Origin of the sequence: Skermania sp. ID1734 (genome assembly GCF_007489285.1) — a bacterium.
GTDB lineage: Bacteria > Actinomycetota > Actinomycetes > Mycobacteriales > Mycobacteriaceae > ID1734.
The window spans coordinates 113608-171278 of the sequence record NZ_VLIY01000010.1 but is presented as its reverse complement, the minus strand read 5'-3'; the positions used below and the strand labels follow the sequence as shown (position 1 = coordinate 171278).

The window sequence follows — 57671 nt, the reverse complement described above, 5'->3', positions numbered from 1 at the left end:
TGGGTGCGTTCGGCGCCGGGCGGTTCTATCTCGACCAGCCGGGAATCGCGATCGCGCAGATCGCGGTCACCTGGTTGACGTGTGGAATCGGCGGCATTTGGCCACTGATCGACGGCATCATGATGCTGACCGGCAATGTCCGAGACAAGTACGGAAGGCCGCTACGCGACTGAACTTGTGAAGTCACGGAAGTCTGACACTGCGCGACTGAACTACTAGGCTCTTCCGGGTGACCCGACGAACGAAGATCGTTTGCACGCTCGGCCCTGCTACCGGCACCGATGATCGCGTCCGCGATCTCGTTCAGAGTGGAATGGACGTTGCCAGACTGAATTTCAGCCATGGCTCACACTCCGACCACGAGGCGGCGTACCGGCGCGTGCGCGCAGCGTCGGATCACACCGGCCGTGCCGTCGGTGTGCTAGCCGATCTGCAGGGCCCCAAGATACGGCTCGGACGATTCGCCGACGGCGCCACCGAGTGGGCGAACGGTGAACAGGTCCGCATCACTGTCGACGACTGTGAAGGCACCCACGACCGGGTTTCCACGACCTACAAGCAACTCGCGCACGACGCCAAGCCCGGTGACCGACTGCTCGTCGACGACGGCAAGGTCGGACTGACGGTGGAGGCGGTCGACGGCAACGACGTGGTGTGCCGTGTTACCGAGGGCGGTCCGGTCAGCAACAACAAGGGCGTCTCGCTGCCGGGGATGGACGTGTCGGTTCCGGCGTTGTCCGAAAAGGACATCGAGGACCTGGAATTCGCGTTGGAGCTCGGCGTCGACTTCATCGCGCTGTCGTTCGTGCGGTCGCCCGCCGACGTCGAGCTGGTGCACGAGGTGATGGACCGGGTGGGTCGTCGGGTACCGGTGATCGCCAAGCTGGAAAAGCCTGAGGCCGTGGACAATTTGGAAGCCGTGGTGCTCGCGTTCGATGCGATCATGGTGGCCCGCGGCGATCTGGGTGTCGAACTGCCGCTCGAGCAGGTGCCGCTGGTGCAGAAGCGCGCGATCCAGATTGCGAGGGAAAACGCCAAGCCGGTCATCGTCGCGACCCAGATGCTCGATTCGATGATCGAGAATTCGCGACCCACCCGCGCCGAGGCATCGGACGTGGCCAACGCTGTACTCGACGGCGCGGACGCGGTGATGCTGTCGGGCGAGACGTCGGTGGGCAAGTATCCGATGGAGACGGTGCGCACGATGGCCCGCATCGTCGAGGCCGTGGAAAACGAGTCGACGCAGGTGCCACCGCTGACGCACGTGCCGCGCACCAAGCGCGGCGTCATCTCCTATGCGGCCCGCGACATCGGCGAACGGCTCAACGCGAAGGCCTTGGTCGCGTTCACCCAGTCAGGCGACACGGTGCGCCGACTCGCCCGGTTGCACACGCCGCTACCGCTACTCGCGTTCACCCCGCTACCGGAGGTGCGTAGCCAACTCGCGCTCACGTGGGGCACCGAAACTTTCCTGGTGCCTCGGGTGGACACCACCGACGCCATGATCCGGCAGGTCGACACGTCGCTGCTCACCCTCAATCGCTACGTGAAGGGCGATCTCGTCGTCATCGTCGCCGGTTCCCCGCCCGGCACAGTAGGGTCGACCAACTTGATTCACATCCATCGCATCGGGGAAGAGGACCACTGACCGTGACGGCGGCTGGCCATAAGACCGACCTGTCCATCCTGCTGGACCTGCTCGATCTGTCGCAGACCGACGAAGACCTGTTCGTCGGCAAGCATCCGGCGCAGGTGGGCAGTAGAACCTTTGGCGGCCAACTTATTTCGCAGGCGATCGTGGCGGCCGGACGGACGGTGGGCGAGGGCCGGCCCTTGCATGCGCTGAACGCGCACTTCATTCGCGGTGGAGATGTCAAGGCGGACATCGAGTATCGGGTTGCTCGCCAGCGGGACGGCCGGGCGTTCGCCAACCGGATGGTCACCGCTTACCAGAACGGTCACGAACTGTTCGTCATGCTCGCCGCGTTTCAGGACTGGACCAAGGGTCTCGAGCACGCGGTCGCAGTGCCCGTCGTGCCGTACCCGGAAGCGTTGCCGCCCTTGGGCGATCACTTCGTCGGCTACGAAGAAAAGCTGCAGATGTTCGTCAACGCGCTCAAGCCGATCGACATGCGCTACGCCAACGACCCGGCCTGGATCATGAAGGACGCGGGGGAGACGCTGACCCACAATCGGGTCTGGATGCGCGCTGACGGCGAACTGCCCGAGGATCCACTGATCCACATCGCCACCATGGGCTACTCGTCGGACACCACCGTGCTCGACTCGATCATCACCACCCACGGCCTTTCCTGGGGACACGACCGGATCGTGGCGGCCACCGTCAACCACTCGATGTGGGTTCATCGCCCCTTCCGATTCGATGACTGGGCGCTGTACGCCACCGAGTCCCCGGTCGCGGCAGGCTCACGCGGACTCGCCACCGGTCGGTACTTCTCCCGCGACGGCGAACTGCTCGCCACCGTGGTCCAAGAGGGTCTGATCCGGCACTTTCCGAAGCGGGCGCGCTAGACTGCGCGGGCTTTCTGCGCACGACTGATCGACCCGATAGGTGAAAACATGGACGCCTCCAGAGACTGGGGCAACGAAATATTCGAGAGCCTGAAGTGGCTGGCGATTGCGTTCGGGATCACCGCTGTGTGCTTCACGGTCGCCGCCGTGGCGCTGCTGTCGCTGACCAAGTGGGGACGGCAGTTCTGGCGGATCAGCCGGGGCTACTTCGTCGGTCCGGGCGGTTGGCGGACCATCCTGTTCGTTGCCGTCCTGGTTTTCATGGCGGTGTGGAGCGTCCGGATGAACGTGTTGTTCTCCTACCAGAGCAACGACATGTTCACCGCGGTTCAGTATGTGGCGCAAGCCTTTTCCCAGCACGACGCCGCCACCCTGCATGCCGCCGAAGCGGCGTTCTGGCACTCGATGATCGTGTTCTCCATCCTGGCCACCATTCACGTGGTGCGCTCGCTGCTTGACTACTACATCGGGCAGGCGTTCGACATTCGCTGGCGACTGTGGCTTACCGAGCACGTCACCACCGACTGGCTCAAGGGCCGTGCCTACTACCGCGGCCGGTTCGTCGACATGACCATCGACAACCCGGACCAGCGAATCCAAGAGGACATCACCAACTACGTCCAGTACACCCGCACGCTGTCGATGGGTGGCGTGTCCGCGGTGGTCACGGTCGTTTCGTTCACCCGGATTCTGTGGGATCTGTCCGGGCCGCTGACCTTCTTCGGTCTCACCATTCCGCGGGCGATGATGTTCCTGGTGCTGGCTTACGTGCTTGTTGCCACGGTGATCGCGTTCTGGATCGGCCGGCCGTTGATCAGCCTGAACTTCCTCTACCAGCGCATGACGGCAAACTTCCGCTACGCGCTCGTGCGGGTGCGCGACAGCGCCGAGAACATCGCGTTCTACCGCGGTGAGGGCGTGGAACGGAGGGGGCTGTTGGGCCGCTTCGGCGAGGTGATCGGCAGCTACTGGCGAATCGTCTACCGGACGTTGAAGTTCAGCGGCTGGAACCTGGCCGTGGATCAGACCGCGGTGGTGTTCCCCTGGATCATCCAGGCGCCGCGGTTCTTCAAGGGTGCGATCACGCTCGGTGACATTCAGCAGAGCGCCACGGCATTCGGTCAGATCCACGACTCGCTGTCGTTCTTCCGGGAGAACTACGACACGTTCACCGCGTATCGAGCGTCGCTGATTCGTCTCGACGGATTGATGACGGCCAGCGAGCAGTCTCGGGAACTGCCGCAGCTGAGCCGGTCCGACCTCGAGGGTGCGCTCGAGATCGACAGCGTAGACGTGCGCCGACCCGACGGTGAGGTGCTGATCGATGATCTGTCCCTGCGCCTGACCCCCGGTGAAGCACTCGTGGTGAAGGGTCGTTCCGGCAGCGGCAAGACCACCTTGCTGCGCAGCCTGGCGCAGATGTGGCCCTACGGCGAGGGTGAGATACGGCGTCCCGAGGGTAACGAGACCCTGTTTCTTTCCCAGATTCCGTATCTGCCGCTCGGCGACCTGCGCACGGCGGTCGCGTACCCGGCGAAACCAGACGAGATCGACGACGAGACCCTCAAGTCGACCCTCGAGAAGGTGCATCTCGGCCACCTGGTCAATCGGTTGGATGAGGACGCCGATTGGGCCAAGATCCTGTCGCCGGGGGAGCAGCAGCGCGTCGCGTTCGCACGCATCCTGTTGATCAAGCCGAAGCTGGCGTTCCTGGACGAGGCGACCTCGGCCGTCGACGAAGGCCTCGAGTATTCGCTGTACAAGCTGGTGCGGGAGGAGACGCCGGAGACGATGCTCGTCAGCGTCGCACATCGCAGCACCGTGGATCAGCACCACACCCAGCGCCTGGAACTCGACGGGGACGGCAGTTGGCAGTTGGCGCCCGTACGTGCGTCGAGTTGATGGTTAGGTAGGCGGGCACTCGCAAAACGTCTACGTATCCATAATTTCAAAGGGTGTGGATAACCCGAACTAGCCCCTCCGGCTGTGGATAACTTCGGCCTTGAGACGGAGCTGAAGCCTCGGTATGCGCGACGCTGAGTGCCATGGGGGAATTCGACACGCCGTTTCTGGGCTCAGCCGCAATTGCGAACGGCCGACTGACGCGCCACGACCTGCGCTGCGACTATCAGCGCATCTTCCGAGACGTATACCTGCGCAAGGGCATAGAGCTTGACCTCAAGCTACGTTCGCGGGCGGCATTGCTGTTCGGTGGCGCCAATGCCGTACTCGTCGGACTGTCCGCTGCAGCCGTGCATGGCACCAAGTGGATCGCGGACGATGCGATGCCAGAGATCGTCCGCGAGGGGTTTCTCGGCGCGCCGAAAGGCCTGATCATCCGCGGCGACCGACTAAACGACGACGAGGTCGATGAAACCCTTCGAGCCACGACGCCCGCTCGTACGGCGTTCGACCTCGGCCGGCGTTTGCCGCCGCGCCGCGCCGTCGCCACAATCGACGCACTCAGCAACGCGACCGGCTTGAAGGCCATTGATGTGGACGCAATAGCGATGCGATATCCCGGCGCGCGGGGCATCGTGAAACTTCGTACCGTGCTGCCCTTGATCGACGGCGGAGCGGAGTCGCCGCAGGAGACCTATACACGGCTCGTCCTCATCGAAGCCGGATTACCCGCTCCGACCACTCAGCTGCTGATCCGCGACGACTACGGTGACGTCATCGCCCGGGCCGATCTCGGCTGGCAACGCTGGAAGGTCATCGTCGAATACGACGGTGCTCAGCATTGGACCGATCCTCGTCAGCGGTCTCATGACATCGAGCGAACGGCCGCGCTCGAAGCCATGGGCTGGCGAATCGTGCGCGTGGACGCCGACCTGCTCCGACGGCGCCCGCACATCCTCGTCGCTCGGGTGCGCGCGGCGCTGCGAGCGGCGGGAGCTCCGGTGAACTGATGGATACGGAGACGTTTTGCGAGTGGCCCTCTACCTATCCATCATCTCGTCGCAAAGGCAAACATTGACGCCGAGCGCTTGGACATGCACTCTGTCGTCATGAACAGGTGGTGGGCAGGGGCCGCAATCTGTGCCGGGGTGGTGCTGGGTTCGGCGCTCGCTGACCAGGCGATGGCCTGGGCAGACCCGCACGACACGTCCGACGAGCCAATGATGATGTGCCCGGCCGCAAATGGCTGGCGGGCGGCGTCCGACGGCCCGGGAATTCTGGTGACGCTGTTCGAGAACGGCCCCGCCAGTGTGACGGTGACGGTCAGCTCGGCCACTGACACGCAAAACCAGACGGCTACCGTGCCGCCGGGAGACTCCAGCGCTCGTATTGCCTTCCCGCGCTTTTCCCCTGACTCCGTGCGTGATGTGGTCGCCCGGTCGATCGGGCCGGGTCCGTTGCCCGCGCAGTGCATGGTCATGCGCGCCCAATAATGCGCGAGGGGGCGGTGCGAAGACCGTCCCCTCACAGATATCGGCGATGTCACCTGCGGTGTGGCATCATCCCCAGTCCGGCGACGCCGAGTCCGAGCAGCAGGACAACGGCTCCACCGACGACATTCGACCATGCCATTCCCGCCGTTACCGATACGCCGGAGATTACCCATGGGCAGATAATCATCCAGATGCCCAGCAGCGGAACAGCTCCGGCGAGACCATGGAACCGACCATTGGCCGAGCCGAAACCGATTGCCAGGATCGCTACCGCCAGACCTGCGATGAGATCGTTCATCATCAGCGACGTCGTGCCGTGGAATCCGACGATCCATGGTGACACGGCGACGTAGAGGCCCGCCATCAAGGTCAGGGTGTCGGTAAACTGCCCGACCGGGGTGACGGCGACCGCATCATAACGGTCCCGAAGCGCGGCAATATCCGGATGCTTCTCAATAGGCGGCAGGTTCGCTGTCGACATAATGCACTCACCTCCTAGATACGGTGGAGAGGCACACTTACCCTCTCTAATTAATGATATTCCGTTCGCAAAGACCCTGCTAGTAGGCGAATCGCCACCCTTTGTCGGAGGATCAGCGGAAGATCGACTTCAGGTAACGGGCAACTCCATCTGCAGTTTGCTCAAAGTGTGCTGCGCTGACGTGTCCGACGTAACCGTCTGGTCGGATCAGGTACACGGCGCCGTCCGCGGCGTCATAGGCTTGCGCGAAAGTTCCTGCGGCATCGATGATTACCGGAATTTCGCTGTCGACGTCGGTGTCCGAGCCCGCTATCAGAATCGGCTGCAGCTGGCCATGCGAGAGCGAATCCGCCTGTGCAGCAAACTGTTCTAGCGCGGCGATGGCTGCCTTGGAAGGGGCATCGAGGTAACACAGCAGCGTGTGGTGCCGACTGTCGAGGAGGGCTAACAGTCGCAGCCCAAACGACACAGCCGGGCGAGTCAGCCCGGTGGCGTCGGGCGCCCGGCGACCGAGTAGGCGATGGTCGTCGCCGCTGATGATCGGGCTGTCGCCGTAGTCGAGCAGCAACTGCGCCTCGCGGCGCATGACGAAATCGGGGTCGCTGGAGTCCGCACCGATGCCTTGGCGTGCGCTTCGCACCGTGCGACCGACGACCTCCTCGCCGATCGGATGCCGCTCAGCGTTATAGCTCTCCAACAGGTCGTCGGCGGCGAATCCCCGCACCGCGAGAGCGAGTTTCCACGCCAGATTGTGCGCATCCTGAATGCCGGTGTTCATGCCCTGTGCGCCCGTCGGCGGGTGGATGTGCGCGGCGTCGCCCGCGACGAAAACCCGCCCACGCCCGTAACTGTCGACCAGTCGGTGGCTGATCCGGAACACCGACGACCAGCGCAGGTTCGACGCTTGCACCGGCTGCGGCGAAAGCCTATCCAGCACCGCCTGAATGTGGGCGAGCGTCGGTTTGCGCTCGCCCTCGAAGCCGTGCGCGACCGTCCCGGGGGCGGGCGCGTCAGTGGCCAGGTCGTCGGGAACGAGCATCGACATCCGGTAGCGACGATGCCCAGGAAGCGGGATGCACACAAGCAAATCGTCGGTGACGCCGTCGGTTTGGTGCATCGATCTGATCCCGTAGCCGCGCGGCATCGACCAGTCGACCTCCACGTCTCCGAGCATGTACTGCTCGGTGAATGCGCCGCCTTCGAAGGTCAACCCGAGACCCTTCCGCACCACGCTGTGCGCGCCATCGCAACCGACGAGGTAGCCAGCCGTGGCCGTCGTATCGCCCGAGTCGGTGGCCAGCACGGCCGTGACGCCGTTGACGTCATAGCTGAAGCTGAGCAACCGGGTGCCACGCTCGACCGTGACACCCAGCGACGCAAGATGTTCGGCCAATACGCGTTCGGTGGCGTATTGCGGCAGTCCGATGAAGCGAAAGGGCACGTCCTCGGGAAGTCGCAAGTCCAAGCGGGCGACCTCGGTGCCGTTGACATAGACGAGTTGACCGCGCATCTCCACGGCTGCGTCCAGGATCTTGTCCACCACCCCCATGCTTTCGAACACTTCGAGCGTGCGGGGCTGGATGCCAACGGCCTTGGCGTATTGCGGTGGGTGCAGTAGCGGATCGATGATGCGGCACGCCACTCCCCGTCGAGTGAGTTCGATCGCGGCTGACAAGCCCACCGGGCCGGCTCCGACAACGAGAACTTCGGTGTCCATCATGGGTAACCGCCTGTCGCTCAGCTCGTTTCGTTGTACAGCTCTGATTCGGTCAGGACCGGTTCGACGGTCGGTGCTTCGTTGCGGACGCGCCTGCGGGTGGAGAACATTGCGCCGCGCGCTGGAATCTGGGTGGCGAATCTGGCCAGGCCGGTCGGCTTGGCCATGTCGTCGTACACGGCGTCGATACCGCCGCGCAGGAAGTACGCTTCGTGCCAAAAGCCGGTGCCACCAGAGTCTTTCAGAAACTTCTGCCACCATTGCCGGTGTGGGTCCGAGCGCGTCCAGCGTTCGAGGCTCTCCAGATCCCGCCAATATTGGCGGGCGCCCCAGTGCGGCGGAAACAGTGACCACACGACGTCCTCGTGCAGCAGCAAGCCATCGGGGCAGTCGTTGTGGGACTTGTACAGCTGCGGGCCGAGGCCGAGCAGTCGCAGGATCCCGCGCGGCTTGTGCACGCGCATACCGAGGTAGATGACCACCAGGTCGGGATAGGCCGACAGATCCGCTGTCACTCGCTGCACGCGCATCAGTGACCTCCGCCGTCGGACTATGAAAACCAACGATACGCGGGCCACGGCAGCTTGCCGCCCGCTGATTTCCGTTGGGTATCGACTTGGCATCCGATCGGACGCGACGCCAGTGTCGCGGCGGCCTATCGGAACTGCGGCATTTAGCGTCCTGACCGAGCCGAACCAGCTCGTCATCAACGAAAGTGAGTTGCGATGCAAACCTTGACCGACATCCTGAAGGTCGTCCAAGACGTCATGGGAATCATGAACAGCACCGGCACCGGCACCGGAACGGGCACCGGTACCAGCCTCAGCTGACAACCACGAGATCGGCGGCGCCGGGGCACGGCCCGCGTCGGCTAACGACGCGCGTACGGCCCGGCCGGCCGTCTCGTCCGACAACAACGACAAGAATTTGCCGAGAATTCCGCAAGAACTCGGCCCGAATCTGAGCTGGTCCAACCCCTACCCCAAAAGGACCAGCAATGTTCGCAATCTCTCGCCCTCGTCTCGCAGCCGGTGTCTTCGCCGCGACGGCGGCCGCTGCCGTTCTCGGTGCGGGCCTGGCCAGTGCCGACACAACCAGCAACGCGATCGTCAACGCGCAGGTCGGTAGCTGTCTGAACGTGCAGTTCGGCGCTACCCAATCCGACGGCAATTCGTCGGTGACCGTGGAGCCGGCCTCCTGCGGCAGTTCAGCGGCCAACTACCAGGTGGTCAGCCGCACGACGAATTCCGCTGCGTGCGGGGACCAGGCCTGGGTCGAGAATCAGGATCACAACGTGGTGCTCTGCCTCGATCCGACGAGCTAACAAACACCTGTCAGTGCTTCGCCAAAGCCCGGTCCGTGAGCGCCGCCATCACCGGAGTCAGGGCTTTGGCGTGCACGATCGTCAGGTGATTGTCGTCCCGAAATACCAGATCGCTGCCGACAATCACCGGACACAGTTGGGCGGTGCAGAACAACGAGGTGAGGTCGGCGTATTCGCCGCCGCCCGCTTCCGTCGCTAGTTTCTCCGCCGCAATGCCCGCCTCGTTCATCGCTACGGATCTGGTGGGCGTGCAGGCAAGCGCGTCATCGAGATGCGCGGAAACGCAGGTCGGCACGTTTCCCTTCGGGTCGGGAATCGGCCCGAGCACCAATACCTGAGAGCCGTTCGCCCGCAGCTCTTTCACCATCCGAGTGAGGCTGTCCAGCCATGGCCGGCCGTACATGGTGAAGTTGAAGTCACCGCCATAGCGCCGCGACATCCCCAGCACCACCAGTTTCGGACGCTCCGCCTTGAGTCGATCCAGGATCTGGTTGCGCCATTGCTCGCATTCGGTGTACTCGCGGCCCAAATACGGACTTCTCAGCGGCAGGTCCAGCATCGGACAGGTGACCTTGGCCAAGTTTTCCAATCGCCAGTGCCGCTGCTCCGCGGCGGCCGCGAATGCCGGGTGCCACATGGCCGCGTGCGAGTCGCCGACCAACGCGACAGTCGTCGGTGAGCCCAGATCGCCGGTCGCGCATTCGCTTTGGCCCACCTCGAGCCATGAGCGCACGCAACCGTTGACGAAGACGTCCGGCTTGTCGGACGGCGCATCGGCAAGCGGCGGGTCCAGGTTCGACGGCACCGCATGCGGTTTGGCGGATTCCGCAACGACCGCCTGAACCTGGGCCGTCATCTGTTGTACCGCCGCGTCGAGCGGATCCACCGTCGGTGCCGCGGGCGCGACTGGCGCGTGCACGGTGAGCGACGCCGCCGCCTGGCCGTGCCCCACCGGCGCCGGACGAGTCACCAGCAGCCCGAGCGCGACACAGACGGCAACAGCGGTGGCCACCCCGCCGAGCGCGAGGCTGCGCGGCGCCGACCGCCGGATCGGCCCGGCGAACCGGACCGGGTTTTCGATGAGCTGCAGCGTCAACATGGCCAGTCCGGCGGACACCGCGACCGCGGCCAGTCGGTCGGTCAAGCGGAGTGGGCCGCCCAGCGCGTAAGGAGCGAGGATCAGCACTGGCCAGTGCCAGAGGTACCACGAGTAGGAGAGACGACCGATCGCCCGCATCGGCGGCAACGACAGCGCACTTCCGACGCCCACCCGGGAGTAGGCGCAACCGGCGCCGATCACCAGCGCGGTGCCTACGACCGGGAGCAGCGCGGCGGTCCCCGGGTACGGGGTCTTCTCGCCCAGATGAACGCACGCGACGATGATCAACGCCATCCCGGCCCAGCCGAGAACAGCAGCCACCAGTGCGGGCAGCCGACGCCAGTAGCGGGCAGTGAGCGCCACCAGTCCGCCGGCGGCCAACTCCCAGGCACGTGACGGCAACGAAAAGAACGCCCACGGCGGCAGGTCGCTCGTCCAGCCCAGCGAGATCGCAAATGAACCGACCGCGACGAGGCTCAGTACGAAAAAATACGGCGCGAACTTGTCGGTGCTGCGCCTGCCGACGCGACGCAGCAACCACGCGGTACCGATGATCAACGCCGGCCACACCAGGTAGAACTGTTCCTCGACGCCCAGGGACCAATAGTGCTGGAACGGCGAGGGCGGCGAATCAGCGGCGAGGTAGTCGGTGCCCTGGATGGCGAACCGATAGTTGCCCACATAAAGAGCGCTGGCGATGGCGTCGCCAAGGACCGAGCGGACCTGCAGCGGAGGCAGCAGCAGCGCCGATCCGACGGCGGTGGCGACTAGCACCGTGGCACCGGCCGGCAGCAGGCGCCGCGCCCGCGCGCCGTAGAAGCGACCGAGTCGCACGGTCCCGGTTCCGCCCGCCTCCCGCCACAGCATGCCGGTGATGAGGAAACCGGAGATCACGAAGAAGACGTCGACTCCGACGAAGCCGCCGGTCAAGCCTGGGACCGCCGCATGGAACAGCACCACGGCCAGCACCGCTACGGCCCGCAAGCCTTCGATATCGGGCCGGAAACCTGACTTCGCTGGTGTGCTCGACGTGGCCGCGGGGCGGTGGCGGCCGGAGCTACGTCGTTCACGGGTGGCGACAATGTTCATACGGTTGGCGATCCTGTCACACGAGCGCGTCGGGTTGCCGCGCGGCGCGCAGATCGAGTCAGTCCAAGCGGTGCAGCGTGACGTCGATGAGCGCGCCGGCCTCGACGCTCGCGGTCATGTACGTGCAGAAGGGTTGTCTGCGCCGGTCGGTCGGTGAGCCCGGATTCAGTAGTCGCAGCCCGGTTTCTGTCGTGGTGTCCCACGGGATGTGGCTGTGCCCGAAGACGAGCACGTCGGTGTCGGGATACAGCCGCGACATGCGCGCCTCACGCCCCTTTGCGGCGCCCGTCTCGTGCACGACCGTGAAGAGAAGTCCGTCGAGCGTCGCGTCGGCACGCTCGGGAAGCCGAGCGCGCAATGGTGGGCCGTCGTTGTTGCCCCAGCAGCCGATCAACCGTTTCGCCGCCGACTCGAGCGCATCGAGGAAGCCGATGTCGATCCAGTCGCCGGCATGGATCACGACATCCGCGACGGCGACTTCCTTCCAGACCCGTGGCGGCAGGTCGCGGGCGCGAGCGGGAATGTGCGTGTCGGTGAGGAGGAGCAGGCGCATGGGTCCAGTGTGTCTTTCACGTTGAGATAGTCGATTTCGACGCCTTTCGGCGATATTTGCGTGGAAATCGACTAGTTCACCTGTTGAGATCGGCGAGCGACACTTCGCCGTTGCTGTCGAGTTCGATCCGCCGCGTGCCATCGATCGGGTGATTTATCAGGATGGTGGCCAGTAGTCCACGCTTCTGCGGCAGTATGCGGACCGCGATGGTGCCCGCATCGGCCCTCGTCAGTTCCCGGGTAACCAGCGTCAACAGCTGTTCACGAGCCGGTACTTCGTCACCCCGGTAATCATCGATGAGCACGACGTCGACGCCTCGTTCCCTGGCCGCGCGTGCTGCCCGGGTGACCGTCGGATCCGCGAGAGCGGGCGCGCGCAGACTGTCGCGCAACTCGGCTTCCAACAACGCGCATTCGATCCGTTCGTCCTGCTCCAGCGGGCGCGGATCGATGATGCGACGCAGCACCGGGCGAACCATCGCGTCTACCTGGCGCATCTGCCGGCCGCGTTCGGCGAGCATCGCCTGAGTGGCCGATTCGGCGGCGACGCGACGCGTCGATTCGGCGCGGAGTTCGACGATCTGCCGGGCGGCCGGGCGAATGACGTAGGCGAAGAACGTCGCCATCAGCATCGGCGCGACACTGACCGCTTGCGGCATTGCGGCGGCAAGGAAGCCCTGGTCGGTGAGCGCGCCCCACACGCCGGCAACGGCGATCATCACCAGAATCTCCGCCCAGCCGGCGAGTGTGCGTCCCCGAACGCAGAGGTACACGGCGCAGGCCGTGCCCGCTGCGTACGGCCAGGTTTGGGCTGCAGAGGTTGCCGGCGCTGGAATCACACTCAACACCAGCGCTGAGGCGATCGGCCCGCACACAACGACGGCCAGGGTCGGTCGGTAACCGAGCGGATCGCCGGGCATCCACAGTAATGTTGCACCGCCGACGGCGCTGACCAGCAACGCGACCATGATCGGCCATTTAGTACGCGCGTCGTCCCACGACGAGGTGACGAGCGCAATCTGTGCGATCAGGAAGAACCCCGCGACCGTCCATGCGGTGCGCGTATGCATGCCCAGCAGCGTCCGGGCATCTTCGACCTGCAGGGTTTTGGTCGTCACGGCGCGGTCCATGCGAGCACCACCTTTGTACCGTCGCCCGGTTGCGATCGGACTTCGGCGTCGCCGCCCGGCAACGCCCTCATTCGGCCGATGATGCTTGCGGCGACCCCCAACCGGTCGGGCGGAATTCTCCGTGGATCGAACCCGATCCCGGAGTCGGCGACGACGACAGTGAAGCTGATCTCGGTGACAGCGATGCTGATGTGGCGATCCGCACCGGGGCCGGCGTGGCGGATACTGTTGCGGAGCGCTTCCGACATCGCCGCGCCGACGGTTCGGACGGCCTCGCCGGGAAAAGTTGCCTGTGTGATTGGCTCGCTGAGGATCTCGACGGGCGTGACGTCGTCGATAGCGTTCGTCGCCACTCGCAGGTGCGCAAACAGGTCTGCGGCGTCATAGGTCTCGCTGTCGGAGTCCTCGTGGAACTTTCTCAGGGTGTCCACGGCTTGGCGGCGGACCTCCGCGGTGTTGCCTTGCCGGCTCGCCGCTAACAGAGTGGACATCACCCAGTCGTGCAGCAATGCATTGAACCGTTGGCGTTGAACGCTTCTCGCTTGGGCGCTCGCAGCGGAGGCGGCGACGGAATGGGCGGCCGCCCGAGTCTCGTCGAGCAGTCTCCCCGTCCGAACCGCCATCAGAGCGGCGCTGACGAAAAGCAGCGAGTAGCTGGTCGAAAACAACATGTCGACGACGGGATCGGCATTGTGCTCGGCTGTGCGTTCGGCATGATTGACCAGCACCGAGAATGCGGTGGTGCCGACGAGCGCGATGACGGCCCATCGCGGACGCCAGGCGATCGCGGCGGCGAGGCCGGCCAGGCCGGGGATCTCGGTGAGCCAGACGCTATTGTCGGCAACCCCGACACCGTTCCAGCACAGACTCCAGACCGCCAACGCGGCGACATATCCAAAAACGCATGTCGACACGGCGATGCCTAATCGCTCGAGCTTGCGGCGGAATCCGATTGTTCCCAGCGCTACCGGTGGCAAGAAAGCGAGTGCGACGGAAACGGCACTCGCAAACCAGCCGACGTAGCGAATCTGTCCGACGATCTGCGGCGCCAGCACAACCAGATAGAACCCGTAACCGCTGGCGACGAACAACGCGAAAAGTCGGGTGATGCGTTGCTCAGCGCTCCCCGGTGCCTCGATTTCTGGTGCCGGTTGCGGCGGCACGGTGAGGGTAGCCATGACGTCCTCCCTTACCGCGTGGCAGCTGAGCAGTCGCACGATACCTGTCCGCGCACCGAAGTAATGTCCTGCGAAGGAATGGCAGCGGCGATCTCTGGGTACAGATTCGCCAGGACTTCGGCGGTGGGGCAGCAGTGAGGGGAATCGACGAGTGGACGTACGCGCCAGGCATAACCTGACCATCACTGGAAATGCCAACGGTCCGGTAATCATGCTTGCGCACGGATTCGGTTGCGACCAGAACATGTGGCGGCTGATCACCGACCGGCTGCACGAGGAGTTCCGCGTTGTCCTGTTCGATCACGTCGGTAGTGGTGGATCCGACCCAGCGGCGTGGGATGCCGAGCGATACACCAGTTTGCAGGGATATGCCGACGACGTTTTGGCCATCATTGCTGAGCTGGACCTGCGGAATGTGATTTTTGTAGGGCATTCGGTGTCCGCGATGATCGGGGTTCTTGCCGTCGTCGCCGAGCCCGATCGCTTCGAAAAGCTAATTCTCGTGACGCCGTCGCCGCGGTATATCAACGACGGCGATTACATCGGCGGCTTTACCGAAGCCGATATCGATGGCCTCTTGACCGCGCTGGAAAGCAATTACCTCGGCTGGTCGGCGACCATGGCGCCGGTGATCATGGACAACCCGGATCGGCCGGAACTTGGTGCAGAACTCACCAACAGCTTCTGCCGAACAGATCCGGCGAAGGCGAGTGTCTTCGCGCGCACCACGTTTCTTTCCGACAACCGCGCCGACCTCGCCCGGGTGAGCATTCCCGCGTTGGCAATCGAATGCGCTCGAGACGCCATTGCGCCTCGGTCGGTCGGCGAATTCGTCAAACGCGAAATTCCTGATTGTCAGCTCGTTACCCTCGACGCTGTCGGGCATTGCCCTCAGCTCAGCGCACCGGAGGCGACCGCTCGCGCTATCGCGACGTTCGCATCAGCATCGCCGTGACCGAGCAAGATGTAGTTCCGCTGCTCGAAGACAGCGCGGAGGATTTGTACGAGAACGCGCCCTGCGGTTACCTGTCGACGCGCATGGACGGCACTATCGCGAAAATCAATGCGACGCTGCTCGGCTGGCTCGGTTATGACCGGTCGGAGGTGGTGGGCCGGCGGCGTTTCTCCGACCTGCTCACGGTCGGCGGAAGAATCTATTTCGAAACACACTTCGCGCCCTTGCTGCAAATGCAGGGCGAGGTGCGGGCGGTGGCCCTCGAGATGGTCGTCGCCGACGGCACCGCGCTGCCGGTGCTGGTCAGTGCGCGGGTGAAAACCGATGCGACCGGGCGGCCTTTGCTTATTCGGGCCACGATTTCCGACGCCCGTGACCGGCGCGCATACGAACAGGAATTGTTGCGTGCCAAACGCGCAGCCGACCGCGAGCGGGCATCGGTCCAACTGCTCGCAGCGACATTGCAGCGCAGCCTCATTCCGCCCTCGCTGACCCAAGTGCCCGGCGCCGAGGTCGACGCGTACTACCATTTCGCCTCTGCCGCGGAGGTGGGCGGCGATTTCTATGATCTATTTCCGCTCGGTGCCGGCCGCTGGGGATTCTTCCTCGGCGACGTGTCGGGTAAGGGCGCCGTCGCGGCGACTTTTACGTCGTTGACCCGATACACCCTGCGTGCCGCTGCCGTTTATGACGCCGATCCGATTTCGGTGCTGGGGACACTGAACGAGGTGTTGAAACAGGAGTATTCATCAGCTGATCCGCGATTTTGCACGGTCATCTTCGGCGTATTGGCGCGCGATGGCGATGGCTTTCTTGTTGACCTTGCGAGCGGCGGGCACCCGCCGGCGCTGATGCTGCGCTCGGACGGCAGCGTCGAATTCATCGAGACGCCGCACGGTCAACTCGTCGGCATCCTGCCGGAGCCGCACTTTGTCGCTGCGTCGATACGTGTGCGCCCCGGCGACACCCTTGTCCTCTATAGCGACGGGATCACCGAAGCACGGATCGGTCGCGGTCGCTTCGATGACGACGGCGCGCTACGCGAATTCGCTGCCGCTCATTCGCCGTCCACCGCGCCATCGATAGTCGCCGACATCAAAAAGCTGCTGGAAAGCTTCGGCGACGGGCTGCAAGACGACGTGGCCGTACTCGCAGTGAGTGTTCCGGCGTTGTAGCCGCTACGTCGGATCCGCTTCGGCAAACGTGATCCGATTGTTTACTGGATCGATGACCGTGAATTCGATTCCACCCCACTCCGGATGTTCGAGTCCCGGCCGGTTGTTCTTGTAGCGCTTAGCGATCAGTTCGGCGTGGAGTTCGCGGACGCCCTCGATTTCGACTCGCACATGGGCGCCGGGCGACCCGTCACCGTGATGTTCGGAAATGTGAAAAACGATGCCGTCGCGGCTCACCTGCATGTAAAGGGGCGTATCTGGTTCGAATCGGTGTGACCAGTCCACGGTGAATCCCAGCCAGTCGAGGTAGAACTCGCGTGCTTTCGCCTCGTCGAAGCTGCGCAGGATGGGAACAGTTCGCAGGTGACGGGGCATGGCTGGAGAGTACAAGTTCCGACGCGATGCATCGAGTCTGCCGCGGGACACCAGGTACCAAATGGGGCTCGAATCTAGCCCCTGGTGTCCCGCGCGAGCTGAGGCAAGTCGGCACAATGGCACCCGACCCCGATGCATGGGAGGTGTGCGGTGCTCGGCCTGGAACTCGTGGTGACCCTCGGCCTGGCTGTGTTGGCCGGCAATCTCATCGGCCACCGCTTCCGGGTTGCCCCGCCCATCCTGCTGCTCGCCATCGGTGTGCTGCTGTGGTTCATCGTGCCGCTGCGGTCGGTGCACCTTCCGCCGCAGGCGGTGCTGCTTTTGTTCCTGCCGCCGCTGCTGTACTGGGGAAGCTTCACCACGCCGCTGCGTGGGATTCGTCGGGATTTACGCGGAATCCTGGCTACATCAACGGTTCTGGTCATTGTCACCGCCGCCGCGGTGGCGGGCGCCGCCCATTTGCTGGGACTGCCGTGGGGACCCGCCTGGGTCCTCGGTGCCGCGGTTGCGCCGACGGACGCGACGGCAGTCACCGCGCTGGCGCGCATGCTGCCGAACCGAGACGTCACCCTGTTGCGTGCCGAAAGCCTCGTCAACGACGGCACCGCCCTCGTGGTGTACGGCGTTGCCGTGGGAATCACGGTCGGGAACGAGCATTTCAGCCTGCCGCACATCGGCTGGCTGTTCGTGGTCGCCTATCTCGGCGGGTCGGCCTCGGGCGCATTGGTGGCGTGGTTGGTGGTGCGAGTGCGCCGTCGCCTCGATGATCCGTTCCTGATCAACGTGGCCATCATCTTGACGCCGTTCGCTGCCTTCCTGCTTGCCGAGGAGATCGGTGCGTCCGGTGTGCTGGCCGCGGTGGTGGCCGGCTTGATCATGAGTCAGGCAGCCCCCCGCATGGGTCGTGCCGACGCTCGTCGGCAGACCGATGATTTCTGGTCCCTGTCCACCTTCTTGCTCAACGCCAGTCTGTTCGTACTCGTGGGTTTGGAATCGCAGTCGGCGGTTCGCAATCTCACCAGCATTTCCATTCCGCGCGCCGTCGTGGCGGTCGGTGTGGTGGTGCTGGTGCTCGTGGCGGTTCGCATGGCATTCCTGTTCGGGTCCGCGTATGCGCTCGGACACATCGACCGGCGGTTGAATCCCGAAGCGGCCCACCTGAGCAACCGTTCGCGCGTGGTGATCGGGGTGGCGGGCTTCCGCGGCGCCGTTTCCCTCGCTGCTGCGCTGGCGATCCCGGAGACGCTCGCCACCGGTGACCCCTTTCCGGACCGCGACACCATCATCTTCATCACGGCCGGTGTCATCGCAGTGACGGTGGTGGCGCAGGGCCTGCTGCTGCCAGCGGTGGTGCGGTGGGCGCAACTACCGCGCGACAACACGCTCAAGCAAGAGCGGCGCTTGGCCGAAACCCTCGCCACCAAAACGGTGTTGGCGGAGCTGCCCAAGGTCGCCGCCGAGCTGGGCGTCGAAAAGGAGGTCGCCGAGCGACTCGAGCGCGAGTACACCGAGCAACTGCTGACGCTCAGCGCCCCCGACGATGACCCGGCAATCCGGCACGACCAGCAGTACGCAAAGTTGCGATTGGCAATGCTGTCGCGCAAACGCGCCATTGCGATCAAACTGCGCGATGAGCGGCGCATCGATGACACGGTGCTCCGCCAGATCCAGGCAACCCTTGACATCGAGGAAGTGCGGCTCGCTCAGCGGCAACGAACCGAATAACTCACCCGGCTGCGGTGGCGGAACCTGTCACTTCGAGGCGGTGCGGAGCGGTGTAGATGTTCATAGTTTCCCCGCGCAGGAACCCCACGAGGGTCAGGCCATGCTCGGCGGCCAGATCCACGGCTAGCGAGCTCGGCGCCGACACGGCAGCCAGCATGCCGATGCCGGCCGTCACCGCCTTCTGCACCAACTCGAACGACGCGCGGCTGCTGACGACCAGCACGAGATCACCTGCCGGAATTCGATTTTCGCGCAACGCCCACCCGATCACCTTGTCCACCGCGTTGTGCCGACCGATGTCCTCCCGGACGGCCAGGACGGTCCCGTCGGCAGTGAACAAGCCGGCCGCGTGAATGCCGCCGGTGGCTTCGAAAACCTGCTGGTGGGCCCGGAGTTTTCCGGGCAGCGTGGCTAGCACTCCCGTCTCGACAATGGGGGTGCAGTCGTGCATGGGGAAGTGGGCGCGGGTGGCAACCTCTTCGAGAGCAGCCTTCCCGCACAGTCCGCAGGAACTGGTGGTGAGGAAGTTGCGCACCGGAATCGGTGTGGTCGTGCGCAATTGAACGTCGAGCACGTTGTAAGTGTTATGTCCGTCCGAGTCGGTGCCGGCGCAGTACCGGGCGGAAAGAACATCGTCTACGTAGCCGATGATGTTCTCACTGAACAGAAATCCGTGCGCAAGGTCGACGTCGTTGCCCGGTGTGCGCATGGTGACGGTCATCGATTGACCGTTGACGCGCAGTTCAAGCGGTTCCTCGACCGCCAGCGTGTCGGGCCGCCGAACCTGACCGGTCTGTGTGATGCGAATCGTCTTGCGGCGTGCGGTGACTCTACTCATGCTCGGCTCCCACTCGCTCCGGTCCTCCGTTGCCGGTCGATTCCGCGCCGCCTCCGGTCCTCGCTTCGCTGCGGGTCCTCACCGGCGCTCCATCTCCTCGCGGCTGCGCCGCTGCGATCCTCACTCGCTGCGCCTTCGCTACTCATGCTCGGCTCCCACTCGCGGTTTGTAGTCGGTGCTTGGGGGCGGGCCGTGTCTGGCTCCGGTTGCTCTGGATCAGGAGCGCGACCGAGAGGCCCGCAATCACACCTATCACCGTGTCGATACCGCGGTCGATGAGCAATGTCATCGGATCGCTGGGCTCGGCCAGCTCGGTCATCAACATGATCAGCGGCGTGAAGAATCCCAGCGCCATCCCATAGTGGCGCGCCATGAACAATTCGGTGGGGAAGAGCAACGCCATCACCAGGATCGCCAGCCAGGTGGCAGACAGGTTGGGCAGCAACAACAATGCGGTGACGCCGAGACCCACGAAGGTACCGACCACCCGGTGAATGCTGCGATGCACGACACCTTGCATGCTACCGCCGACACGGCTGCGGGCGCTCGCGGACGCCAGCGGGACCGCGGCCGCCGCCGTCGCCCAGTTGGCGTGGTCCATGCCCAGCAGCACACCCACCCCACCGGCCGCGGCAACGGCGACGCCGTAGCGCACCGCATGGATACCCACGCCGTTGGTCTGCGGCCGCGACACAGCCTCTGCGTTGGGGTCGAGGCGACCGTAGTGTGCCCGTAGCTTGCCCACTACAAAGGTGACAAAGAGCGCGAACAGTGCAGTAGCGACGCAGATCCACAACCCCACCCAGGCCGCCACTCGCTCTGGCGGGACCGTTGCCAGCGCGCCGAGGGCGAACATCCCGAAGAACGGACCCTCCGGCCGCAGGCCGAGTCGGTCGGTAACCACCGAGGTGATGGTCGCGAACACCACCTCCGCGAGAACCAGCAGCCACGGGCGAGCGTCGATGCCCGACAGTAGGATGCCGAGACCGGAACCGACGATCAGCACCACCGCGGCCTGCGATTGATGACGCAACCGCAGGCGCGGTGTTTCCGCTCGCCCGTACATGCCGGTGAAGGACCCGAAGACGGCGTAAATGATGAGATCGGGCCGACCCGCCAGTAGCAACGCGATGCCGGGAACGACGAGGCCGATGGCCACCCGGCCCGCGTGCAGGTGATCCTTTTCCGCCGGGCCGAGGCTGGCAAGCTGGCGGGCTTGTGCCAGGACTCTGTCCAACGAAATTCTCCATTCGTCTCGGCGGCAACTCAGGTCGAGTGCGCCACGGTGACCTTCAAGTTCTTCATGATCGGCTGGTCGCTTTGCGTGCTGTAATCGCCGATGGCGCACAGTACGTTCATTTCCGGCATGTAGCCGGCGGCACAGCCGGGCGGAATGTCGTACGGAATTGCCTTGTACCGGTGCACGCTCCGGGTGCTGCCGTCCCGCGCGGTCGCGGTGATGTCCACTTCGTCGAATTCGGCGATGCCGCGCTCACGCATGTCGTCGGGGTTCATGAAGATCAGCGTGCGCAGGTTCTTGATCCCGCGGTAACGGTCGTTGTCGGAATAGATCGTGGTGTTCCACTGGTCGTGTGAACGCATGGTCGCCAGCAGCAGCGTTCCCGGGGCGACGATGTTGTCGTCCGGGAGTGCTGCCGAAGAGAATTCGGCGCGACCCGACGGTGTCAGGAAGATCAGTTCGCGTGCTGGCTGGCGGATGCGGAAGCCGAGCGGCAGTCGTACCCGGCGGTTGAAATCCTCGAACCCGTCGAGCACTTTGGCCATGGTGTCGCGGATGCGGTCGTAATCCTCGACGTAGTGCTCCCATGGGGTTTGGCTGTTCGGCAGCGCCGCCTTGGCCATGCCCGCAATGATGGCCGGCTCCGAAAGCAGGTGTGGAGAAGCGGGTTTGCGCATCCCCACCGACAGATGCACCATGCTCATCGAGTCCTCGACCGAGGTGGCCTGGATCCCGCCGCGCTGGTGATCTTTCTCGGTACGTCCGAGGCACGGCAGGATCAACGCCTGCCTGCCATGTACCAGATGGCTGCGATTGAGCTTGGTGCTCACCTGCACTGTCAGCTCGCACTTGCGCAGCGCCGCAGAGGTATACACGGTGTCCGGCGCCGCGAGCACAAAGTTGCCGCCCATACCCACGAACACCTTGACGTCGCCGCGGTGCATCGCCTCGATGGTGCCGACGGTGTCGAGGCCGTGTGCGCGCGGCGGTTCGATCCCGCACACCTGGCCGAGCCGGTCCAGGAACGCGTCGGTGGGCCGGTGGTCGATGCCGCAGGTCCGGTTGCCCTGCACGTTGCTGTGACCGCGCACAGGGGACGGTCCGGCGCCTTCGCGGCCCAGATTGCCGCGCAGTAGCAGCAGATTGATGATCTCCCGCACGGTGTCCACGCCGTGCTCGTGCTGGGTAACGCCGAGGCACCAGCTGATGATGCTGCGGTCCGACTCGCAGTAGACTCGCGCGGCCTTGCGAATGTCTTTGCGGCTCACGCCGGAATTGCGCTCGATCTCCTCCCACGAGGTTGCTTCACACACCGCGCGGTACTCGTCGAAACCTTGCGTGTAACGCTCGAGGAACTCCGAGTCGATGGCCTTCGGATCCGTACGTGCTTCTTCCAGAACGGCTTTCGACATTCCGCGCAGCAGCGCCATGTCGCCGCCGATGCGCGGCTGCAGGTTCAGGGTGCTCGTGCGAGTGGACTTGAAGGCGGCCATCCGCATGAAGTCGTGCGGGATGATCGTGCGTCGGGCCGCCGCCTCGATGAGCGGATTGATGTGCACGATCTGCGCGCCGCGACGGTAGGCCTCGGCGAGCGCGGTGAGCATCCGTGGGGCGTTCGACGCCGCGTTGACGCCCATGATGAACAGGGCGTCGGCGGTCTCCCAGTCTTCGAGGTCGACAGTGCCCTTGCCGGTCCCGAGCGATGCCTGCATGGCGCGGCCGCTGGCCTCGTGACACATGTTGGAACAGTCGGGCAGGTTGTTCGTGCCGAGTTCACGGGCCATCAACTGGTAGAGGAACGTCGCCTCGTTGCCGAGTCGACCGGAGGTGTAGTACGCGGCCTGGTTGGGGTCGTCGAGGGAAGCCAGCGTGTGACCGACAAGCTCGAACGCCGCGTCCCAGCTGATCGGCTCGTAGTGGTCGGTGTCGGGGTTGTAGACCATGGGCTCGGTCAGCCGGCCCTGGTTCTCGAGGTCGAATTCGCTCCAGGTGGACAGTTCTTCGACGGTGTGGGCGGCAAAGAAGTCTGCGCCCACGCGTTTGCGGGTCATCTCCCACGTGACGTGCTTGATGCCGTTCTCACAGATGTCCAGGCGTAGGCCCTTGGTGTCGTCCGGCCACGCGCAACCCGGACAGTCGAAGCCGCCGTTCTCGTGATTCATCTTCATGATCGCGCGCGACCCGGCCAGCACCTCGTGTTCGCGCACCATGAACTTGGTGACGCTCTTGGCCGCGCCCCAGCCCGCCGCCGGGTGGTGATAGGGGTGGAACTCGTGTGGTTTGCCGTCGGTTTCCTCGCCAATGGGGACAACAGCGTCCGCCGTGGTTTCTTCAGCGCTGATCTGATCTGTCATGACCCGAGGCTCCTGTCGTCGGCGGCTCTGGCAATTCTTGCGCCGCGCGGGCTCGGGCGTCCAAGACACTGTTCTTTTTGGTTGATAGGTACAGCCGATCGAGCCGAGCGGAGCGCGAACCGGAGCCGACCGATCGATTCAGCGTTAGGCTTTGATCATGGTGGGCGGCAAATTCCTGGAGTGGCCGGTCATTCGCCAGTTCCGGTCTGGCGACGTCCTCGGTCGCGGTCCGGCGGTCACGTCGCCGCATACCCGCGCCATCGAACCACGGACCTCGACCGCGGACCGCGTGGTGCAAAGCGTGTGCCCGTATTGCGCGGTGGGCTGCGGCCAGCGGGTGTACGTCAAGGATGAGAAGGTCGTCCAGATCGAGGGCGATATCGATTCGCCGATCTCGCGTGGCCGTCTCTGCCCGAAGGGCGCGGCCAGTGAGCAGCTGGTCAATTCGCCCGGCCGCCAAACGAAGGTGCTCTATCGCGCGCCGCGCGCCACCGAATGGAAGCATCTGGATCTCTACACCGCCATCGACATGATCGCGGACCGGTTCGTGCAGTCCCGCCGCAACACCTGGCAAGACCACGACGAGCAGGGCCGGTTGCTGCGCCGCACCATGGGCATTGCCGCGCTGGGCGGGGCGACGCTGGACAACGAAGAGAACTACGTCATCAAGAAGCTCTTCACCGCCGCGGGCGCTATTCAGATCGAGAATCAGGCCCGTATTTGACACTCCGCCACGGTTCCCGGTCTGGGAACCTCGTTTGGCCGCGGTGGCGCCACACAGTCGCTGCAGGACATGGCAAATGCCGATTGCATAGTCATCCAGGGCTCCAACATGGCCGAGTGCCATCCGGTGGGTTTCCAGTGGGTTGCTGAGGCAAAAGCGCGCGGAGCCAGGATCATTCACGTCGACCCGCGGTTCACGCGTACGTCGGCGGTGGCGGACCGCCACATCTCCATCCGGGCCGGCTCGGATGTGGTGCTGCTCGGCGCGTTGATCAATTACGTGATTTCCCATGACCTTTGGTTCAAGGAATACGTCATCGCCTACACCAACGCGGCGACGCTGGTGAACGAGAATTACCGAGACGCCGAGGATTTGGGTGGATTGTTCTCCGGCTTCGATCCGGAATCCGGCCAGTACGACACATCGACGTGGGCATACGCGGAAGCGGACGGGGATTCGGCCGCCGACCACGAGCACGGCGCCGGCGCCTCCAAGCGTGCGGCCGGCGACGAGCACGGCAGCGGTGGGCCGAGCCTGGCGACTGCAAAAGTGCTGCGTGATGACACCTTGCAGGATCCGCGCACAGTTTTCCGAATCGTGGAGCGCCACTACGCCCGCTACACCCCGGAGATGGTTCGCGACGTCTGCGGCATAGGGCTCGAGGACTTCGAGTACCTGGCCCGCTCGATCACGGAAAACTCTGGTCGAGAACGCACTACGTGCTTTGCCTATGCCGTGGGCTGGACGCAGCACACCCTTGGCGCACAGTTCATTCGAACCGCGACAATTCTGCAGTTGTTGTTGGGCAACGTCGGTCGACCGGGCAGCGGCATCATGGCGCTGCGGGGGCACGCGAGCATCCAAGGGTCCACCGACATTCCGACACTGTTCAACCTGCTGCCCGGCTATCTGGCGATGCCCAAGGCCGGCACTCACGACACCTTCGAGCAGTACCTGGACGCCATTGCCTCCAAGAAGCAGAAGGGATTCTGGGCCGACGCCGACGCGTACTTCGTCAGCCTGCTCAAGGCATGGTGGGGCGACGCCGCGCGGGCCGACAACGATTGGGCCTTCGACTATCTGCCGCGCCTCACCGGACCGCACGGGACCTATCAGACCGTCACCGGCATGCTGGCCGACGAGGTGGAGGGTTACTTCCTGCTCGGCCAGAACCCAGCGGTCGGGTCGGCGAACGGCCGAATGCAGCGGCTCGGCATGGCACACCTCAAATGGCTGGTGGTGCGCGACCTGAACCTCATCGAGTCCGCCACCTGGTGGAAGGACGGACCGGAGATCGCTTCCGGCGAGTTGCGTACCGAAGACATCGAGACCGAGGTGTTCTTCCTGCCTGCCGCGACGCACGTGGAGAAGGCCGGATCTTTCACGCAGACCCAGCGGTTGCTGCAGTGGCGACACAAGGCGCTCGCGCCGCCGGACGAGTGCCAGAGCGATCTCGAATTCTTCATCGAACTAGGCAACCGGATCAGGGCCCGCCTGGCCGGTTCGACCGATGAGCGCGACCGGCCGTTGCTCGACCTGACGTGGGATTACCCGGTCGATGAGAACGGCGAGCCCGATCCGGAGTCGGTGCTGGCAGAGATCAACGGCTATCACCTGACCGGGCCTGATGCGGGCAAGACGCTGTCGTCGTACACCCAGATGCGCGCCGACGGTTCCACCGCCGGTGGTTGCTGGATCTATACCGGCGTGTATGCGAACGGGGTCAATCAGGCGGCGCGTCGAGTCCCGCGCGGCGGAAGTTCGCCGAGCCAGCACGAATGGGGCTGGGCATGGCCGGCAGACCGGCGGATTCTCTACAACCGCGCCTCTGCCGATCCGGATGGCAAGCCGTGGAGCGAGCGCAAACGCTACATCTGGTGGGACGAGCAGCATGGTCGCTGGGTCGGCGATGACGTGCCCGACTTCCCGGAGGACCGCGACCCGCACGCCCGTCCCGATCCCGACGTGGGTGGCCCCGCGGCGCTGGCCGGCGACGACCCCTTCGTCATGCAATCCGACGGCAAGGGCTGGCTGTTCGCGCCCAAGGGCATGCTCGACGGGCCGCTGCCGACGCATTACGAACCGCAGGAATCTCCGGTTGCCAACGCTTTGTACCCGCAGCAGCAGAACCCCTCGCGGGTGCTGTTCCCGCGCACCGACAACCTCAGCGCGCCGAGCGCCGGGGAACCGGGTGCGGACGTCTACCCGTACGTGTTCACCACGTATCGGCTCACCGAGCATCACACCGCGGGCGGGATGAGCCGCTGGCTGCCCTACCTGTCGGAGTTGCAGCCGGAGATGTTCTGCGAGGTGTCGCCCGAACTCGCCGCCGAGCGCGGGCTCGAGCCGTACGGCTGGGCCACCATCGTCTCGCCGCGCGCAGCGATCGAGGCGCGGGTGCTGGTTACCGAGCGCATGACCCCCATGGTCATCGGCGGCCATACCGTGCACCAGATCGGGCTGCCGTATCACTGGGGCGTGGGTGATGACGCCGTCGTGAGCGGCGATGCGGCCAACGACCTGCTCGGCGTTACCTTGGACCCGAACGTGCAGATTCAGGAATCCAAGGCCGGTTCGTGCGACATTCGGCCGGGCCGACGCCCGCAAGGGGAGGAACTGCTGCGGCTGGTGGCCGAATACCAGAACCGTGCGGGTGCGACGATCGAAACCGACAACGTCCGAATCACGGACCCGGGGAGGGAGGGCTGATGGGACAGTTGGCCGGACCGACCGACCCGAGCGCCGACGCGCGTTGGCCGAAACGCAAGCCGCGCAAGGGTTTCTTCACCGACACCTCGATCTGCATCGGGTGTAAGGCGTGTGAGGTGGCCTGCAAGGAATGGAATCACAATCCGCGCGACGGGGATCTGGAACTGCTCGGGTCGTCCTATGACAACACCGGTGCGCTTGGTGCGAGTACCTGGCGCCACGTCGCGTTCATCGAGCAGAGCCAGGAAAGGATCGCGCAAGCGCGCGAATCTGGTCGGGCGCTGGTCGAATTGGGCATGCCCGCGATCGGGTCCCAACCAGACACCTCACCCCCGAATACGCCGGAATTCCGGTGGCTGATGTCCTCGGACGTCTGCAAGCACTGCACGCACGCCGGTTGCCTCGACGTGTGCCCGACCGGGGCGCTGTTTCGCACCGAGTTCGGCACTGTGGTGGTGCAGGACGACGTGTGCAACGGCTGTGGGACGTGCGTGGCAGGCTGCCCGTTCGGGGTGGTCGAGCGGCGCTCGGACGGGACGGCCGCGCCGGGCACACGCAACGTCGGCGTCGCCCAGAAGTGCACGCTCTGCTACGACCGCCTGGTCGAAGACCAGACGCCGGCGTGCGCGAAAACCTGCCCCACCACGTCGATCAAGTTCGGTGATCATGACGATCTCGTTGCCCAGGCCCGGGCGCGGGTGGCTCAGCTGCATGCCGAAGGACTCACGGAGGCAAGGCTTTACGGTGCCAACGAGCTCGACGGCGTGGGTGGCACCGGCTCGGTCTTCCTGTTGCTCGACTCCCCGGAGGTCTACGGTCTGCCGCCCGACCCGCGGGTGCCGACCGCCGATCTGCCGCAGATGTTCAAGCGCGCGCTGGTCGCCGGTGCCGGGATGTTCGCCGCGGCGTCGCTGGCCTTCTGGAAGGGACGTTAGTGAGCACGTCGGAGTACGACAGCCTGCGACCGCCCGAGCCGACGGGCCCGCGTCGGCGCGGCGGTAACCGGCGCAGGCGCCAAGGCGGCGGTGACGGCTCGCGGGAAATGCCGATGGTGCCGGAGGCCGAATTCAGCTCGTATTACGGCCGTCCCGTCGTCAAGCCGGCGCCTTGGGGTCACGAGGTCGCTGCCTACCTGTTTCTCGGCGGTGTCGCGGGCGGCTCCGGACTGCTCGCGGCCGGCGGTCAACTCACCGGCCGTCCGATACTGCGCCGCAACTGTCGGCTGTCCGCCTTGGTCGCCGTGCTGCTGAGCGCGGCCGCGCTGGTCCGCGATCTGGGCCGGCCCGAACGCTTTTACAACATGCTGCGCACCATCAAGCTGACCTCGCCGATGAGCGTCGGTTCCTGGATCCTCAGCGCGTTCAGCGCAGGCACATCTGTCGCCGCGGCTGCCGAGATCGACCGGATGACCGGCGACCGGCTGCCCCTCGGGCCGCTGCGGCCCGTGCTGCACGCCGTCGAGGGCCTGGCCGGACTGGAGGCGGCGGTGTTCGCGCCGCCGCTCGCGGTGTATACGGCCGTGCTGCTTGGTGATACGGCAACGCCGACGTGGAACGCCGCGCACGAAGATCTACCGTTCGTCTTTGTCAGTTCCGCGAGCCTGGCGGCGTCGGGCCTGGCCATGGTCACCACACCCGTCGCCGAAACCGGCCCGGCCCGCAAGCTCGCGGTGCTCGGCGTCATCGGCGATGTGGTGGCCACGCGGGTCATGGAGCACCGCATGGACCCGGTGGCCGCCGAACCGCTGCACCACGGCAGGCCGGGTCAGATGCTGCGGTGGAGCGAGCGCCTCGCCATCGCGGGCGGACTCGGCGCGCTGCTCGGTGGCGGCCGACGGCCCGTTGCGGTCGCCTCCGGTGTGGCGCTGATGGCCGCGTCGGCGTTGACCCGGTTCGGCGTGTTCGAGGCCGGCATCGAATCGACGAAGGATCCGCGCTACACCATCGAGCCGCAGAAACGACGCCTGGCCGCTCGCCGCGCGGCCGGCGTCACCGGCGACTCGATCACCACTGCCGGCTGAATATGCCGACACTGACGCAACTGCTCGTCGACATCCGTGCCTGCACTCTGTGCGCCGATTTGCCATGCGGTCCGCGCCCGGTACTGCAGGCCGGACGGTCGGCCCGGCTGAGGATTATTGGGCAGGCGCCCGGGCGAAAGGTGCATCAAACCGGAATTCCGTGGGACGACCCGTCCGGTGTGCGACTGCGCGAATGGCTGGGGCTCACGCCGGCGGAATTCTATGACCCCGACAAGGTCGCCATTATGCCGATGGGTTTCTGCTATCCGGGTAAGGCGGTTTCTGGCGACAATCCGCCGCGGACCGAGTGTGCGTCGCAGTGGCATCCGCCGTTGAATGCCCAGATGCCCGACATCACGTTGACGTTGCTGGTCGGCCAGTACGCGCATGCCTATTACCTTGGCCGGAGACGTAAGTCGTCGCTGACTGAGACGGTCCGCGCCTGGCGTGAATACCTGCCTGACGGATTTGTTCCGCTGCCGCACCCGTCACCACGAAACCAGCCGTGGCTGTCGAAGAATCCCTGGTTCGAAAAGGAATTGGTGCCCGCCATCCAGGCCGAAGTCCGCGCGATGGGACTCTAGCCCCACCCCCGCGCGGCTCGCGCACTCCAACCCCCGCGCTGATCACGACCAAAAGGCTCGAAAAATCCCGGTTTCGTCGACCATTCGGTCGTGATCACGGCGAGAAGAGTTAGTCGATTTTGTGCAGGGCAGATCCTTTGTGCATGGCGATGTGGTCGGTCTTGTCGCTTTTGATTTCGTATTGCGGATGGTCGGGACTGGCGTGGTGGGTGTGTCCCTTGTAGTCGACATCTTGAGTGTGCACTTTGATGATCTTCCCGCTGACGTGACCAGCCTCGGAATTCCACGCGACATGGTCGCCGACTTTGAAAAGCTCACTCATTTAGCGCACCTCGATTCCACTGCCGACTACGGTCTCGCCGATCACCGGATACCCGGGAATTTCGCCGACTACCAACAGCCCCCCGGAGGTCTGTGCGTCGGCAAGCAGCAGCAGGTCGTCTTCGCTCACTCCGGGCCCGGCTACCAGGTGCGGTCGGACCCAGTCGAGGTTGCGGCGCGTACCGCCCGAGACGAAGCCGTCGCGCAGTGCCGCGAGCGCGCCATCGACAACCGGCACCGCGGCGCGGTCGATCACGGCACCGACGCCGGAGGCCCGACACATTTTGTGCAGGTGCCCCAACAGCCCGAAGCCGGTCACGTCGGTGGCCGCCCGCGCACCCGCCGCGAGTGCGGCTTCGGCGGCGTCGCGATTGAGTTGCGTCATGGTGGCCACCGCTTCGGTGAAGACCTCTCCGGTTCGCTTGTGCCGGTTGTTGAGTAGGCCGACGCCTATCGGTTTGGTGAGGGTGAGCGGCAGCCCGGACTCGGCTGAATCGTTGCGAAGCAACCTGTTTGGGTCGGCAACCCCGGTAACCGCCATGCCGTACTTCGGTTCCGGGTCGTCGATCGAGTGCCCGCCGATCACCGGGCAACCCGCCTCGGCCGCCACCGCGAGTCCACCGCGCAGCACTTCCGTCATCAATTCGAGCGGAAGCTTTTCGCGCGGCCAGCCCACCAGGTTGATCGCGACCACCGGACGCCCGCCCATCGCGTAGACGTCGGAAAGCGCGTTGGCCGCAGCGATCCGGCCCCAGTCGTAGGCGTCATCGACCACCGGGGTGAAGAAGTCCGCGGTCGAGAGCACCGCCAAGTCATCACGCACCAGCACGGCAGCAGCGTCGTCACCGCTGTCGAGTCCCACCAGCACGCCGTCACCGGCCTGCCCGGTCAGATCGCGTACGGCGTCTTCGAGTTCGCCTGGCGGGATCTTGCAGGCGCAGCCGCCGCCGTGTGCGTAACTGGTCAGTCGGATATCGCTCACGCACTCGACCCTATTGGGTTTCGCTCACCGTCTACACGTTTCGCTCCCCGTACAACAGACGCGAACAGTCAAATGCGGGAGCGAAACGCGCAAGTCAGGCTACGTTGAAAGCTGTGATTTCTTGTGGCGCTGCACTAGATACCGGAATCTTGATCCTTCGACTCATCCTCGGCCTGACCATGGCCGCGCACGGCTACAACAAGTTCTTTGGCAGCGGCGGGATTTCGGGTACCGCCACGTGGTTCGACAGCATCGGCATGAGACCGGGCAAGGTCAACGCCATCGCAGCAGCGACGACCGAATTGGCAGCTGGCCTGTGTCTGGCCGCCGGACTGCTCACGTCGTTTGCCGCAGCGGCTTTCGTTGCGCTGATGCTTGTTGCCGTGTGGACGGTGCACCGTCACCACGGCTTTTTCGCTATGAATGAGGGCTGGGAGTACAACCTGGTGCTCGCGGGTTCGGCGGTCGCGGTAGCCACCATCGGCGCCGGCGGGTTCAGCCTCGACTATCTGCTGTTCTGTGGCGCGGGGTTCGCTGACGTGCTGCGCGGTTGGGGCGGGTTGGCGCTCGCGGTAGTCCTCGGTGTCGCTGCCGGAATCGGTCAATTGCTGGTGTTCTTCCGGCCACCGGCGAAGACCACCGCGTCCTGAGACGCGATAGGTTGGGCTCGGAGGCGTTTGGGTTCCTGGTGGGCCCCCCGGTCTTCAAAACCGGTGAGACCGAGCATCTCGGCCTGGCGGGTTCGATTCCCGTCCGCCTCCGCCAGCTTTCTCCTCAGGAGGGCTCGTGACGCAGACCGACCGGCGCCGGTTCATCCCGCGCACCGACCACTTGCTGTCCTTGCCCGCCGTGCAGAGCGCGCGCGAGCACCACGGCGAGCACGTCATCCGATCGGTTATCCAGGCGACCCAGGAACGGGCTCGTCGAGGTGAGATCGGGCCCGAGGAGGTCTCCGAAGTAATCGCGGCAGCGCTTCAGACGCGCAGGGCCACCACTTTGCGTCCGGTGCTCAACGCGACCGGCGTTGTCGTGCACACGAATCTTGGCCGTGCGCCGTTGTCACCCAATGCTGTTGACGCGCTCGTCGCCGCGAGCGGGTATGTCGACGTGGAACTCGATCTCACCACCGGCGCGAGATCGCGTCGTGGCGTCGCGGCGCGGGAGGCGCTGCTGGCTGCCTGTCCCGCTGCTGAGGATGCGCTCGTGGTCAACAATGGCGCTGCCGCACTGGTTTTGGCCACCACCGCCCTGGCGGCCGGTCGGGAGGTGGTGGTCAGCCGCGGGGAGCTGATCGAGATCGGCGCCGGCTTCCGGTTGCCCGACCTGATCGCCTCGACCGGTGCCCGGCTGCGCGAGGTCGGCACGACGAACCGAACCCATTTCCGCGACTACGCGGATGCGGTGGGTCCGGAAACCGGCTGCCTACTCAAGGTGCACCCCAGCAACTTCCGGGTCGACGGGTTCACCGCATCCGTGTCGCTGGACGAGCTGCGTCAGATCAGGGGAGTGCCGATTGTTGCGGACCTCGGCAGTGGCTTGCTCGCGCCAGACCCACTGCTGCCCGACGAGCCGGACGCCGCCACGGCACTCACCTCCGGCGCCGACGTCGTCACCGCCAGCGGCGACAAGCTGCTCGGTGGTCCGCAGGCCGGAATTGTGCTCGGCCGAACCGATGTGGTGGGCCGCATGGCGCGTCATCCCCTCGCGCGCGCCGTGCGTACGGACAAACTCGCGCTCGCGGCACTAGAGGCCACCGTTGCGGGCGGCCCGGCACCAGTCGTCCAAGCCCTGCACGCCGATCCGGACCGGCTGCGCGTCCGCGCCGAACGCATTGCCGATGCAGTGGGAGCGTCCGTGGTCCCGCACGACGGACGGGTCGGCGGTGGGGGCGCTCCCGGCGTGCCGTTGCCCGGCTGGGCGGTGCGGCTGCCCGAGGAAGCGGCGCGACGGTTGCGCCTGGGTGATCCGGCGGTGCTGCCCCGAGTACACGACGGCGCCTGCCTCATCGATGTGCGTTGTGTACCCGAAGCTGATGACGACCGGCTGCTGCGGGCGGTGGAAGCCGCGTTGAAGCACTGACATGCGCCCGGGTTACGTCGTCGCCACGGCCGGTCACGTCGATCACGGCAAGAGCACCCTCGTGCGTGCACTCACCGGAATGGAGCCCGACAGATGGGCTGAAGAACGTCGGCGCGGTCTGACAATCGATCTCGGATTCGCTTGGACCACACTGCCTTCTGGCCGCGACGTGGCGTTCGTCGACGTTCCGGGGCACGAACGCTTCCTCGGAAACATGCTGGCCGGGCTTGGGCCGACGCCTGTCGTGTGTTTCGTGGTTGCCGCCGACGAGGGGTGGCAGGCGCAGTCCAGCGATCACCGCGATACCGTTGCTGCACTGGGGATATCGCATGGGCTCGTCGTGATTACCCGCACCGACCGCGCGCCGGAGCGGGTGGGCGACACTCTCGCGCAGGCCCGGGGCGAACTGGCCGAGACCGGCCTCCGCGACGCACCCGCGGTGGCGGTATCGGCTGTCGAAGGCACCGGGCTGGGCGAGCTGCGGACCGCCCTCGACGGTGTCTTGGCCGCCCTGCCTGAGCCGTCGACCAGTGGTCGGGTGCGGCTCTGGGTGGACCGCTGTTTCACCATCGTCGGTGCCGGCACCGTGGTGACGGGCACGCTCGCGGCAGGCACCCTCGCGCGCGGCGATGCGCTGGCGGTGCCGGGCCACGAGCGCCCGGTGGTGATCCGTGGGTTGCAAAGCCAAGGGCGGACGCACGATTCGCTCGGTCCGGTGCGTCGGGTCGCGGTGAACCTGCGCGGAGTGTCGTCCGACGAAATCAGGCGCGGCGACGCACTGCTCACTCCCAACGCGTGGCCCACGACCAGCACGGTCGACGTGCGGCGCACCACGGGAACCGAATTCACCGAGGCGGCAGAGCAGCTCACCGTGCATGTCGGCACTGCCGCCGTCCCCGCGCGGCTGCGCCCGTTCGCCGCCGACCATGCCCGACTCACGCTGGACCGGCGTCTCCCGATTGTGCTCGGGGACCGCCTTGTCCTGCGCGATCCCGGTAGTCGGCGGGTGCTCGGCGGCGCGCAGGTCCTCGACGCCGATCCGCCGGGGCTACGGAGACGCGGCGACAGCCGGCGCCGAGCTGATGCGCTCGCGGCCATGGACCCCTCCGGCGATGTGGACGTCGAGGTGGCCCGGCGCGGTGCTGTCCAGGAAGTGCACCTGCGTCGCCTGGGCCTGCTGGACAACCTGCGGCCCGACGGCGTGCATGTGATCGACGGTTGGTGGGTGCACGCGGACACCTTCGAGGCGTGGCAGCAGCGACTACGTGCCGCGGTCGAGGCGTTGCATGAGCGAGACCGGTTGGCTGCCGGGCTTTCCCGTGGGGCGGCGCGAGACCTGCTGGCGCTGCCGGACGACGCCCTACTCGATTCGGTCGTGAAGGCCGCGGGCCTCGAGCAGAACGGTGGACATATTAGGCGGGCGGGTATCGGCGACCTCGGCCCCGCCGAGCGGTCGATTACCGAACTCGAAACCCGACTGCGCGCCAACCCCTTCCACGCACCCGAGGCCAAGGAACTGGCCGAGCTCCGGCTGGGTACCCGGGAACTCGCCGCGGCCGAGCGTGCCGGACGGGTGGTGCGCTTGGCCGATGGAATCGTGGTGCTGCCCACTGCGCCGGCACTGGCCATGCGTGAACTCGCCAGGCTGGCACAGCCTTTCACCACTAGCGAGGCGCGGCAGGCGTTGGGAACCACGCGTCGAGTCGTCATTCCGTTGCTCGAACACCTCGACGCCCGGGGATGGACCCGTCGGCTCGATGCCGGGCATCGCATGGTTGTTAAATGAACACATTGCGGCGGCGCTCCACTTTAGCCGTGTTCGCTGGCGAATCGGGCCTCGAATCGTCATGACTGGAGTCCCACCGCACGATCGGCCAGACCTATCACCTCCTCGGAAATTCCTGTTGGACCTGGTCGGTCGCAATCGGGCAGGCTTGGTCTGTGGTGCAGTCAGACTTCCTGGTGATCGGTGAGACGAATATCGCCCGCCGCGTGTGCGCTGCGTTGGCAGATCGCGGCGACCAGGTTGTCCACCTCGCCGAGCCGGGCGACGACCAGCTGCGAAAGACGCTGCGTCATGGTGACTTTGCGGTAGCTGTGGTTACCCATGACGATGTGGTCGCGTTGCGCTACGCGCTCGCCGTGGCGCACATTGCACCGCGGGCCAGACTCGTCGTCACGATCTTCGACCGCACCATCGGGGAACAGCTGCGCCGCCTGCTGCCCGGTTGCGAGGTGACCTCGCCCGCCGAGCTGGCGGCTCCTTCGCTGGCCGGACCATGCCTGCGCGCCGAGTATCTGGCCGTCAAGCTCTCGCCCACCGGCCCGCTCGCACTGGTCGGCGGCGATGGTGCAATGCGGTGGCGGCCCGCGCACATCGAACGGACGTCGTGGGTGAACGAGCAGATCGGATCAGTGCGGGGCGTCCTGCACGACGCCGGAACAAAGATCATGGTCATGGGCCTTTCCGGGCTCCTTGCGGTCATCGTCGTGGGCTGGGCGTGGACGGCGCTGGCAGGCCACCCCGTCACCGAATCGCTGGAAGAATCGGTGCAGGTGGTCACCGCCGGTGCCGCGAGCTACCTGACCAACGATGGGTATGCGATCTTCGCCTCGCTTGCCATGTTTGCGGCCATCTTTCTCACCGCCATGGTCACCGCTGGGCTGGTGGAGCGGCTCCTCGGTCCGCGACTGCTCGACTTCTTCGGCGCACGGGCGCTGCCGCGCTCCGGACATGTGGTGGTTGTCGGCCTAGGCCAGGTGGGTCTGCGGCTGTGCCTGGAACTGAAGGCGCTGCGGGTGCCGGTGGTCGCCGTCGAACGCGATGCCCACGCCCGAAACCTACGTCTGGTCCGCGACCTGCGCATCCCGACGATCGTCGGGGACGGCGCGGACCGGCACACCCTCGACCGGGTGTCCCTGGGGCGGGCGCGCGCGTTGGCGGCAGTGGGTTCCGATGATCGCGACAACATCGCCGTTGCCATCGCCGCGCAAGCGGTGCACGCTGGCATCGACCTGGTGCTGCGAGCAGGGGAGCAGGAGGCACTCGCCGAAACCCGCTCGTTGCTCGCGCTCGGGACGACGCTCGATGTCACGGTTCTCAGCGCGGCCTACGTGTGTGCGCGACTGCTCGATCTCCCCGCTACTGGCGTGGTGATGTCCGAGGCGCAGCTCTACCTCGATTGTGCGGCCGGGCAATTCGTGCGATTCTCGCCGTCGGAGCGCGATGGATGCGCACACATAGCGACCGTCAAAGCGCAGCGGCCCTGATAAGGAGACACCAGTGCAGCCAGGCCTTTCCGCGCGGTTGGAAACTGTCGTGACCGAGCACGACACCGCAATTGCCCTCGGCAGCGGCGACGTGCCGGTGCTGGGCACCCCGCGCGTCGTGGCGCTCGCCGAAGAGGCGACCGTGCAAGCCGTCAAAGATCACCTGAGTGATGGCCAAACCAGCGTCGGTGTGGAAGTGCTGCTGCACCATCGGCGCGCCAGCGCAGTGGGGGCCACCATCACAGTGACCGCCGAACTCACCGACGTCGACGAAACTCGCCTCACCTTCAATGTCGAAGTGCGCGAGGGGGAAACGCTCGTCGCCGACGGCACTGTGCAGCGGGTGGTAGTCGACCGGGCGGCGTTTGTCGAGCGAGTCGGCCGCGCGAACTAGGAGGCCACGAGCAATGCCTGGGGCGCGGTCGATTTCATCCGCATCCGCAGCCACGCCAGCTGTCCGCCAACCTCGGGGTTGCAGTGCGCCACTATGTCGATCAGGGCCCGGTCGCGTGCCCCGTGCGCAGCTTGGCCGGTGAGCGTCCAGGTGATGTCGACAAGGTTGGCAAGTTGGTACACGTCCTGCAGGTCGCGCAGCAAGCCGATCAGGCCGGCGCGCGTTTCGCTCAAACCGTCGGGGTGCAGGCGTTCGGGTTCGCCGGCATGGCCGTAGCGCTCGACGACAGGTGTGAGTGCCGCGCGCCGCTCATCGCATTGCCGGGCAAAGGTGGTGCAGATGTAGTGCACGTCGGCCTCGAGCCGGTGGCCTTGCGCCACCTGCCGATAGGACTCGGCCAAAGCTTCCTCAGCGCTCTGCAGCAACGTCAGGTATGCGCTCAGGTACATTTCAGCGTCCTTCCGAAACTGCCGGTGCCGATGCGGTGATGGTGGGTGCCGGCGCCGGTCCGTCGCCGGCACGAATGCGTTCGAGGGCTATCGCGGCGACCTTGAATTCGGGTTGTTTCGACACCGGGTCCCACGCGCTGAGGGTCAGATCATTGGCCGGGTCGTCACCGTAATGCCACGGCGCGAAAACCACACCCTCACGCACGTGCGACACCCGCGCAGGTGCGTCGATGCTGCCGCGACGCGAGGTCACTCGGACGATGTCGCCCTCACCGATGCCCAATCGCCGTGCATCTTGAGTCGATATTTCCAGCCACATCGATGGCGCCGCCTGCTGCAGTTCGGGGGTTCGCGATGTCTTGGTGCGAGTGTGCCAGTGATAGACGGTGCGTCCGGTGGTGAGTCGCAGCGGATACTCGTGGTCCGGAAGCTCGTAGGCTGGTTCGTACGCGATGGTCTTGAGGACGGCCCGCCCGTCGGGCCGCAGGGCCCGAAACTCGGTCTCGTTCACGGGCGCTCCGGTCGCGAGGTCATGCCCGTAGGTCTCGCATTCGTGCACCGTTGTCGGGAAATGCGCCTCGGTGTAGAGACGTTCGGTGCCGTCCGGCACATCCGCGCTGCATGGCCATTGGATTCCGCCGCGCGCATCGAGCATGTCGTAGGTCAACCCGGTGTAATCCACCGGGCGTCCGGCACTGCATTCCTTCCAGGCCTCGAACGCCTCCGCCGGGCTCTTCCAGGCCGGCAGCGGGTGACCGTCCTTGTCGCTCAAACCCATTCGGCGGGCGTAGTCGATCCAGATGTCCAGGTCCGAGCGCGCGAGTCCGGGTGGTTCGACGGCTTGTCGGGACAGGTGGACGGTGCGATCGACGTTGGTATGGGTACCGGTCTTTTCGCCCCACAATGCCGCCGGCAGCACGATGTCGGCCAGTTCCGTTGTCTCGGTGCGGTAACCGTCGGAGACGACCACGAAGCACTGATCGCCGGAAAGGATCCGGCGGATGCGGGGCAGGTCGGGCATCGAGACCGCCGGGTTGGTGCCCGCAATCCAGAGAAATCCGATCGACCCTTGCTCGACGTACCTAAAGATCGCCATCGCGTCGGTGGGCGGTGCCCAGTGCGGGATGACGATCGGGTCGACATTCCACAACCGCGCCAGTTCCGCGACGTGTTCGGGGTTGTTCCAGTTGCGGAATCCGGGCAGCGCCGGCCCGCAACCGGCCTCGCGATTATTCTCCGCGGAGGGCTGCCCGTTCATCTGCAGGATGCCCGCGCCGGGGCGGCCAAGCATGCCTCGCAGCAGGTGCAGGTTGTTGACCTGGCACGATGCGGCGGTGGCCTGATGGGACTGATAAAAGCCCATCGAGCAGGTCGATACCACCCGCTGGCTGGTGCCGAAGATCTCCGCGGCGCGGCGAATGTCGTCGGCGGGCACACCGCAGATTTCGGCCGCCCACTCCGGGGTAGCCGTCTCGGTTCGTGCCTGTAAGTCCTCGAACCCGAGCGTGTGCGCGGCCACATAATCGTGGTCGAGGAATCCGCGCGAAATTTGCTCGTGCACAAGCGCGTTCATCAAGGCAAGGTTGGTGCCGTTACGGATGGGCAGGTGGACGGTCGCTCGCTCGGCGACATTGGTGCGGCGCGGATCGACACAGACCAGTCGCGGTGGGTCGGTCCCGTCGAGCCGATCCAGCATCCGCGCCCACAGGACAGTCTGCGTCTCGGCTACGTTGTGCCCGAACAGGAACAACGCATCGCAGCAATCGATGTCGGTATAGGAGCCCGGCTGGCCGTCGCAGCCGAAACTCTCCTGGAACGCCGCCGAGGCGGTGGCCGTGCACAGCCGGGTGTTGCCGTCCATGTGCGGCGTGCCGATGCCGCCCTTGCCGATCACGGCCAGGGTGTAGTATTCCTCGGTCATCAGCTGGCCCGACGTGTAGAAGGCGTGCGAGAGCGGCCCTTTGGTGTCGAGCAGGCTGCGCGACCGTTCCACCACCGCAGCCATCGCGGTGTCCCAGTCGGTCTCGACGAGGCGGCCGTTGCGGCGGATCAGGGGAGTGGTCAGCCGATCGCGCTGCTCACCCTGCCAGCCGTACAAGCCCTTCGGGCCGAGCCGGCCGCGATTGACCCGGTCATCGGCGCGGCCGCGAACGCCCACGATCCGGCCGTCGCTGACCGCAATCTCGAGCCCGCAACCGTTGGAACACAACAGGCACGCGCTGCGCACCCATCTGTCGACCGAGACTCCGTCCAGCAGAAACTCATCGACGCGGGTCGGCCACTCGGTACCGGATGCGTGCGGTGTGCGTTCGCCCCAAATGTCATTGATGCGATCGGGATTCGGCTGGTAATCCACCGTCGGCAATCCTTTCCGGTCAGGGCCGCACGCGTACCTCGATGTGTCCGTTGGTGACGCGCGTTTCATAGCGCGGCTGGGGGATCGTGGCCGGTCCGCGCACCACTTCGCCGTCGTTGAGGCGGAACGTGCTGCCGTGCCACGGGCAGGTCACGCAATCGCCAGAGCCGTCATGAGAGACACTGCCCTCATCGAGCGGGCCGCCCATGTGGCTACAGGTGTTCGCCAACGCCTGAATTGTGTTGCCGTGGCGGTAAAGCAGCACCGACACGCCGCCGGCATCGACCTTCGTCGGTTTGCCGTCTGCCAGGTCAGCCTCGGCGATCACCGACGTCCAGGAATCCGGCCCCGTGGGCCACGCCGTGTGGTTCACGTCGACCGCTTTGACGAAGGTGAGATGGCCGCCCAGGTAGCCGCCGACGAACATGGCGGCAACTCCGGCCAGGCTCAGTGCCTTGCCGAGACCGCGCTCATCCCGCCTGCGCGCCAACAACGAAGCTATCTGCAGGACGAGTGCCGTGCTATTGGAGGCGGCGTGCACCAAGCCCAGTCGGGTTTCTTCGCCGTAGGTGTCGGACCAGTCGTTCGCACCGGCGGCCGCGGTCGGGACGGCAGCCACGATCCCGGCTCCGACCAGGATGTCCGCGGCCTCGACATCGAGCGCGTCGAGCAACGCCGCCATCGACCAGGCCCCGATCGGCAGGTCGGACAGCAGCGGGTGCAGGGGATGGCCCAGCCACGTGCCGCTGAGGAAGTTCCGCACCGGCCGTGGCTTCACCAATTCGCCTACCTTGCTGGCGATCGGCTTGGCAACGCGATCCAAATTGTCAGCGTGCTCGATCCGATGAACCAGATCCTCCAACAGTGTCACGGCCATCCCCTCTCGCTATTTCGATGCCGAAATGAGGTCGGCCAATACGGCGGCCTCGCTGATCTTCACTTCCTTTGTCGCGGTAAGCAGCGTGAGCACGCCGTCGTTCGCGATTTTCCGTAGCTGTGCCAATGCATCGGCCCGCTCTGGATCCTCGAGTTCAGCCTGGTAGCGGCGGGTGAACTCGGCGAAGCGGTCCGGGTCGTGTCCGTACCATTTGCGTAGCTCGGTCGAGGGCGCAATTTGCTTGCACCACTCGTTGAGGTCTGCGCGTTCTTTGCTGACTCCGCGGGGCCAGATCCGGTCCACGAGAACCCGAGTGCCGTCGTCGGGGGTCGGATCGTCGTAGATGCGCCGGATCTGGACGCGTCCCGTCATTGGGTCTGGACCGTGAGGTCGACCTGGATGACCGGGTGGTCATCGAGGATTCTGCGGAACCCCGTGTCCATCGGCAGCGGAAACACGAGGTCGTGGCCGAACCGTTTGTCGACCGCGAGTATCGATCGCCCGGCCAACTGCGAACCGCCGATCTGCTCCACGATGGAGTCGAACAGCGGCGGCGGAGTCGCGAAGTAATACAGCCGGCGCGGCGGTTGCTTGCCTTTTAGCCCCGCCGCATACAACAGTCCGTGCGGGGTGACAAACAGGTATTCCAAGGCGATTTCGGCGTTGCGCACCGCCTCGGCGCGACTGAAATCGAGCGCCGCCCGGTGCGCCTCGGCCATCCGCTCCGGCGCGTCATCGGCGACCATTCTTCGGGTTTGGGGGCGAGACATTCGCGGACTCGTCGCCGCGATGCCCGGCCCGAAGTACCGGTCGAATATCTGGTTCACACAGTCCCGTAACAGATCACTCATCGGAAGCTCCTCGTTGTGCTCCAGCCGTTGCCGGTGTCACCTCACCGTCCGTGGATTCGGTGTCGTCGGCAGCCACGGTGCCCTCGCTTGCGCCGCTTACTGTTTCGATCACCAGACCGTGCGTGTCAGCATCGACCCGCACGGTGTCACCGGGGGAGAGCTCGCCCTTGAGCAGCAGCCCGGACAGCTTGTTGTCGAGTTCGCGCTGGACCGTGCGCCGCAGCGGCCGGGCACCGAACTTCGGATCGAATCCCTTCTCTGCCAACCAGTCCTCGGCCTCGGTGGTGACGTCGAGCGCGATGTCCTGCGCCCGCAGCAGCCGCCGCGTCCCGTTCAACGTCAGCTCGACGATCCGACGCAACTGCGCCTGATCGAGCCGGTGGAACACGATGGTTTCGTCGATCCGGTTGAGGAACTCCGGCCGGAATCTGGTGCGCAACAGCTCCATCAATTGCGGCGTGATCTTCTCGACATCACCGTCGGGGGCATCGAGAATCAGGTCCGAGCCGATGTTGCTGGTCAGGATCACGATGGTGTTCTTGAAGTCGACGGTGCGGCCCTGGGCATCGGTGACCCGGCCGTCATCGAGCAGTTGCAGCAGGATGTTGAACACATCCGGGTGCGCCTTTTCGATCTCGTCGAACAACACCACCGAATAGGGCTGGCGGCGAACCTTTTCGGTGAGCTGACCGGCCTCCTCGTAACCCACATACCCGGGCGGTGCGCCGACCAGGCGCGAGACCGTGTGCTTCTCCTGGAATTCGCTCATGTCGAAGCGGATCATGCGGTCCTCGTCGCCGAACACCGCCTCGGCCAACGCCTTTGCCAGCTCGGTTTTGCCCACGCCGGTGGGGCCCAGGAACAGGAACGAGCCGATCGGACGGTTCGGATCGGCCAGCCCGGCGCGCGAGCGGCGCACCGCCTCCGATACCGCAACGACCGCGTCCTCCTGGCCGATCACGCGCTTGTGCAGAACGTCTTCGAGCGCGAGCAGCTTGTCGCGTTCCTCGGCGGTGAGTTCGGTGACCGGGATACCGGTCTGTCGCGACACCACTTCGGCGATGTCCACGACACCGACCACGGGCTCCGCGCCGGCTTCGACGTCACCGACGGCGTCCTTGGCGGCTTCGGTCTGTTCGGCGATCTCCTTCTTCAGTGCGTTGGCCTTCTGGTAGTCCTCGGCCGCGACCGCGGCATCTTTTTCGCGATTCAGCCGGGCCAGAATTTCCTCCAGGGACCGCGCGTCCGCATCGGGCGTCTTGGTGCGCAGTCGCACCCGGGCCCCGGCCTGGTCCACCAGGTCGATCGCCTTGTCCGGCAGGAACCGATCGGTGATGTAGCGGTCGGAAAGCTGTGCGGCCGCGATCAACGCCTCGTCGGAATAGCGCACCTGATGGTGGGCCTCGTAGCTGTCGGCGAGGCCGCGCAGGATCTCGATGGTGTCCTCCACCGAGGGTTCGGCGATCATCACCGGTTGGAACCGTCGTTCCAGCGCCGCGTCCTTTTCGATGTTGCGCCGGTATTCGTCGATGGTGGTGGCGCCGATGACGTGCAGATCTCCGCGCGCCAAGGCCGGTTTGAGCAGGTTGCCGGCGTCCATGGACCCCTCGCCCGCGGAACCGGCGCCGACGATGGTGTGCAACTCGTCGATGAACACCACCAACTCGTCGGAGTGCTCGCGCACTTCGTCGAGGATCTTTGTCAGCCGCTCTTCGAACTCGCCGCGGTACTTGCTGCCCGCGACCAGCGAACCGACGTCGAGCGCCACCACCCGCCGGTCGGTCAGCGTTTTCGGCACATCCCCGTTCAGGATGCGCTGTGCCAACCCCTCGACGATTGCGGTCTTGCCGACGCCGGGATCACCGATCAGTGCCGGATTGTTCTTGCGCCGGCGCGAGAGGATTTCGACGGTCTGCGCGATCTCGTCCTCGCGCCCGACCACCGGGTCGAGCTTGCCGGCGCGGGCATCAGCGGTGATGTCGCGCGAATACTGGTCCAGCGTGGGGGTGTCGCTGGCAGCGGGCTGGCCGTTCGTGGCCTGCTGAAGATCGGGAGCTTGCGCGAGCACCTTCGTCGCCGGCGTGTCCGGTGTCGCGGCGATACCCATGAGGATGTTCTCGGGCGCGATGTAGCTCTGGCCGGCTTGGGCGGCGTGTTGCTGCGCTATCCGCAGTGCCCGCTTGGCCGCCGGACTGAAGTCGAGCGAGGTGCCGGCGGGGTTGCCCGAAGAACCGGCCGCGGCGCGCATCTTCTTGGCGACTTCGTCGGGATCCAGATGCAAGCTGGCGATCACGTCGCGCGTCGGCTCGTTGGAGGCGGCGGCGTACAGCAGGTGTTCCGGTGTGATCTCGGCGCTGCCCCAGTCCTGGGCAGCCTGTCGGGCCTCAGCTACCAACTGCTTGGCGCTGTCGGTGAGCAACCGGCCCAGATCCACTCGCTGCACCGGTGGCCGGGCGCGGGAACCGGGCCCGAAGAACCGTTGGAAAACGTCATCGAAGAAATCGTCGAACTCGGTCACTACAGACTCCTCACACAGTCGAGCCGGGAAGTGGGCGTAACAGCGGGGAATGGCGCCGGGCAGGCGGTCGGCGCAAAGAGATGGGCGGGATGCAGCCGCACTTTCTCAACATTGCCCCGCCTGCGGCGGCACCACAACCCCTACGTCACCCTCACCTCCACGCGTTTCGGATGGACCGTGCCGGTTGCCGGGGCGCGCACCGTGAGGACGCCGTCGGGTAGCGCTACCCGAATCTCGTTGCCGGACATGTCTATGCGTACGTCGTCGGTGCCCACCCCGGCCAGGCAGACCTCGACCACGTATGCGTCCTGCGGATCGCCGGTGGCCGCGGGTGCGGCGACCTCGCGAAGCACTTGGTCGATGTGCCGATACCCCGCGTTCAGTGCCCCGGCATCCCAGACCCACGCAGCAGGGCCCGCATTCGGGCGCTGTGCCGGTACCGTCATCGGCTCACCTTTCTCTCCTCGCCGCGTCAACCGACGGTGGTTTGCGGACTGGCGGTATAGGCCTTCGCGCCGGTGCCGGCGAGCTCACCGCCCTGCACGATCAGGTACTCCTCGCGGATGTCACTGATGCTGTTGGACCCGGTCACCTCGGCGACGGTGATACCCGCCTTGATCGCGGCCTCGAGATCGACGTGGTCCGAGCCGATCCCTGCCGTCAATGCCAGCGTCAGCCGGGGTTCCTCGGCAATTCGTTCCGCGGTCAGATATGCCGGCCAGAAGGGTTGGGAAATAACCACATCGGCGTCGGGTAGCTGCTGTTCGAACACCGAATCCGGGCCGTCTTTGTCGGAGGTCACCACCAATTCATGGCCGGCCGCCTCGAGAAACTTGCGCAGGCCGAGTTCGCCGGACACGCAACCGAGCAACTGCCCGGGCGTGAAGTCGATAGCCGAGGGGGTCGGCGCGGTCTGACCATCCGGATACTCCGATATCGAGGGAATCGAGTCCCGGGCATAGACGGGCGGGTATCCACCCACCGGATCGGGATACAGGACACACAGGACTTTGGCCATGGTGATTTCCTTCGATTCAAAACAGCCCCGCAGCAGATCAATTCCTCGATGTGAACGGTGATTTCAGTCTCACCGAGCGCGAGGGCTGACGTCCAAGACGAAATACCTACCGGTCGATAGGCCGCTCCGATCGAGTGCGCCAAACACTGGGATTGCTGCACTGCAAATGCCGTACCAACTAGATCCTCGACGGCGCACGCATTCGGTGTCGATGTGTGTGAAGTCAATTTTTCTTGTCCGTTCACACAAGCCCGTCGTAAGGCAGTTCGAACGCTCGGCGAAAATCCGACGCAATGGCGCGGATTCACAGTATTTTCGACTTACCACACATCAAATCTCGAATGGCTATGACGGCGAACTGCTTCGGTCTTTCGGTGACAGCCTGCGAGGGGGACCACGATCGTGACTGCAACCCCGATCGGGACGCCACCCGAGCGCGACGGCGCGTCCCCAAATAGATTGCCCCGCTCACTTTCCGCGCTTACCGGCGGCATGCGCACCGGCACCGTATCGGATGCGGTGTGGCTGATTCGATTCGCCGGCGATTCGATGCGACGGGTGGCAACCGAGATCGTCACCGGGTCCGTGAGCACCGCGCAAACCGTGGTACGGGAGGTCAGCGCCGGTACACCGATGAGTGAGGTCTTCGATGCCCGCGTCGATGAGGCCCGGCGAGCGGCAGTATCTGCGCTGGGCCTCGCGCCCACGACGCCGGTTATCGGCGCCGCGCGCACCGGGAACCGCGTGTCGCCGACAGCTCTGCGGGCTCAGGGGGACGCGAAGGTCGCCAATTGGAAGTCCGGTCCGGCGCCGTTGCTCATGCACCCCGCGTTCCCTGCGATTCTCAATGCGTGTGACGACGACGAGGCGCGAATATTGCGTTTCCTTGCGGTTGGAGGTCCGCAGCCGTCGATCGATGTCCGGACGAAAACGCTGTTCGGGAGGGGGTCGTACCGTCTTGCCGCCGGGATCAACATGATCGCCGACATGGCAGGGTGCTTCTGGCCCGAACGAAACACAGAGTACCTGGCAAACCTGAACAGACTTGGCTTAGTTCGCTTTTCGCTGGAGCCGGTGATGGACTTCCGGCGTTACTCGCTGCTCGAGGCCCAGCCCGCTGTCGCCGAGGCGTTCGATCGAGTGAACGGCAAGGCGAGGACGGTCCATCGCAGCATTTACCTGTCGCTGTTCGGCAAACAGTTCTGTGAAGCGTGCTTCACGCTCGCCGGTTACACCGCCGGTGGCTGGGCTACCAACGAACGCGGGGATCGGTATTTCGGAAAAGGACCGCGTCTGCCGGAATCGTGGGAAAAGGCTGTCTCCGAAGAGGACCTGGATGGCACGGCCAGCCCGACCGGCTAGCGCAGATCTGAACGACCCGGTGTGCAGACTGGCGCATATTGCTGCGCGTGGTGGAATTGGAGTTCCATGAACGATCGAACTGCTGCCCATACCTGCGCGTCGACGCGCGGCGCGGCATTCGCGGACCTCGTCGCCGTTGCTCGCCAGCGCCTCCCCAAATTGATCGACGAGGTGTGCACGACATCGTGTGCACGAATCGATCTCTACCGCGAGGGCGACATCGTCCCGCGTGACGATCTGCACCGCTCGATCGCGCTCAACCTGCGCTTCATGGTCAGCGGCCTCGACGATCCGTCCGTCACCCCGGACCTGGCCGCACCGTCGGAAACCGGTCGCCGCCGCGCTCACCAGCGGGCACCGCTGCCGGAAGTGTTGCAGGTCTACCGGATTGGCTGCGCAATGCTGTGGGACGTGCTTGCCGAGCACGCCCGGCGAGACGATCGGCCGGAAACGCTGGCCGCGCTGGTCGAGGCCTCGAGCACGTTGTGGCGACTGTCCGACGAGCATGCCTTGGTGTTGACCGAGGCGTACCGCCTGGCCACCGCGGAACTGGTGGCCACCCAGCAACGGCGGCGCTCAGCGCTGGTGGAGTCGCTGCTCACCGGTCAGATGATGCGCGACACTTCGCCGTGGGAGGTCGGCAAATTGCTCGGCCTGCCGATCGACGCGAAGTTGGTCGTTGTTGCCGCCGAGACGCGGGGACTCGCCGACGAGAGCCTTATCGGTGTCGAGCGGCGACTGGCCGAACGCGGGATCGTGTCGGCGTGGCAACTCACCTCTACGCTGCAGGCGGGTGTTGTCGCGATGCATGACGAGCACAGCGACGCAGTGTTCGAGATTCTGCGCGCAACTGCGCACGCGCGCACCGGCGTGAGCCCGCCCTTCTCGTCGCTTGCCGACACCCCGCGCGCCCTGCATTTGGCGCGCACGGCGCTCGCGGAAATCCCGGTCGGCAAGACCGAAGTTCGGGTATTCAGCGGCAGCCCGCTGGCCGCCCTGGTTGCGCACGACCCGGACGAGGGACGGCGGTTGGCCAAGGAGGTGCTCGGCGCTGTAATCGAGCTGATGCCCGAGGATCGTGACGCACTGCTCGACACTTTGCACGCGTTTTTGCACAACGGCGGGTCGGCCGACCGCGCCGCACGAATCCTGCACTGTCACCCGAACACCGTCCGCTACCGATTGAACCGGATCCGTGAGCTGACCGGTCGGTCGTTGAGTGACCCGCTCGCACTCGCCGAGTTGGCGGCCGCAGTGCAAGCGGTTCGAATGAAGAAGGGCATGGTCGAATAGCACGTGCTATTTCGTCAGCTGGAATACTTTGTCGCACTTGCCCGGGAGCGTCATTTCGCGCGGGCGGCCAGTGCCTGTTACGTGTCGCAACCGGCGTTGTCGGAGGCCATTCGCAAGCTCGAGCAGGAGCTGAAGGTGCCGCTGGTGCGACGCGGGCGCACCTTCGAGGGGCTGACGCCGGAAGGCGAGCGGCTGGTGTTGTGGGCGCGGCGCATCCTGGCCGACCACGACGCCCTCAAGCAGGAAGTCACCGCGTTGCAGACCGGCTTGACCGGCGACCTGCGCCTCGGGGTGATTCCGGCCGCCGCCGGTACGGTCGCCCTGCTCACCGACCCGTTTTGCGCCGAACACCCGCTGGTGCGCGTGCAACTCGAGGCGAGCATGCGCTCGGCCGACATCATCGATCGCATCCGCCGATTCGAGCTGGATGCCGGGATCATCTACCCGGACCGCCAAGACACCGGCGACCTGGCCATCACGCATCTCTACGAGGAACAGCACGTCCTGGTGGCCAGCAGTGAACTACTCGGCGGGCAGTCGAGCACCATCAGCTGGCCCGACGCACTGGAGTTACCGATGTGTCTGCTCGCGCACGGCATGCGCGGACGCCAGCTCATCGACGACGCCTTGGCCGGCCGCGATCTGGTGGTGACACCGCAGCTCGAAACCGATTCGGTGGTGGCGTTACTGGCGCATGTGAGTACCGGCCGATGGGCCACCATCATTCCGCAGACCTGGCTGCAAACGCTGCGGCCGCCGGCGGGGACCCGCGTGCGTCGGCTCGACAGTCCGTCGATCACCGCGCGTGTCGTCCTGGTCACCGCCGCGGCGCAGCCGGGTTCAGTGCTCACCCGGGCGTTGCTGCAGACGGCACGCAACACGCGCATCGATCAGATTCTCAATCGCCCGGTGCTCTCGGCGGAGACGTGATCGGCGTTGCTTATCAACGGATAACGCCCAAGTCTTGGACGCCCGGAATGTTGCTGAACCAGAATGAGACCGCACCCACGGCCCGATCCGGAGAAGGAGCGATTGACGATGAGCGAACAAAGCGGTGTCCGGGCCACGTCGTGGTTGATGCACGTTTCGCAACTGGCGCCGTCGGTGAAGTTCTATTGCGACGTACTCGGGTGCCGGGTCTCGGTACAAGATGACCAGGCCGCGCTGCTCATCGCGCCGGATGGCTTTCAGATTTATCTGCACGAAAGCCACACGGGAGCCCGTCGCAGGGTCGGCGACGTGGGCGTCGAATTCGTCATGTGGGCCACCGAAACCGTCGAAGAGCTCGACCAGATCACCGCGCGCTTGCGCGCGTACGATCCCAGCACCTGCACGCAAACGGTCAACGGCATCACCTTCGTCGACGGGGTGGACCCTGATGAGATCAGAATTCTCATCGCGCATCCGAGCCCGCATGACTTGCCGCGCACCGTCATCGCGTCGCGCTTTCGGTAACGACGCGTCGCAAGCCCAATGGTGAAGGGATCCAATGAAAGCGGGCTAACTGTCGCGCTCGCCTTCGCCGCAAACGTGCTCATTGCGGCGGCGAAATCGGCGGCTGCCGCAGTCACTGGGTCGGCGTCGATGGTTGCCGAGGCGGCCCACTCGTGGGCGGACACCGGTAACGAGGTGCTGCTCATGGTGGCCAACCAACGTTCCCGGCGCGCAGCGGACATCAACCATCCGCTCGGCTACGGGCGGGAGGCCTACATCTGGTCGATGTTCGCCGCGCTCGGGTTATTCGCGCTGGGCGCAGGCGTGTCCGTGACCCACGGCGTGCAAGAGCTGCTCCATCCCGAACCGGCGGCGGATTTCACCGTTGCCTACCTGGTGCTGGGCGTCTCCGCGGTCCTCGAGGGCATCTCGTTTCGGCAGTCCGTGCGCCAGCTGCGTTCGGAGGCACCCCAATTCGACCGAACACTGCTGGAACATGCAGTGCGCACATCGGATCCGACCACCCGCGCCGTGTTCGCCGAAGACGGTGGTGCGCTCGTCGGCTTGTTGCTGGCGTTTCTCGGAATTTTGCTGCACCAGTTGACCGGGTATGCGGGTTGGGATGCCTTGGGCTCCATCGCCGTTGGGCTCCTCCTCGCCGTGATCGCGATTGTGCTCGTCGACCGTAACCGGCGCTTTCTGGTCGGCGTCGAGGCCTCACCCACCTTGCGGGCGGCCATCATTGCCACACTGCTGGCAATTCCGGAGGTCGAGCGCGTGACCTTCCTGCGCACCGAATACCTTGGCCCCAAGCGCATTTACCTCGTGGCCAGTATCGACCTGCGAGGCGACGAGGTGGAATCCCAGGTCGCCGAGCGGCTGCGGGCGATCGCGGCCGAGCTGGAAACCGACGAACACGTGGTCCGGGCGGTGCTGAGCCTGTCCACCGCGGACCAGCCGAGCATCGTCGGCTAACGCCGGCTCGGCGGTCCCTTGCCGATGGTTTTGTCGCCGCGCTCGTTGGAGTCCCAGCCGCCGGCGTGGTAACCGGCTGTGTCGAAACATACTTCGACGAACTGGCGGCCGAAATCGGAGAGGTAGATGCTGCGGTAGATAGTGATGGCCTTCTTCGTCCGAGCTATCGCGGCAACCGCTTTCGGCTGCACCTCGATGAGCGCATACCGGCGGAAATCGTCGACGGGTTCGGGGGAGAAGACCACCAGTCCGAGCCGGATGAGGTTGGCGAAGTAGTTGCGATCGTGTTCGCGCCAACGGCATCCCGACATTTCGGCGACCATGTTGATATCGCTGGCGATCAGTTCGGAGCCGACCTGGAACAGTGATTTGGTCCGGACGTCGATCATCGGCTGCTTGCCGGCGACGGCCAGGAAGCGAACGATCCGAGCCTCGTCGGGCGTGAGTTCGTCGAGAATCAGCGGGAAGGACGGATGCACCTTGCGGTAACAGGGCCCGGACTTGTGCGAGATCCCGATCAACCGGTTGCCGCGCTTGCGCAGGGCCCGCATTTCCTCGTCGTTCTCGTCCGGCTCGGCACCGAGAACGGGGGTGACGATGCTGCGGGCGGTCCGGACGCCGCCGTTGAGCAGTCCGGAGACCGGATTCAACTCGTTCGCCTGCCGGATCACGCTACTCGTCGCTTCGAACGGTGCGGTGCCGAGCGCGGACAGTGCAGACCAGAATTGGGAGGTGGCCGCTATCGCCGCTTCGGCGGCCGCACCGACGCTGCCGACCGCGTCGTGGGCGAGCCGGGCCGCTCGATCGACGCCCGAGGCGGGGACATCGATAGGTCCGGACCCGTTGGTGTGCTGTTCGGTCATCGTTCTCCGCTAGGTTCCGAAGATCAGAATGTGGGCGGCGCCGACGATGATGCCCAGCAGCCCGCCGTGCACGTACAGCAACCAGGCGTCCTGTTCAATTGCCGCGTAGAGCATTTCGCCGAACTCGTCGGGTGGCAGCGCCCGGAACTTCTCGGTGGCGAACTTGTCGATCCGCTTCGCCTTCTTCCGATTGAACTTCTCATCCTCGAACACGGTCGGCGCAAAGGTGACCACCGCGGTTCCGGCCCGGTGCTCGAGCGCCTCCATGTTGACCACTCGGACCGACTTGCCGACGGTGGCCGCGACCGGACCGAGTATTCGATCGACCTCCTCGGACACTGCCTCTTGAATGAACGCGAGCGTCTTGTCGCCGCTGGCGCCTTCGAGAAGTTCGCGGGAGAAATTGCCGACGGTGAGCACCTCGATGGACAGCATCCGCGCGAGCTGTGCCGCCGCCTCGTGTTGGCGTCGCGGAAACAGGCCCTGGCGCCACAAGTATCGATAACGTGGTTTGGGCTCGCCGGGTTCGAAGACAACTTTGATGGCGATGATGTTGACGATCACGCCGATCAACGCGGCACCGAACAGCACGGTCACCCAGCCCGGAATCCCGCCGAGCACCGGGGGATGGAAGGTGTGCACCCAGTTGAGATACAGCGCAAGCGGAATGCCGAACACAAACCCGAGCGCACCGATGCGCACCATGACTCTGAGCTCGGGGACGGCCATTCCCTTGATGATGTCGCGCAGCACCTCCGGGTTCTTGCGCAGGTGGTTGACCGTCATCAGCTTGACGTCGAGCAGTTCGTCGATGTTCGCGCCGATCTTGGTGAACGCGCGTCGCGAGATCTGCGGCAATTCGGCATCGACAGTCTTGAGAACGGTTTCCTTGACCGATCTCGGCAGCGACTGCCACAGCTGGGGGTGTTCGGCCTCGATCACCTCGGTGGTCAGTTGTCGGATCTGGGGGCGGGCGGCGTCAGCGAGAGTTTCGGCGAGCTTGTCGGGATTAAGTTCCTGATAGAAGTCGCCGATCCCGCCGATTCGGGCGATCGACTTGTCGACGATCAGGCTGGCCATCTTCTCCGCCCGGCAGGGAATGAATCCCTGGAAGCCCAGGATCCCTTCCGGTGCGAACACGGGAAGAATCTGCACCTTGCGGGGCAGAAACGGGAAGAGGGACTTCAGTCCGGGCACATAGAAGCCGGTGAATCGCACCGGCGCAAACAGCATGATCACGCCGGTCCAGTTGGTGATCAATCCCGCGATCGCGCTGAAGATCGGCACGCTCACGATGTCGACGACGAACTTGGACTGCCCGGTCAGCTCTTCCCAGTCCAGAAAAGGGCCTGCCGAAAGGATGTGCACTCCTCGCCTCCACAGATATGCCGGAAAAGTGAGTCTCGCCTCACCGCGTGACGCCGCTCAACGGAGTCGTTCCTCAACTTTTGACGCGGACCTTGGAGTTCGCTCCAGGGTGCTGCGGTTGCGGTAGGTCAGTCTTGGCGCAGCGCTTTTCGAAGGCGTCGCGCTCGAGCGCCCACCACAGTTCGAACACCGTGCGTAAGTCGCGCAGGCTGACGTTGAGCAGTTCTTCGCATCGGGAGATGCGGTAGCGGACAGTGTTCTGATGGACGAACAGCCGCTCGGCCGTTGTCTCGACGTGCATGCCGCACTCGAAGTAGGCGCGCAGGCTGGCGATCAGTTCGTCGCCGGAATTGCTGTCGGCGAGCAACTGCACATACTTACGGGTCAGGATGTCGCCGACCTCTTCATCGGCGGCGACGGTCATCCGGAGCCCGAGTGCGGAATAGTCGTGCACGCCGGTCAATCCGAAGCCCGACGCGGTCTCGACCGCGCGGGTGGCGAGCCGAAACGATTCGGCGAGCCGCTCGAGCCGTCGTTTGGGACCGACCCCGACCGTGCTGGAATCGTCACTGGCCGGCGAACACTGCAGAAAGCCGGCGATGTCGTCGCCGATTCTGGTGTAAAGCCCTGGGATAGCACTGAATTCGATAGGTAGCCGGGACTGTGCCTGTGTCGATGTGGCGGGACCGGCGCAACGAATGCGGACGGCCACATACTCGGCGCGCGGGTCGATTCCGTACGCGCGGGCGCCGTCGAGCGTCTCTTCGGGGGACAGGGTGCCGTGCAGGACGCCCCGGACGTAGGCGGATCGGCGTTCGAGCTCGCTGTTGACCAGTTCATGCACCACGTGGTCATGGGCGCGGGTGATGGTGACTGTTGCGGAGTCCGACCAAGCGAAGATGGTTTGCGCCAACTCGATGGCGGCCGCGGAATTGAGCTCGAGCTCGCTGGAAACATCTTGGGCCCGTTGCAGAATCAGCTGAACGACGGTACGCCGGGCGTGCAGGAGATCCTGCACCGAAATTCCTTGATGGGCATGCAGCCTGCCGATCGCCTCCAGCGCGGCCGAACTGTCGGTGGCAACGGTGCCGCGGTCCTTGCCGACATAGCGAAGGGCCAACTCGACGACGGTGCGCACCTCGGCGGCGAGTGTGTCCAACGACAGCCGACGGTAGCTGGGGATCCGGGTACGCAGCGCGGACACCACGCTGTCGGCGATCCGGACACGATCCGACACGAGGCGGTCGAGCAGCCTCGTCCAGTCCTCGGCGGCGATCGCGGCGGACATCAAGTTGCAGGTCGCGTCGCGGAATTGGCCGAACCGCCGCGGTGGCGTGTCCACCGCGAGGTCGAGGAACTCCGCTGATGTGACCGCGGACCGCCAGTTGTTCAACGAGGACTCCATAACGTGTGCGGCTCCTCTGTGATGTCGAGCGGCGAGGCCGGCGATGCACCGACTGAACAAATTTAACCATATGTACAAGCCCTGAACAAATAGTTCGTAATGTTCAAACGTGTGTGGTGCGTGTCACCTGGGTGAGCGTTGTGTGGTGCTCCAAATTCGCCGGGGAACTTCGAAGGCGGCTCCATATCGACGTCTGGGCGAATTGAAGAGCATTGTGGGGCGGCGACGGTGGGATCCAAACACCGCGCGATCAAACCGGATCCCATCGTTGCCGTGTCAGCAGCGATCGACGCGAGACCGTTCGAATGATCCCCTGTGCGTGAATGTTCACCGCGGGCGGTGAACATTCACGCACAGGGGTCTCGGCGCTATGCGATGTGCGAGGCGGGCGCAGATCATTCGCCATGAAGGGTTGGGAGTCACCATGGCAGTAGATGGACTTGACTACGACGTCATCGTCGTCGGATCAGGCTTCGGCGGCAGCGTGTCCGCCCTCCGGTTGGCCGAGAAGGGCTATCGGGTGGCCGTGCTGGAGGCTGGCCGACGCTTCACGGACGAGGACTTTCCCAAGACCAGTTGGGACATTCGCCGGTTCATCTGGGCGCCGAAACTGGGACTGTACGGAATCCAACGCATCCATCTGCTGCGCGACGTGCTGATCCTGGGCGGCGCCGGTGTCGGCGGCGGGTCCCTGAACTACGCCAATACGCTCTACGTTCCGCCGCAGGAGTTCTTTGCCGACCCGCAGTGGTCGGGCATCACCGACTGGCGCGCGGAGTTGACGCCGTACTACGACCAGGCCCAGCGCATGCTCGGTGTGGTGCGCAACCCGCACATGACCCCGGCCGATGAAGTGGTGAAGGCCGTCGCGGACGAAATGGGCGTAGGCGACACGTTCGTCCAGACCCCGGTCGGCGTGTTCTTCGGCGAGGCCGGCAAGCCTGTCGCCGATCCGTACTTCGGCGGTGTCGGGCCGAGCCGGACCGGATGCACCGAATGCGGGTCCTGCATGACCGGTTGCCGGGTGGGCGCGAAGAACACTCTGGTGAAGAACTATCTCGGTCTGGCGGAGCGCGCCGGTGTCGACGTTCGTCCGCTGACCACGGTGACCGGGCTGCAGCAGCGCCCGGACGGCGGGTGGGAAGTGTCGACGGAACGCACGGGTGCGTGGTTCCGCAAGGATCGCCAGGTCCTCACCTCCGCTCACGTAGTGCTCGCCGCGGGCACCTGGGGCACCCAGAACCTGCTGCACCGGATGCGCGACAAGGGAAATCTGCCGAACCTGTCCGACCGGCTCGGCGTGCTGACTCGGACCAACTCCGAATCGATCTGCGGCGCTCAACGTTTCACGGTCGACGAGAACCTCGACCTGACCCGCGGCGTCGCCATCACCTCATCGATTCACCCGACGTCGGACACCCACATCGAGCCGGTGCGCTACGGCAAGGGGTCCAACCTGATGGGCATGCTGCAGACCCTGATGACCGATGGTGGCGGCCGCATCCCGCGCTGGCTCAAGTTCTTCGGATTGATGTTCATGCATCCGATTCAGTTCGCCAGAATCGTCGGGGTCCGCAAGTGGAGCGAGCGCACGATCATCACGCTGATCATGCAGCATCTGGACAACTCCATCACTACCTTCACCAAGCGCGGGATCTTCGGCCGCAAGCTCAGCAGCCGGCAAGGGCACGGGAAACCCAACCCCACCTGGATCCCTGTCGGCAACGAAGCCACCCGCCGCATCGCCGACAAGATCGACGGCATCCCGGCCGGTAGCTGGGGCGAGATCGTGAACATCCCGCTGACCGCCCATTTCCTCGGCGGTTGCGCGATCGGCGCGGACGCCGAGCACGGCTTCATCGATCCCTACCACCGGGTCTTCGGATATCCGACGCTCAGCGTGGTCGACGGATCCGCGGTGTCGGCAAACCTGGGCGTCAACCCATCGCTGACCATCACCGCGCAGGCCGAACGGGCGGCCGCCATGTGGCCGAACAAGGGTGAAGCCGATTCTCGGCCACCGATTGGATCGCCGTACCAGCGGATCAAGCCGGTAGCGCCGAAACGCCCGATCGTGCCCACGTCGGCCCCCGGCGCGCTGCGCCTGCCGATCGCCGAGGTGCGCAACGGCCTGAAGGTGGTCGACGACCCGCAGGAAACCAGTTCTCCCGCGTAAGTCAGTCCAACCGCGTTGCCGTCAGGAAGGGCGTGAGCAGCTGTGCCACGCCCTCCGCGGCGACTTCGGGACTGATCGGCGGGAGCGCGAGGAAGCTCAACGCGGTACGCACAACGGCCTCGCCCATGATGTCGGCGTCGAGTTTGCTGGCGCCGATCCAACTTTCCTGAAACGTCCGCGAGAACTTTCGGCTTGCATGGTCGACGATGAATTGGCTCTCGACGGTGATCATGCGGAGCAGGTCGTTCGGCGCGTCTTCGGCGCGTAGCGCGCGCACCAGCGGATCGTGCCCGATCTGGCTGAAGAAGTCGCCGAACGCCGCACACAGTGCGCCGTGCCCGTCGCCGGGGTGCCGGTAGATTTCTCGCTCGATACCGGCTACGACCGAGTCGGTCAGCCGCAGTGCGTAGCTGCGGGCCAGGCCGATCCTCGATTGAAATTCGTTGTAGAGCGTTCCCCGGCTCACCCCCGCAGCCTTGGCCACGTCGTTCATGGTGATCGACGTCCAGCGCCGTTCGAGCAGCAGATCGTGCAGAGCGTCCAGGACCCCGACGCGCATGAGGCTCAGCGCCGTGCTTTGGTACGGGCTGCGGTTGCGCACCGTGGGCTCGTCCATGCCGATCACTTTAGTTGGCTTGGAGCAGTTGGATGCTCGGATGTTGCTGGCCTGGTAGCGCGGCGCGCGTCCGGTAAGGGCGAGCAATCGAGCGGCGGCCGGCGCGTCGTCGCCGATAGCTTTCGATCCGGCGAAGTATCCGTGCTCGCGTTGGATGCGCAATACTTCGGTGCCGCGGTCGAGGATGTAGGCCGCCAACGGCTCGTCGATGGTTGCGGATGCGTCGAGTGCGCCACTGATATCCCAGGCATGGATGGCGAGCTCTTCGACGCGCATGTAGAGCAGTTCGGTGCCGCTGACCGTCTGGACCGGATGATGGGCGCGGATGGTGTCGGCGCTGGGCTGGGCGAACAACGTGCGCAGTTCACGGCTGAGTTGGTCGTGAGCGGCACGCGGGTCGTCTCCGGCGTTGTCGGCGGTGCGGGTCCACGCGATCTCGTCGGGCATTCCGCCGCGCAGGTAGTGGGCGTACCGCAACGCTCCGCCACAAACGTGGTTGGCGACGTCCCGGACGTCCCAACCGTCGCAGGCCGACGGCTGCGAAAGGTCGTCCGGGCCAAGCGATGCCAGGACCTCCGAAAACTGTTGTGTCGCGCGGTCGAGTGCGGCCAGATCGGTTGCGTCCACCATGCGGTGGAGCGTATCTGCCTGCAACTCTGCACGTGTTCGCGCGGGACACCAGGTGCCAAATCCTGCCGTGAATTGACCCGTGGTGTCCCGTGCAGGAAACCGGCACTTGTGCGGTGTATAACAAGTCACCAACAAAGTGGAGGCATTTCCTCCAGTTGGGGGTATATTCGAATCAGCACCCTTCCTGGAGGCCCTCATGACGGTCATGCAGCTCAATCGCCGACTGACGGTTCTGCCGTCGTCGGTGGGTGCTGCCGCGGAGGCGGGCCTGGCCGGTTTCCTGCGCAGCAACGGTGTCATCGTCCAGTTGATGAGGTTCGCGGCGGTCGGCGGAATCTCCAATATCGCCTACTTTCTGCTCTTTCTCGGCATGCACAGCGAGGGATCCCAGTGGGCGAACATCGCTGGCACCGCGGTGAGCACGGCGCTGGCCAATGAGATGCACCGCAGGTTGACCTTCCGTGCGGACTCGAGAGTCGGCTGGTTCGAAGCGCAATGGGAGGGCGGGGGATTGATGCTCCTCGGCCTCGCGGTGAACGCGGCCGCCCTGGCGTTGTTGAGCTTCCTGTTTCCCGGTGCTGGCGACGTGCTGCAGGCGGGCTTCGTCATCGGTGTCGGTGGCCTTGTCGGGCTGATGCGCTTCGTCGCCCTGCGTGGATTGTGGTTGTGACGGCAGCACTTAACGCCGGGCATGTCCGAATTGACTTTGTATAACCGAATTTCCGGCCGGCGAGAAGGTGTTTACCTGGGTCGCCGGTGGGCAACCCCCGCGAATCGATAAGCCGAAACCGGGGGAGGTGGTCATGGCGATAACCCGCGGTGACCGATTTCCGTTGCAGATCAACGGAAAAACCATCGACTACGAGATCAAGACAATCCGTTATGGGCCGATTGCCTATGTTGAGGCAGAGCCTGTGTATGGCGGCGGCAAGCGAATCGCGATGGGGCTGACCCAACTCGAGAATTGCATAGTTCGCGCGCAGCACGCCGAGACCTGAAGAGCAATTCGAGCGTTTGACGTCGATTCTGTCGGGTACCGCTGCGTTCGGCTGTGCCGTTCGAAACGGGGATCTGGCGATGGTGGCGATAAAGAGTCGGTTGGCCCAACTGAGCGCCGAACAGGCTGACGCTGTCGACTCGCGCTATAAACTCGCCGCCGGCGTCAAACGTCAAATGAACAAGGTCTTCCCGACGCACTGGTCGTTCATGCTCGGGGAGATCGCGCTCTACAGCTTCAT

At 65.1% G+C, this 57671-nt stretch carries 52 protein-coding genes, 1 tRNA gene and 1 pseudogene (2 of these 54 only partly in view); 29 read left to right on the top strand and 25 right to left on the bottom strand.

Features of this window, described 5'->3' with window-relative positions; all coding sequences use genetic code 11:
• The 6 genes from FOS14_RS14295 to FOS14_RS14270 all read left to right on the top strand — a co-directional run.
• Positions 1-173: the 3' portion of a TM2 domain-containing protein gene (locus tag FOS14_RS14295; protein ID WP_143771474.1), read on the top strand. The gene continues 397 nt to the left of window position 1, outside the view; the window shows 173 of its 570 coding nt (coding positions 398-570); the start codon falls outside the window, past its left edge; the stop codon is at positions 171-173.
• A 56-nt stretch (positions 174-229) separates the two neighbouring features.
• Positions 230-1648: a pyruvate kinase gene (gene pyk, locus FOS14_RS14290; RefSeq protein ID WP_143771473.1), complete on the top strand. Its 1419-nt coding sequence runs from the start codon at positions 230-232 to the stop codon at positions 1646-1648.
• A gap of 2 nt (positions 1649-1650) precedes the next feature.
• Entirely contained in the window at positions 1651-2532 is an 882-nt protein-coding gene (locus FOS14_RS14285; RefSeq protein ID WP_143771472.1) for an acyl-CoA thioesterase II, read from the top strand.
• Between the two features lie 48 nt (positions 2533-2580).
• On the top strand, positions 2581-4434 hold the full coding sequence (locus tag FOS14_RS14280; protein WP_143771471.1) for an ABC transporter ATP-binding protein/permease: 1854 nt from the start codon (positions 2581-2583) through the stop codon (positions 4432-4434).
• Positions 4435-4577: 143 nt separating this feature from the next.
• Positions 4578-5444, top strand: coding sequence for an endonuclease domain-containing protein (locus FOS14_RS14275; protein WP_143771470.1), 867 nt, complete (start codon positions 4578-4580; stop codon positions 5442-5444).
• A 99-nt stretch (positions 5445-5543) separates the two neighbouring features.
• Positions 5544-5927, top strand: coding sequence for a hypothetical protein (locus FOS14_RS14270; RefSeq protein ID WP_143771469.1), 384 nt, complete (start codon positions 5544-5546; stop codon positions 5925-5927).
• A gap of 49 nt (positions 5928-5976) precedes the next feature.
• Here FOS14_RS14270 and FOS14_RS14265 read toward each other — a convergent pair whose 3' ends face one another.
• From FOS14_RS14265 to FOS14_RS14255, 3 genes are all read right to left on the bottom strand, one after another.
• Complete coding sequence (locus tag FOS14_RS14265; protein WP_143771468.1) at positions 5977-6408, bottom strand: SPW repeat protein; 432 nt, start codon at positions 6406-6408, stop codon at positions 5977-5979.
• A 112-nt stretch (positions 6409-6520) separates the two neighbouring features.
• The gene (locus FOS14_RS14260; protein WP_143771467.1) at positions 6521-8128 is read right to left on the bottom strand and encodes an FAD-dependent monooxygenase; all 1608 of its coding nucleotides are present in this window, start codon (positions 8126-8128) and stop codon (positions 6521-6523) included.
• 17 nt (positions 8129-8145) lie between these two features.
• The gene (locus FOS14_RS14255) at positions 8146-8655 is read right to left on the bottom strand and encodes a phenylacetaldoxime dehydratase family protein (protein ID WP_143771466.1); all 510 of its coding nucleotides are present in this window, start codon (positions 8653-8655) and stop codon (positions 8146-8148) included.
• A gap of 467 nt (positions 8656-9122) precedes the next feature.
• On the opposite strand from FOS14_RS14255, the gene FOS14_RS14250 reads away from it, so the two are divergent.
• On the top strand, positions 9123-9449 hold the full coding sequence (locus FOS14_RS14250; RefSeq protein WP_143771465.1) for a hypothetical protein: 327 nt from the start codon (positions 9123-9125) through the stop codon (positions 9447-9449).
• A gap of 10 nt (positions 9450-9459) precedes the next feature.
• On the opposite strand, the gene FOS14_RS14245 is transcribed toward FOS14_RS14250, so the two are convergent.
• The 4 genes from FOS14_RS14245 to FOS14_RS14230 form a co-directional block, all read right to left on the bottom strand.
• A complete protein-coding gene (locus FOS14_RS14245; protein ID WP_143771464.1) occupies positions 9460-11637 on the bottom strand; it encodes an acyltransferase family protein in 2178 nt (725 codons plus the stop codon).
• 58 nt (positions 11638-11695) lie between these two features.
• On the bottom strand, positions 11696-12190 hold the full coding sequence (locus FOS14_RS14240) for a metallophosphoesterase (RefSeq protein ID WP_143771463.1): 495 nt from the start codon (positions 12188-12190) through the stop codon (positions 11696-11698).
• Positions 12191-12266: 76 nt separating this feature from the next.
• Positions 12267-13307, bottom strand: a complete 1041-nt coding sequence (locus FOS14_RS14235; RefSeq protein WP_143771462.1) for a hypothetical protein — start codon at positions 13305-13307, stop codon at positions 12267-12269.
• A complete protein-coding gene (locus tag FOS14_RS14230; protein WP_185981777.1) occupies positions 13304-14497 on the bottom strand; it encodes a sensor histidine kinase in 1194 nt (397 codons plus the stop codon). The genes FOS14_RS14235 and FOS14_RS14230 overlap by 4 nt, the downstream gene beginning before the upstream one ends.
• A gap of 151 nt (positions 14498-14648) precedes the next feature.
• Here FOS14_RS14230 and FOS14_RS14225 point away from each other — a divergent pair, with 151 nt between their 5' ends.
• On the top strand, positions 14649-15452 hold the full coding sequence (locus FOS14_RS14225) for an alpha/beta fold hydrolase (protein WP_143771460.1): 804 nt from the start codon (positions 14649-14651) through the stop codon (positions 15450-15452).
• Positions 15449-16627 carry a PP2C family protein-serine/threonine phosphatase gene (locus FOS14_RS14220; protein ID WP_255450333.1) on the top strand — a complete coding sequence of 393 codons (1179 nt, stop codon included), beginning with the start codon at positions 15449-15451 and terminating at the stop codon, positions 16625-16627. The genes FOS14_RS14225 and FOS14_RS14220 overlap by 4 nt, the downstream gene beginning before the upstream one ends.
• Positions 16628-16630: 3 nt before the next feature.
• Here FOS14_RS14220 and FOS14_RS14215 read toward each other — a convergent pair whose 3' ends face one another.
• On the bottom strand, positions 16631-17002 hold the full coding sequence (locus FOS14_RS14215) for a glyoxalase superfamily protein (RefSeq protein WP_143771459.1): 372 nt from the start codon (positions 17000-17002) through the stop codon (positions 16631-16633).
• A gap of 150 nt (positions 17003-17152) precedes the next feature.
• On the opposite strand from FOS14_RS14215, the gene FOS14_RS14210 reads away from it, so the two are divergent.
• Complete coding sequence (locus FOS14_RS14210; RefSeq protein WP_143771458.1) at positions 17153-18727, top strand: Na+/H+ antiporter; 1575 nt, start codon at positions 17153-17155, stop codon at positions 18725-18727.
• 1 nt (position 18728) lies between these two features.
• Here the strand turns inward: FOS14_RS14210 and fdhD are convergent, their stop codons facing one another.
• The 3 genes from fdhD to FOS14_RS14195 form a co-directional block, all read right to left on the bottom strand.
• Entirely contained in the window at positions 18729-19565 is an 837-nt protein-coding gene (gene fdhD / locus FOS14_RS14205) for a formate dehydrogenase accessory sulfurtransferase FdhD (RefSeq protein ID WP_143771457.1), read from the bottom strand.
• A gap of 142 nt (positions 19566-19707) precedes the next feature.
• The gene (locus FOS14_RS14200) at positions 19708-20802 is read right to left on the bottom strand and encodes an FUSC family protein (protein WP_143771456.1); all 1095 of its coding nucleotides are present in this window, start codon (positions 20800-20802) and stop codon (positions 19708-19710) included.
• A gap of 29 nt (positions 20803-20831) precedes the next feature.
• Positions 20832-23159, bottom strand: coding sequence for an FdhF/YdeP family oxidoreductase (locus FOS14_RS14195; RefSeq protein ID WP_143771455.1), 2328 nt, complete (start codon positions 23157-23159; stop codon positions 20832-20834).
• A gap of 157 nt (positions 23160-23316) precedes the next feature.
• Here FOS14_RS14195 and fdh point away from each other — a divergent pair, with 157 nt between their 5' ends.
• The 4 genes from fdh to FOS14_RS14175 are packed head-to-tail and all read left to right on the top strand — an operon-like array spanning position 23317 to position 29196.
• Positions 23317-26592, top strand: coding sequence for a formate dehydrogenase (fdh, locus tag FOS14_RS14190; RefSeq protein WP_143771454.1), 3276 nt, complete (start codon positions 23317-23319; stop codon positions 26590-26592).
• On the top strand, positions 26592-27527 hold the full coding sequence (locus FOS14_RS14185) for a 4Fe-4S dicluster domain-containing protein (RefSeq protein WP_143771453.1): 936 nt from the start codon (positions 26592-26594) through the stop codon (positions 27525-27527). The genes fdh and FOS14_RS14185 overlap by 1 nt, the downstream gene beginning before the upstream one ends.
• Positions 27527-28612, top strand: a complete 1086-nt coding sequence (gene nrfD, locus FOS14_RS14180; protein ID WP_143771452.1) for an NrfD/PsrC family molybdoenzyme membrane anchor subunit — start codon at positions 27527-27529, stop codon at positions 28610-28612. The genes FOS14_RS14185 and nrfD overlap by 1 nt, the downstream gene beginning before the upstream one ends.
• A gap of 2 nt (positions 28613-28614) precedes the next feature.
• Positions 28615-29196 (top strand): uracil-DNA glycosylase family protein, encoded by a 582-nt coding sequence (locus FOS14_RS14175; RefSeq protein WP_143771451.1) that lies wholly within the window; start codon positions 28615-28617, stop codon positions 29194-29196.
• Between the two features lie 109 nt (positions 29197-29305).
• On the opposite strand, the gene FOS14_RS14170 is transcribed toward FOS14_RS14175, so the two are convergent.
• Both FOS14_RS14170 and selD read right to left on the bottom strand, forming a co-directional pair.
• Positions 29306-29518 (bottom strand): DUF2945 domain-containing protein, encoded by a 213-nt coding sequence (locus FOS14_RS14170; RefSeq protein ID WP_143771450.1) that lies wholly within the window; start codon positions 29516-29518, stop codon positions 29306-29308.
• Positions 29519-30499 (bottom strand): selenide, water dikinase SelD, encoded by a 981-nt coding sequence (gene selD, locus FOS14_RS14165; RefSeq protein WP_143771449.1) that lies wholly within the window; start codon positions 30497-30499, stop codon positions 29519-29521.
• 146 nt (positions 30500-30645) lie between these two features.
• On the opposite strand from selD, the gene FOS14_RS14160 reads away from it, so the two are divergent.
• From FOS14_RS14160 to FOS14_RS14135, 6 genes are all read left to right on the top strand, one after another.
• Positions 30646-31149: a DoxX family protein gene (locus FOS14_RS14160; RefSeq protein ID WP_143771531.1), complete on the top strand. Its 504-nt coding sequence runs from the start codon at positions 30646-30648 to the stop codon at positions 31147-31149.
• A gap of 19 nt (positions 31150-31168) precedes the next feature.
• Positions 31169-31264, top strand: a tRNA-Sec gene (locus tag FOS14_RS14155).
• 21 nt (positions 31265-31285) lie between these two features.
• Complete coding sequence (selA, locus tag FOS14_RS14150; protein WP_143771448.1) at positions 31286-32578, top strand: L-seryl-tRNA(Sec) selenium transferase; 1293 nt, start codon at positions 31286-31288, stop codon at positions 32576-32578.
• Between the two features lies 1 nt (position 32579).
• The gene (selB, locus tag FOS14_RS14145; RefSeq protein ID WP_143771447.1) at positions 32580-34364 is read left to right on the top strand and encodes a selenocysteine-specific translation elongation factor; all 1785 of its coding nucleotides are present in this window, start codon (positions 32580-32582) and stop codon (positions 34362-34364) included.
• Positions 34365-34519: 155 nt separating this feature from the next.
• Positions 34520-35848, top strand: a complete 1329-nt coding sequence (locus FOS14_RS14140; RefSeq protein ID WP_143771446.1) for an NAD-binding protein — start codon at positions 34520-34522, stop codon at positions 35846-35848.
• 13 nt (positions 35849-35861) lie between these two features.
• Complete coding sequence (locus FOS14_RS14135) at positions 35862-36242, top strand: thioesterase family protein (protein ID WP_143771445.1); 381 nt, start codon at positions 35862-35864, stop codon at positions 36240-36242.
• Here FOS14_RS14135 and FOS14_RS14130 read toward each other — a convergent pair.
• The 8 genes and pseudogenes from FOS14_RS14130 to FOS14_RS14095 all read right to left on the bottom strand — a co-directional run.
• Entirely contained in the window at positions 36239-36691 is a 453-nt protein-coding gene (locus FOS14_RS14130; RefSeq protein ID WP_143771444.1) for a hypothetical protein, read from the bottom strand. The two genes, FOS14_RS14135 and FOS14_RS14130, sit on opposite strands and share 4 nt — an antisense overlap.
• Before the next feature lies 1 nt (position 36692).
• Entirely contained in the window at positions 36693-39047 is a 2355-nt protein-coding gene (locus FOS14_RS14125) for a molybdopterin oxidoreductase family protein (RefSeq protein ID WP_255450332.1), read from the bottom strand.
• 19 nt (positions 39048-39066) lie between these two features.
• Positions 39067-39918: a Rieske 2Fe-2S domain-containing protein gene (locus FOS14_RS14120; RefSeq protein ID WP_221936714.1), complete on the bottom strand. Its 852-nt coding sequence runs from the start codon at positions 39916-39918 to the stop codon at positions 39067-39069.
• Positions 39919-39933: 15 nt separating this feature from the next.
• Positions 39934-40296, bottom strand: coding sequence for a DUF488 domain-containing protein (locus FOS14_RS14115; RefSeq protein WP_143771441.1), 363 nt, complete (start codon positions 40294-40296; stop codon positions 39934-39936).
• Positions 40293-40775, bottom strand: coding sequence for a glucose-6-phosphate dehydrogenase (locus FOS14_RS14110; RefSeq protein WP_143771440.1), 483 nt, complete (start codon positions 40773-40775; stop codon positions 40293-40295). The genes FOS14_RS14115 and FOS14_RS14110 overlap by 4 nt, the downstream gene beginning before the upstream one ends.
• Positions 40768-43293, bottom strand: a complete 2526-nt coding sequence (locus FOS14_RS14105) for an ATP-dependent Clp protease ATP-binding subunit (RefSeq protein WP_143771439.1) — start codon at positions 43291-43293, stop codon at positions 40768-40770. The genes FOS14_RS14110 and FOS14_RS14105 overlap by 8 nt, the downstream gene beginning before the upstream one ends.
• Before the next feature lie 140 nt (positions 43294-43433).
• Complete coding sequence (locus FOS14_RS14100) at positions 43434-43739, bottom strand: hypothetical protein (RefSeq protein ID WP_143771438.1); 306 nt, start codon at positions 43737-43739, stop codon at positions 43434-43436.
• 122 nt (positions 43740-43861) lie between these two features.
• Positions 43862-44311, bottom strand: a pseudogene (locus FOS14_RS14095) (NAD-dependent formate dehydrogenase); the annotation flags it as partial.
• Between the two features lie 402 nt (positions 44312-44713).
• Between FOS14_RS14095 and FOS14_RS14090 the strand changes: the two are divergent.
• The 5 genes from FOS14_RS14090 to FOS14_RS14070 all read left to right on the top strand — a co-directional run bounded on the left by FOS14_RS14090 (position 44714) and on the right by FOS14_RS14070 (position 49375).
• Positions 44714-45673, top strand: coding sequence for an Abi-alpha family protein (locus FOS14_RS14090; protein WP_143771437.1), 960 nt, complete (start codon positions 44714-44716; stop codon positions 45671-45673).
• A gap of 66 nt (positions 45674-45739) precedes the next feature.
• Positions 45740-46966: a CdaR family transcriptional regulator gene (locus tag FOS14_RS14085; RefSeq protein ID WP_143771436.1), complete on the top strand. Its 1227-nt coding sequence runs from the start codon at positions 45740-45742 to the stop codon at positions 46964-46966.
• Positions 46967-46969: 3 nt separating this feature from the next.
• A complete protein-coding gene (locus FOS14_RS14080) occupies positions 46970-47896 on the top strand; it encodes a LysR family transcriptional regulator (RefSeq protein WP_143771435.1) in 927 nt (308 codons plus the stop codon).
• 108 nt (positions 47897-48004) lie between these two features.
• On the top strand, positions 48005-48421 hold the full coding sequence (locus tag FOS14_RS14075) for a VOC family protein (protein WP_255450330.1): 417 nt from the start codon (positions 48005-48007) through the stop codon (positions 48419-48421).
• 18 nt (positions 48422-48439) lie between these two features.
• Positions 48440-49375 carry a cation diffusion facilitator family transporter gene (locus FOS14_RS14070; protein ID WP_143771434.1) on the top strand — a complete coding sequence of 312 codons (936 nt, stop codon included), beginning with the start codon at positions 48440-48442 and terminating at the stop codon, positions 49373-49375.
• Here FOS14_RS14070 and FOS14_RS14065 read toward each other — a convergent pair.
• The 3 genes from FOS14_RS14065 to FOS14_RS14055 form a co-directional block, all read right to left on the bottom strand.
• Complete coding sequence (locus FOS14_RS14065; protein ID WP_143771433.1) at positions 49372-50238, bottom strand: Abi-alpha family protein; 867 nt, start codon at positions 50236-50238, stop codon at positions 49372-49374. The genes FOS14_RS14070 and FOS14_RS14065 overlap by 4 nt on opposite strands.
• Positions 50239-50247: 9 nt before the next feature.
• Positions 50248-51606, bottom strand: a complete 1359-nt coding sequence (locus FOS14_RS14060) for a hypothetical protein (protein ID WP_143771432.1) — start codon at positions 51604-51606, stop codon at positions 50248-50250.
• Positions 51607-51679: 73 nt separating this feature from the next.
• Positions 51680-53011, bottom strand: a complete 1332-nt coding sequence (locus tag FOS14_RS14055) for a CdaR family transcriptional regulator (RefSeq protein WP_255450329.1) — start codon at positions 53009-53011, stop codon at positions 51680-51682.
• Positions 53012-53435: 424 nt separating this feature from the next.
• Here FOS14_RS14055 and FOS14_RS14050 point away from each other — a divergent pair, with 424 nt between their 5' ends.
• Complete coding sequence (locus tag FOS14_RS14050) at positions 53436-55187, top strand: GMC oxidoreductase (protein ID WP_143771431.1); 1752 nt, start codon at positions 53436-53438, stop codon at positions 55185-55187.
• Position 55188: 1 nt separating this feature from the next.
• On the opposite strand, the gene FOS14_RS14045 is transcribed toward FOS14_RS14050, so the two are convergent.
• Positions 55189-56433, bottom strand: a complete 1245-nt coding sequence (locus tag FOS14_RS14045; RefSeq protein WP_185981776.1) for a TIGR03086 family metal-binding protein — start codon at positions 56431-56433, stop codon at positions 55189-55191.
• A 196-nt stretch (positions 56434-56629) separates the two neighbouring features.
• On the opposite strand from FOS14_RS14045, the gene FOS14_RS14040 reads away from it, so the two are divergent.
• From FOS14_RS14040 to FOS14_RS14030, 3 genes are all read left to right on the top strand, one after another.
• Positions 56630-57103, top strand: coding sequence for a GtrA family protein (locus FOS14_RS14040; RefSeq protein ID WP_143771429.1), 474 nt, complete (start codon positions 56630-56632; stop codon positions 57101-57103).
• Positions 57104-57236: 133 nt separating this feature from the next.
• Entirely contained in the window at positions 57237-57431 is a 195-nt protein-coding gene (locus tag FOS14_RS14035) for a hypothetical protein (protein WP_143771428.1), read from the top strand.
• Positions 57432-57510: 79 nt separating this feature from the next.
• A protein-coding gene (locus FOS14_RS14030; protein ID WP_143771427.1) for a cytochrome bc complex cytochrome b subunit crosses the window boundary here: on the top strand, positions 57511-57671 show its start. It continues 1489 nt past the right edge of the window; the window shows 161 of its 1650 coding nt (coding positions 1-161); its start codon is at positions 57511-57513; its stop codon lies beyond the right edge, outside the window.

Excerpts from the sequence above, each read along its gene's own strand:
- FOS14_RS14280 (WP_143771471.1), top strand. The coding sequence starts at position 2,581 with ATGGACGCCTCCAGAGACTGGGGCAACGAAATATTCGAGAGCCTGAAG.
- FOS14_RS14275 (WP_143771470.1), top strand. The coding sequence starts at position 4,578 with ATGGGGGAATTCGACACGCCGTTTCTGGGCTCAGCCGCAATTGCGAAC.
- FOS14_RS14270 (WP_143771469.1), top strand. The coding sequence starts at position 5,544 with ATGAACAGGTGGTGGGCAGGGGCCGCAATCTGTGCCGGGGTGGTGCTG.
- FOS14_RS14265 (WP_143771468.1), bottom strand. The coding sequence starts at position 6,408 with ATGTCGACAGCGAACCTGCCGCCTATTGAGAAGCATCCGGATATTGCC.
- FOS14_RS14260 (WP_143771467.1), bottom strand. The coding sequence starts at position 8,128 with ATGATGGACACCGAAGTTCTCGTTGTCGGAGCCGGCCCGGTGGGCTTG.
- FOS14_RS14255 (WP_143771466.1), bottom strand. The coding sequence starts at position 8,655 with ATGCGCGTGCAGCGAGTGACAGCGGATCTGTCGGCCTATCCCGACCTG.
- FOS14_RS14250 (WP_143771465.1), top strand. The coding sequence starts at position 9,123 with ATGTTCGCAATCTCTCGCCCTCGTCTCGCAGCCGGTGTCTTCGCCGCG.
- FOS14_RS14245 (WP_143771464.1), bottom strand. The coding sequence starts at position 11,637 with ATGAACATTGTCGCCACCCGTGAACGACGTAGCTCCGGCCGCCACCGC.
- FOS14_RS14240 (WP_143771463.1), bottom strand. The coding sequence starts at position 12,190 with ATGCGCCTGCTCCTCCTCACCGACACGCACATTCCCGCTCGCGCCCGC.
- FOS14_RS14230 (WP_185981777.1), bottom strand. The coding sequence starts at position 14,497 with ATGGCTACCCTCACCGTGCCGCCGCAACCGGCACCAGAAATCGAGGCA.
- FOS14_RS14215 (WP_143771459.1), bottom strand. The coding sequence starts at position 17,002 with ATGCCCCGTCACCTGCGAACTGTTCCCATCCTGCGCAGCTTCGACGAG.
- fdhD (WP_143771457.1), bottom strand. The coding sequence starts at position 19,565 with ATGAGTAGAGTCACCGCACGCCGCAAGACGATTCGCATCACACAGACC.
- FOS14_RS14195 (WP_143771455.1), bottom strand. The coding sequence starts at position 23,159 with ATGACAGATCAGATCAGCGCTGAAGAAACCACGGCGGACGCTGTTGTC.
- FOS14_RS14185 (WP_143771453.1), top strand. The coding sequence starts at position 26,592 with ATGGGACAGTTGGCCGGACCGACCGACCCGAGCGCCGACGCGCGTTGG.
- FOS14_RS14175 (WP_143771451.1), top strand. The coding sequence starts at position 28,615 with ATGCCGACACTGACGCAACTGCTCGTCGACATCCGTGCCTGCACTCTG.
- FOS14_RS14170 (WP_143771450.1), bottom strand. The coding sequence starts at position 29,518 with ATGAGTGAGCTTTTCAAAGTCGGCGACCATGTCGCGTGGAATTCCGAG.
- selB (WP_143771447.1), top strand. The coding sequence starts at position 32,580 with ATGCGCCCGGGTTACGTCGTCGCCACGGCCGGTCACGTCGATCACGGC.
- FOS14_RS14130 (WP_143771444.1), bottom strand. The coding sequence starts at position 36,691 with ATGTACCTGAGCGCATACCTGACGTTGCTGCAGAGCGCTGAGGAAGCT.
- FOS14_RS14115 (WP_143771441.1), bottom strand. The coding sequence starts at position 40,296 with ATGACGGGACGCGTCCAGATCCGGCGCATCTACGACGATCCGACCCCC.
- FOS14_RS14110 (WP_143771440.1), bottom strand. The coding sequence starts at position 40,775 with ATGAGTGATCTGTTACGGGACTGTGTGAACCAGATATTCGACCGGTAC.
- FOS14_RS14100 (WP_143771438.1), bottom strand. The coding sequence starts at position 43,739 with ATGACGGTACCGGCACAGCGCCCGAATGCGGGCCCTGCTGCGTGGGTC.
- FOS14_RS14085 (WP_143771436.1), top strand. The coding sequence starts at position 45,740 with ATGAACGATCGAACTGCTGCCCATACCTGCGCGTCGACGCGCGGCGCG.
- FOS14_RS14075 (WP_255450330.1), top strand. The coding sequence starts at position 48,005 with ATGAGCGAACAAAGCGGTGTCCGGGCCACGTCGTGGTTGATGCACGTT.
- FOS14_RS14070 (WP_143771434.1), top strand. The coding sequence starts at position 48,440 with ATGGTGAAGGGATCCAATGAAAGCGGGCTAACTGTCGCGCTCGCCTTC.
- FOS14_RS14065 (WP_143771433.1), bottom strand. The coding sequence starts at position 50,238 with ATGACCGAACAGCACACCAACGGGTCCGGACCTATCGATGTCCCCGCC.
- FOS14_RS14055 (WP_255450329.1), bottom strand. The coding sequence starts at position 53,011 with ATGGAGTCCTCGTTGAACAACTGGCGGTCCGCGGTCACATCAGCGGAG.
- FOS14_RS14050 (WP_143771431.1), top strand. The coding sequence starts at position 53,436 with ATGGCAGTAGATGGACTTGACTACGACGTCATCGTCGTCGGATCAGGC.
- FOS14_RS14045 (WP_185981776.1), bottom strand. The coding sequence starts at position 56,433 with ATGGTGGACGCAACCGATCTGGCCGCACTCGACCGCGCGACACAACAG.
- FOS14_RS14040 (WP_143771429.1), top strand. The coding sequence starts at position 56,630 with ATGACGGTCATGCAGCTCAATCGCCGACTGACGGTTCTGCCGTCGTCG.
- FOS14_RS14035 (WP_143771428.1), top strand. The coding sequence starts at position 57,237 with ATGGCGATAACCCGCGGTGACCGATTTCCGTTGCAGATCAACGGAAAA.